This is a genomic window from Aggregatilinea sp., assembly GCF_036822615.1.
Lineage (GTDB): Bacteria > Chloroflexota > Anaerolineae > Aggregatilineales > Aggregatilineaceae > Aggregatilinea.
The window spans coordinates 1-45,029 of record NZ_DAISHJ010000031.1 but is presented as its reverse complement, the minus strand read 5'-3'; the positions used below and the strand labels follow the sequence as shown (position 1 = coordinate 45,029).

The 45,029-nt window shown below is 61.9% G+C and carries 35 protein-coding genes; 16 read left to right on the top strand and 19 right to left on the bottom strand.

Annotated features, from left to right (window positions below; all coding sequences use genetic code 11):
- On the top strand, positions 1-929 hold a 929-nt coding region (locus tag V7116_RS11655), incomplete at its 5' end, for a thiamine pyrophosphate-dependent enzyme (protein ID WP_324392101.1).
- A gap of 88 nt (positions 930-1,017) precedes the next feature.
- Here V7116_RS11655 and V7116_RS11650 read toward each other — a convergent pair.
- On the bottom strand, positions 1,018-3,312 hold the full coding sequence (locus V7116_RS11650) for a LuxR C-terminal-related transcriptional regulator (RefSeq protein WP_324392100.1): 2,295 nt from the start codon (positions 3,310-3,312) through the stop codon (positions 1,018-1,020).
- Positions 3,313-3,518: 206 nt separating this feature from the next.
- Between V7116_RS11650 and V7116_RS11645 the strand changes: the two genes are divergently transcribed.
- A complete protein-coding gene (locus V7116_RS11645; RefSeq protein ID WP_324392099.1) occupies positions 3,519-4,919 on the top strand; it encodes an FAD-binding oxidoreductase in 1,401 nt (466 codons plus the stop codon).
- Positions 4,920-4,945: 26 nt separating this feature from the next.
- Positions 4,946-6,304 carry a pyridoxal phosphate-dependent decarboxylase family protein gene (locus V7116_RS11640; protein WP_324392098.1) on the top strand — a complete coding sequence of 453 codons (1,359 nt, stop codon included), beginning with the start codon at positions 4,946-4,948 and terminating at the stop codon, positions 6,302-6,304.
- 80 nt (positions 6,305-6,384) lie between these two features.
- Here the strand turns inward: V7116_RS11640 and V7116_RS11635 are convergent, their stop codons facing one another.
- The 3 genes from V7116_RS11635 to V7116_RS11625 all read right to left on the bottom strand — a co-directional run bounded on the left by V7116_RS11635 (position 6,385) and on the right by V7116_RS11625 (position 9,565).
- Positions 6,385-6,984, bottom strand: coding sequence for a CDP-alcohol phosphatidyltransferase family protein (locus tag V7116_RS11635; protein WP_324392097.1), 600 nt, complete (start codon positions 6,982-6,984; stop codon positions 6,385-6,387).
- A 94-nt stretch (positions 6,985-7,078) separates the two neighbouring features.
- A complete protein-coding gene (locus V7116_RS11630) occupies positions 7,079-8,254 on the bottom strand; it encodes a MalY/PatB family protein (protein WP_324392096.1) in 1,176 nt (391 codons plus the stop codon).
- Between the two features lie 201 nt (positions 8,255-8,455).
- Complete coding sequence (locus tag V7116_RS11625; RefSeq protein WP_324392095.1) at positions 8,456-9,565, bottom strand: epoxide hydrolase family protein; 1,110 nt, start codon at positions 9,563-9,565, stop codon at positions 8,456-8,458.
- Between the two features lie 141 nt (positions 9,566-9,706).
- Here V7116_RS11625 and V7116_RS11620 point away from each other — a divergent pair, with 141 nt between their 5' ends.
- Positions 9,707-10,663, top strand: coding sequence for a helix-turn-helix transcriptional regulator (locus V7116_RS11620; RefSeq protein WP_324392094.1), 957 nt, complete (start codon positions 9,707-9,709; stop codon positions 10,661-10,663).
- Between the two features lie 75 nt (positions 10,664-10,738).
- Here the strand turns inward: V7116_RS11620 and V7116_RS11615 are convergent, their stop codons facing one another.
- The 4 genes from V7116_RS11615 to V7116_RS11600 all read right to left on the bottom strand — a co-directional run bounded on the left by V7116_RS11615 (position 10,739) and on the right by V7116_RS11600 (position 16,977).
- Positions 10,739-12,601, bottom strand: coding sequence for an ABC transporter ATP-binding protein (locus tag V7116_RS11615; protein WP_442891839.1), 1,863 nt, complete (start codon positions 12,599-12,601; stop codon positions 10,739-10,741).
- Complete coding sequence (locus V7116_RS11610; protein ID WP_324392092.1) at positions 12,601-14,772, bottom strand: ABC transporter ATP-binding protein; 2,172 nt, start codon at positions 14,770-14,772, stop codon at positions 12,601-12,603. Before V7116_RS11610 ends, V7116_RS11615 begins: the two co-directional genes overlap by 1 nt.
- A gap of 157 nt (positions 14,773-14,929) precedes the next feature.
- Positions 14,930-15,286 carry a MarR family winged helix-turn-helix transcriptional regulator gene (locus tag V7116_RS11605; protein ID WP_324392091.1) on the bottom strand — a complete coding sequence of 119 codons (357 nt, stop codon included), beginning with the start codon at positions 15,284-15,286 and terminating at the stop codon, positions 14,930-14,932.
- A gap of 356 nt (positions 15,287-15,642) precedes the next feature.
- A complete protein-coding gene (locus V7116_RS11600) occupies positions 15,643-16,977 on the bottom strand; it encodes a hypothetical protein (RefSeq protein ID WP_324392090.1) in 1,335 nt (444 codons plus the stop codon).
- Positions 16,978-17,160: 183 nt separating this feature from the next.
- Here V7116_RS11600 and V7116_RS11595 point away from each other — a divergent pair, with 183 nt between their 5' ends.
- The 4 genes from V7116_RS11595 to V7116_RS11580 are packed head-to-tail and all read left to right on the top strand — an operon-like array spanning position 17,161 to position 21,150.
- Positions 17,161-18,165, top strand: a complete 1,005-nt coding sequence (locus V7116_RS11595; protein ID WP_324392089.1) for a hypothetical protein — start codon at positions 17,161-17,163, stop codon at positions 18,163-18,165.
- A gap of 42 nt (positions 18,166-18,207) precedes the next feature.
- Positions 18,208-19,584, top strand: coding sequence for a cytochrome b N-terminal domain-containing protein (locus V7116_RS11590; RefSeq protein WP_324392088.1), 1,377 nt, complete (start codon positions 18,208-18,210; stop codon positions 19,582-19,584).
- A 2-nt stretch (positions 19,585-19,586) separates the two neighbouring features.
- Complete coding sequence (locus V7116_RS11585) at positions 19,587-20,066, top strand: QcrA and Rieske domain-containing protein (protein WP_324392087.1); 480 nt, start codon at positions 19,587-19,589, stop codon at positions 20,064-20,066.
- 19 nt (positions 20,067-20,085) lie between these two features.
- A complete protein-coding gene (locus V7116_RS11580) occupies positions 20,086-21,150 on the top strand; it encodes a c-type cytochrome (protein WP_324392086.1) in 1,065 nt (354 codons plus the stop codon).
- A 123-nt stretch (positions 21,151-21,273) separates the two neighbouring features.
- On the opposite strand, the gene V7116_RS11575 is transcribed toward V7116_RS11580, so the two are convergent.
- On the bottom strand, positions 21,274-21,612 hold the full coding sequence (locus tag V7116_RS11575; RefSeq protein ID WP_324392085.1) for a hypothetical protein: 339 nt from the start codon (positions 21,610-21,612) through the stop codon (positions 21,274-21,276).
- 276 nt (positions 21,613-21,888) lie between these two features.
- Complete coding sequence (locus V7116_RS11570) at positions 21,889-22,791, bottom strand: LysR family transcriptional regulator (RefSeq protein ID WP_324392084.1); 903 nt, start codon at positions 22,789-22,791, stop codon at positions 21,889-21,891.
- Positions 22,792-22,929: 138 nt separating this feature from the next.
- Here V7116_RS11570 and V7116_RS11565 point away from each other — a divergent pair, with 138 nt between their 5' ends.
- Entirely contained in the window at positions 22,930-24,447 is a 1,518-nt protein-coding gene (locus tag V7116_RS11565; protein ID WP_324392083.1) for a catalase, read from the top strand.
- Between the two features lie 110 nt (positions 24,448-24,557).
- Here V7116_RS11565 and V7116_RS11560 read toward each other — a convergent pair whose 3' ends face one another.
- The 5 genes from V7116_RS11560 to V7116_RS11540 form a co-directional block, all read right to left on the bottom strand.
- Positions 24,558-26,444, bottom strand: a complete 1,887-nt coding sequence (locus tag V7116_RS11560) for a glycoside hydrolase family 127 protein (protein WP_324392082.1) — start codon at positions 26,442-26,444, stop codon at positions 24,558-24,560.
- Between the two features lie 97 nt (positions 26,445-26,541).
- Positions 26,542-27,411: a carbohydrate ABC transporter permease gene (locus V7116_RS11555; RefSeq protein ID WP_324392081.1), complete on the bottom strand. Its 870-nt coding sequence runs from the start codon at positions 27,409-27,411 to the stop codon at positions 26,542-26,544.
- Between the two features lie 19 nt (positions 27,412-27,430).
- Entirely contained in the window at positions 27,431-28,375 is a 945-nt protein-coding gene (locus V7116_RS11550; RefSeq protein ID WP_324392080.1) for a carbohydrate ABC transporter permease, read from the bottom strand.
- A gap of 135 nt (positions 28,376-28,510) precedes the next feature.
- A complete protein-coding gene (locus V7116_RS11545; protein WP_324392079.1) occupies positions 28,511-29,842 on the bottom strand; it encodes an ABC transporter substrate-binding protein in 1,332 nt (443 codons plus the stop codon).
- Positions 29,843-29,946: 104 nt separating this feature from the next.
- Complete coding sequence (locus V7116_RS11540; RefSeq protein WP_324392078.1) at positions 29,947-31,026, bottom strand: LacI family DNA-binding transcriptional regulator; 1,080 nt, start codon at positions 31,024-31,026, stop codon at positions 29,947-29,949.
- A 333-nt stretch (positions 31,027-31,359) separates the two neighbouring features.
- Here V7116_RS11540 and V7116_RS11535 point away from each other — a divergent pair, with 333 nt between their 5' ends.
- The 7 genes from V7116_RS11535 (at position 31,360) to V7116_RS11505 (ending at position 39,542) form a co-directional block, all read left to right on the top strand.
- Complete coding sequence (locus V7116_RS11535) at positions 31,360-33,174, top strand: carbohydrate-binding domain-containing protein (protein WP_324392077.1); 1,815 nt, start codon at positions 31,360-31,362, stop codon at positions 33,172-33,174.
- Positions 33,175-33,433: 259 nt separating this feature from the next.
- A complete protein-coding gene (locus V7116_RS11530; protein ID WP_324392076.1) occupies positions 33,434-34,264 on the top strand; it encodes a polyphosphate polymerase domain-containing protein in 831 nt (276 codons plus the stop codon).
- The gene (locus V7116_RS11525) at positions 34,257-34,901 is read left to right on the top strand and encodes a DUF4956 domain-containing protein (protein WP_324392075.1); all 645 of its coding nucleotides are present in this window, start codon (positions 34,257-34,259) and stop codon (positions 34,899-34,901) included. The genes V7116_RS11530 and V7116_RS11525 overlap by 8 nt, the downstream gene beginning before the upstream one ends.
- A gap of 34 nt (positions 34,902-34,935) precedes the next feature.
- Positions 34,936-36,588 (top strand): CotH kinase family protein, encoded by a 1,653-nt coding sequence (locus V7116_RS11520; RefSeq protein WP_324392074.1) that lies wholly within the window; start codon positions 34,936-34,938, stop codon positions 36,586-36,588.
- Between the two features lie 66 nt (positions 36,589-36,654).
- Positions 36,655-37,338: a response regulator transcription factor gene (locus V7116_RS11515; RefSeq protein ID WP_324392073.1), complete on the top strand. Its 684-nt coding sequence runs from the start codon at positions 36,655-36,657 to the stop codon at positions 37,336-37,338.
- Positions 37,338-38,756, top strand: coding sequence for a sensor histidine kinase (locus tag V7116_RS11510; RefSeq protein WP_324392072.1), 1,419 nt, complete (start codon positions 37,338-37,340; stop codon positions 38,754-38,756). The genes V7116_RS11515 and V7116_RS11510 overlap by 1 nt, the downstream gene beginning before the upstream one ends.
- A 111-nt stretch (positions 38,757-38,867) precedes the next feature.
- The gene (locus V7116_RS11505) at positions 38,868-39,542 is read left to right on the top strand and encodes a TIGR00266 family protein (protein WP_324392071.1); all 675 of its coding nucleotides are present in this window, start codon (positions 38,868-38,870) and stop codon (positions 39,540-39,542) included.
- Positions 39,543-39,617: 75 nt separating this feature from the next.
- Here V7116_RS11505 and V7116_RS11500 read toward each other — a convergent pair whose 3' ends face one another.
- The 4 genes from V7116_RS11500 to V7116_RS11485 all read right to left on the bottom strand — a co-directional run bounded on the left by V7116_RS11500 (position 39,618) and on the right by V7116_RS11485 (position 44,824).
- Positions 39,618-40,706 (bottom strand): uroporphyrinogen decarboxylase family protein, encoded by a 1,089-nt coding sequence (locus V7116_RS11500; protein WP_324392070.1) that lies wholly within the window; start codon positions 40,704-40,706, stop codon positions 39,618-39,620.
- Between the two features lie 49 nt (positions 40,707-40,755).
- Positions 40,756-41,853 (bottom strand): hypothetical protein, encoded by a 1,098-nt coding sequence (locus tag V7116_RS11495; protein WP_324392069.1) that lies wholly within the window; start codon positions 41,851-41,853, stop codon positions 40,756-40,758.
- Positions 41,854-42,021: 168 nt separating this feature from the next.
- A complete protein-coding gene (locus V7116_RS11490; RefSeq protein WP_324392068.1) occupies positions 42,022-43,104 on the bottom strand; it encodes an ABC transporter permease in 1,083 nt (360 codons plus the stop codon).
- Between the two features lie 82 nt (positions 43,105-43,186).
- Positions 43,187-44,824 (bottom strand): sugar ABC transporter ATP-binding protein, encoded by a 1,638-nt coding sequence (locus V7116_RS11485; RefSeq protein WP_324392067.1) that lies wholly within the window; start codon positions 44,822-44,824, stop codon positions 43,187-43,189.
- Positions 44,825-45,029 lie beyond the last annotated feature (205 nt).

Sequence of the window (45,029 nt, the reverse complement as noted above, 5' to 3'; positions counted from 1 at the left end):
GCGCGCACCAGGTAGGCGTCCATGTCCGTCGCCCGGATCTGCGCCTGGCGGATCACCAGCTCGGCGAGCTGGTCCAGGTCGCGCACGAACTGCTCGATGCGGCCATCGCGGACGGATCGCTGCCGCGCGATCTGCTGGAAGCGATCCGCGATGCAGACATGAGCAGCCAGGATCTCATCGAAACGCAGCGCGCCCGCGTGGCGGAGCTACAAGCTCTGCTTGCCGGGGATGAGCGCGACCGGGCGCGGCAGTTCCTATCGGTCGCGGACTATCTGGTCAACAAGTCGGTGTGGATCATCGGTGGTGACGGCTGGGGCTACGACATCGGCTACGGTGGCCTCGACCATGTGCTCGCGTCCGGCAAAAACGTGAACGTGCTGCTGCTGGATACGGGCGTCTATTCCAACACGGGTGGGCAGATGTCCAAGGCGACGCCGCGCGGCGCGGTGGCGCGTTTTGCAGCGGGCGGTAAGTCGCTGCCCAAGAAGGATCTCGGCATGATCGCCATGACCTACGGCACGATTTACGTCGCGCAGGTGGCGATGGGCGCAAACATGACGCAGCTCGTCCGTGCCTTTGCCGAGGCCGAAGCCTACGACGGCCCGTCGCTGATCATCGCCTATGCCCAGTGCATCATGCACGGCATCGACGTTCGGACCGGCTTCGACCTGCAAAAGCAGGCGGTCGAGTCCGGCTTCTGGCCGCTGTACCGCTTCAACCCCGCCAGCGCGCTGGCCGGTGATCCGCCGCTGACCCTCGACTCGAAGCCGCCGAGCGTGAACGTCGAGGACTTCATGAACCGGCAGAACCGCTTCCGGGTGCTGCGCCAGCTTGATCTGGCCCGCGCTGACGCCCTGACCGGCGCGCTGCGCGACGACATCGCTGCGCGGTGGAAGATGCTGGAGCAGTGGGCGCAGTTCGACCTGTAGCCTCGCTGTTTCTGCGACCTATACGCGAGCAGCGCCGGGATCACCACCCGGCGCTGCTTTTTTGCATCCTTGCGTTGGGGGATGACCGTCAATCGGGATACTCGGACAAGACCTCCGCTATGGCGGCTTCCAGCGACGTGTTGCGGCCCTGCTCCCAGGCGGCGTTGAAAGCGTCGTCGTCGAGCTGGTTGCGCACGCTGGCGACGATGCGGCCATGTTCGTGTTGGTCGCCCGGCTGGTGGAAGCTGCCCAGCCGTTCGAGCACAATTTCCGTCGTGCCGAGCAGCCGCGCGGCCCGCTGCGGATCGCCTTCCGCGCCAATCGACCCCGCCAGAACGCGCAGCGCCGTCGTGATATCCAGGCGGTTTTTGCGCTCCAATGCTAACTGCAGGTGGTCCAGGGAAAAGCGGATGGCGCGTTTGTGATCCCCTTCGTGCTGCGCGATGTAGGCCAGGTTGCTGCAAATGTAGCAGATGCGCCGCGTTTCTCCCGTTTGCCGTGAGATAGCAAGGCTTTCCTCGTAGGCGCGGCGCGCGCGGGCGTCGTCCCCGCTGGTGCGGTAGATCTCCCCCAGGATGTTGAGGTTCTGCGCGATGCCCGGCTGAAAGTCGAGCGCGCGGAACAGGGTGAGGCTTTCCTCGACCATCGGTAGAGCAGCTTCCGGCTCCTCCATCATCGAATAGCCCAGGAAGGCCAGCGACCAGGCGATCCGCTCCGTATCTTCCATCTCGCGGGAAATGGCGAGCGCTCGTTCGAGCAGCCCCTTCGCCATGTCAAGATCCTGAAACCACGCCATATGCCCTGCGCTGGCGAGGAATTTGGGGTGATAGTGCCGCGGCACCTCGTCCAGCCGGTCGAGAAACCGCTGCATCCAGCGGATGCCTTCGACGTGGTAGCCCTTGCCATACCAGAAGAGGACCAGCGCGCTTGCCAGCCGCACCCCGTCAACCACGCTGCCGCCGCTGAGGGACCATTCCAGCGCGGCGCGGATGTTGTCGCGCTCGATCTCGAAGATCTCCGCCCAGTAATCGTAGCGCGCCAGCCGCAGCTCCGGCTCCGCGCGTTCGGCCAGCGCCACGTAATACGCGGCATGCTGGTTGCGCAGCGTTTCCGCGCTGCCGCTGGCCTCCAGTTGTTCCTGCGCGTACTCGTTGATCGTTTCCAGCAGCACAAAACGCGGCGAGCCGTTCGCGCTTTCTCGCTGCTGCACGAGGCTTTTATCGACCAGCAGGGCGAGGCCGTCCAGCAAATCGAGGGACAGATTTTCCGTGCAGACGGCTTCCACCGCGTCCAGGGACCAGCCGCCCCGGAACACCGCGAGGCGCGCGAAAAGGATCTGCTCGTCAGGGTCGAGCAGGTTGTAACTCCATTCGACCGAGTCGCGCATCGTTCGCTGCCGGGGCGGGACGTCCCGCGCGCCGCTCGCCAGGAGATGCAGAGACGATGCAGCCGTGACCCGTTCCAGCCGGTCCAGCAGGGCCTGGGGCGGGAGTAGTTTGCACCGCGCCGCCGCCAGTTCGATCGCCAGCGGCAGGCCGTCCAGCCGGGCGCAGATCTGCGCGATGGCGTCTGCGTTCGTGTCGGTGATCTCGAAGTGCGGCAGCGACATCCGCGCGCGCTGCAAAAACAACGCTCCGGCTTCAGACTCGATCAGGTTCCTGGCGGAAAGCGCGCCCGCCGGAAGCCGCAGCGGTGGAACCGGGTATTCGTGCTCTCCGGAAAGGTGCAGCGGGCTGCGGCTGGTGACGAGCATCGTGATGCCGGGCGCGGCGTTCAGCAGATCCGCCAGCAGCGAGGCGGCGTCGAGCAGGTGCTCAAAGTTGTCGATCACCAGCAAAAGCTGCTGCTCGCTGAGCGCGCGCTTGAGCGTTTCGAGCAGCGTTGAGGCCGGGTTCTCGACCACCCCCAGCGCGCCTGCAATGGCGTCTGTAACCTGCGCGGGCTTGGACAGCGGGGCGAGGTCCACGAAATACGCGCCGTCGCTGAATCGCCCTGCGCTGTCCGCCGCGACTTGCAGCGCCAGCCGCGTTTTTCCGGTCCCGCCTGTCCCGGTCAGTGTGACGAGACGATCGGTGTGCAGCAGGTGCGCCACTTCGGTTATTTCGCGCCGCCGCCCGATGAACTGCGTCATGGGGGAGGGGAAGCCGTGCCGGAGCTGGATGCTCGCCAGGGCGGGGGCCTCCGCCGGGGCGGGGCGTCTTGCCTGGGCGATGGCTTGCGTGCGGCTGGTCACGCCGAGCTTGCTGTAGATCTGGCGGTTATACCATTTGACGGTGTTGAGGCTGAGGTAGAGATCGTCCGCGATCTGCTGGTCGGAGAGGCCTCTCGCCAGCCGTTCCAGAATTTCCTCTTCGCGTTCGGTCAGCCGGTCGGGTCCTGCCATGTGGATGCTCATTGGTTGTGTGTTTGCCCGCTCCAACACTTAAGCGTTCTGCGCTGTTAGCCGGTCCCTGGTCGGATCGGCCATCCGCCTTCACACCTCAATCCATTCTTTCGAGTGGCGACTGCCTGCCCGATTTTACCTATTCTTAGTCGTATGCAACACCTTCGTAGGAATCAAATACAGTGCAGAATGAAGGAGCAATACAGATGTCCTATCGCATTCTAACCGAAAAAATGCGGGCGCAGACGCTGCAATCGACCCTGAATGGCCGCCTCATCCATCCCACGGATGACGGCTATGCCGAGGCGTGCCAGATCTATAACGGCATGATTGTGCGCCACCCCGCTTTGATCGCCCGGTGCGCGGACGTGTCGGACGTCGTCGCTGCCGTGAACTTCGCCCGCGAGTCCGGCATGCCGCTTGCCATTCGCGGCGGCGGACACAGCGGCGCGGGACTGTGTATGGTGGACGATGGCCTCGTGATCGACCTGTCGCTCATGAAGGGCGTTTACGTCGATCCAGCGGCCCAGATGGTGCGGGTCGAGGGCGGCTGCATCTGGAACGAAGTCGATGCCGCGACGGTGCCATTTGGCCTGGCTGTGCCGAGCGGGTTTATCTCCACGACCGGGGTCGGTGGGCTGACGTTGGGCGGCGGCGTGGGCTACCTCACACGCCGGAATGGGCTGACCATCGACAATCTGCTGGCCGTTGATGTCGTGCTGGCCGACGGTCGTCTGGTGACGGCCAGCGCCCACGAGAACGTCGATCTGTTCTGGGCGGTGCGTGGTGGCGGCGGTAATTTCGGTGTGGTTACCTCGTTCCTGTTTAAGCTGAGTCCGGTGGAGACGGTCTATGGCGGGCCGATGTTCTGGTCGCTGGAGGATGCGCCTACGGTGATGAAGCGCTGGCGCAATTTCATCCTCAACGCGCCGGAAGACATCAACGGGTGGTTTGGCTTCCACCATGTCCCGCCGCTGCCGATGTTCCCCGAGGAGCATCACTTTAAGAAGGTGTGCCTGATCACGTGGTGCTATACCGGCGATCCTGCCTGCGCCGAGGAAGTCTTCGCGCCGATCCGTGAATGGGCGCCGCCGCTGATGGACTTCGTGGGGCAGATCCCCTGGACGGCGCTGCAAACCCTGTTCGATCCGCTGTATCCGCCCGGCCTGCAGTGGTACTGGCGCAGTGATTTTGTGAAAGACCTCGACGACGAGGCGATCGCGCTGCACCTGAAGTACGCGAGCGAGCTGCCGACCGGACACTCGGCCATGCACCTTTACCCGATTAATGGGCGGGCGCAGCGCATCGATCCGCATGATACGGCGTGGAGCTACCGCGACGCGAACTTCGTCCAGGTGATCGTCGGCGTCGATCCCGATCCGGCGAACAATGCCCGGCTGATTGAATGGGCGCAGGCTTATTGGGAAGCGCTGCATCCGCATTCGGCGGGTGGCGCCTACGTCAACATGATGATGCAGGAAGGCGACGATCGGGTGCGGGCCGCGTACCGTTACAACTACGAACGATTGTCGATGATCAAGGCCATCTACGATCCCGATAACCTGTTTCGCCTCAATCAGAATATCAAGCCATACGAACCGTGTTGAGCGATCTGCTGGATAGGAGACGCATGATGGAATCGCTGTTGAAATCGACGGCTGAGCGGGCGGTAAGCTACCTGGAAGGGTTGTCCGCGCGCCCGGTGCGCCCGGGTGCGGATGCCATCGCTCGGCTTTCGCGCCTGGATGTGCCGCTGCCCGACCGGCCCACCGATCCCGCCGAGGTAATTGCGCAGCTCGATGAGATCGGCTCTCCGGCGACGGTCGCCACAGCGGGATCGCGCTACTTCGGGTTTGTCGTGGGCGGATCGCTCCCGGCGGCGTTGGCTGCGAACTGGCTGGCATCCACCTGGGATCAAAATGGGGCGATCGTCGCTCTGTCGCCCATCGCCGCCAAGCTGGAGGAAGTCGCAGCGCGCTGGCTGCTCGACGCGCTGCGGCTGCCTGCGACGTGCGGCATCGGGTATGTGACCTGCGCGACCCAGGCGAATTTCTCCGGGCTGGCCGCGGCACGCCACGCGCTGTTGGCGCGCCAGGGGTGGGATGTGGAGGCCCAGGGGTTGTTCGGTGCACCGCCCATCACGGTTGTCGTGGGCGACGAAGTACACGTGAGCGTCATTAAGGCGCTGGGTATGCTCGGCCTGGGACGCGAACGCGTGATCCGTGTCCCGGTCGATGACCAGGGCCGGATGCGCGCCGACGCGCTGCCGCCGCTGGATGCCAACACGATTGTCTGCATCCAGGCGGGCAGTGTGAACACGGGCGCGTTCGATCCTGCCGGAGCGATCATCCGGCAGGCGAAAGCCGCCGGAGCGTGGGTGCACGTCGATGGCGCGTTCGGCCTGTGGGCAGCGGCTGCGCCCGAGCGTGCCCATCTGGTGCGCGGGATCGCGGACGCCGATTCGTGGGCCACGGATGCGCACAAATGGCTCAACGTACCCTACGACAGCGGGATCGTCTTCGTGCGCGAGCCGCAGCACTTGTGGGCGGCAATGGCGGTGAACGCGGCTTATCTGGTGCACGGCGATGTGCGCGAGCCAACGCACTACACGCCCGACTTTTCGCGCCGTGCGCGCGGCGTCGAAGTGTGGGCCGCGCTGCATTCGCTGGGGCGGGCCGGGTTGGCGGACATGATCGAGCGCACCTGCGTCTATGCCTCCCGGTTCGCTGACGGGCTGCGCGGCGCGGGGTACACGGTGCTCAACGATGTGGCGCTGAATCAGGTGTTGGTGTCGTTTGGCGATGCTGAAACGACCCGGCGCGTGATCGCCGCCATCCAAGACGACGGCACCTGTTGGTGTGGCGGCACGGTGTGGCAGGAGCAGACCGCCATGCGCATCAGCGTGTCGTCGTGGGCCACCACCGGCGACGATGTTGATCGCAGCCTTGAAGCCATGATCCGGGCCGCTGAGTCCGTGATGCAGACGGCGTAAGGAGAGGGCCGTGCCTGTCCGATGCGATTGGCGCGGCATCCCTCATCCGGCGACGGGTTGAGCGGGGGCGTTGCTCCCGCTCAGTTCGTCGACTGCGTGCGCCTCCGGCGAACTTGCAGCCAGGACGTCACATTTTCGTCGGTGTGCTCCTTCTGGCTGACGTAGATTGCTGTCGCTTCCAGGTGGTACACGACGGCGCAGATGGCGGTCGCGTAGCCGAGCAGGGGGTAAAAACGGTCGAGCAGCAGGGTGAGCACCAACAGCAGCACCAGACCCCCCGTCAGCTTACCCGTGTAGAGGTGTATCGCCGCGACGCCGTGCAGATAGTGCCACGCGGTCGCAAACATCAACAGGCTGGTCAGCACCGGAATCACGAACAGATGCGGATAGGATGGAAAGATTTCGCTGAGGGTATCCCAGGTGAGATAGACGAACAGGACAATGCTCGGCAGCCAGATCGCCAGATCGATCACCGTGTCCAGCCACCTGCCGAAATCTGACTCGACGTGCAGCCGCCGCGCGACGAAGCCGTCTACAGCGTCGAGCAGCGACTGTGCCGCGAACAGCCCCACGAACAGCGTGTGCTGTTTATCCACCCCGGCGATGATCAGCGCGGGCAAAAATAGCAGCCGCGCCCCGGTGATGATGTTGGCCCAATGCTCCCGCCGGAAGAGTCGCATCGCCTTGCCCCCTAAATATCTAAGTATGTTGTTTCCAGCCGGTCCCAAAAGACGGCGTATTCCGCGCCTTCGGGACCGGCTGTAGTGCGATGAATTATGCGCGATCTGCGACTGACGCCGCCAGTCTGCGCAGCCCCTCGCCCAGGGTCGGCTTGGAGCACGCGAAATTCAGCCGCACGAAGTCATTGCCGCGCCGCCCCCCAAAGTGCTGCCCGTTGCCCAGTGCCACGCGCGCGTGGTCCAAAAAGAAACGGTAGGCGGGCTGCTGCAGGTCCAGCGCGCCGCAGTCCATCCACGCGAGGTAGGTGCCCTCAGGAGCCGTCATTTTGATCTGCGGCATCTGCTCGCGCACGAAAGCGACCAGCGTGTCGCGGTTCTGCTGGAGATAGGCGCGCACCTGCGCCAGCCATTCGCCCCCATAGCGGTACGCGGCCACGGCTGCCGTCAGGCTGAGCACGCTGGTCGAGGCATGCGTATCGCGGATCGCTGCCGCGATGCGCGCGCGCAGGTCCGCGTTCTGTACGATGGCGACCGAGCAGAACAGCCCTGCGATGTTGTACGTTTTGCTCGGCGCCAGCAGCGTGATCGTGTTCTGGCTGATTTCCGGCGAGATCGACGCGGCGGGGATGTGTTGGCGTCCGTCGTAGATCAGGTCGCTGTGAATTTCGTCGGCGCACAGGGTGACGTGGTGCTTGAGGCAGATTTCCGCCACGTTGCGCACTTCGTCGGCGGTGAAGACGCGCCCCGCTGGGTTGTGCGGATTGCAGAACAGCATCAGCGACGTCTGGGGCGTGATCGCGGCTTCGAGCGCGTCGTAGTCAATGTCATAATGCAGCGTGCCGTTGCTGTTCGTGCAGACGAGATCGACGGGTTGCAGGAATTTACCACTGCTGGGCGGGGCCGCCAGGAAGGGCGGGTAAATCGGGGGCTGGACCAGCACGCCGTCCCCCGGGCGGCCGATCAGCCGCGTGACCACGTTCAGCCCAAAGACCAGCCCCGGCAGAAAAAGTACATCGTCGGGCTGGACGTCCCACCCATACAGGCGCTTCATGCGCTCGCAGATGACGTCCGCCAGGTCGGGCGGGGTCAGCGGCGGATAGCCCAGGATGCCCTGGTCGATGCGCTCGTGCAGCGCTTGCCTGATCGGATCGGCGGCGGGGAAGTCCATATCAGCTACCCACATCGGCAGCACGTCTTCGGGGTACTCGCTCCACTTGGCGACGTCGGGACGGCGTAGATGAACAGTTTTGTCGAAATCGTAGACGGTCAAAGAATTGCTCCCACTGGTTGGAATTCCAGGCATATCGGTGCGTGATGCGCGTGTGCTCCCTTTCCGTAGAGGCAGGCGTGCATGTCCGCTATTGTATCGAGCCGCGGGATTTTTAGAAGGGATAGGAAGCGGCAGTGCCCCACTTCACTGCGCCTGGGCAGCGAGCAGGGCACTGTTCAACCTGGGTGGACCGGGGCGGTATTAGCGGAGGCCGCGGAAGAACGCGCGGATGTCGCCGGACAGCAGGCCAGGGACCTTGTGCGCGGCGAAGTGACCGCCGTGGTCGAACTGTGACCAGTGCACGATGTTTTTGTGATCGCGCTCCGCGAACCGACGGATGCCGCTGAAGTCTCCACCAAACGCCGCCACCCCGATCGGGATCGTCGTCGGTTCAGTCGGCGCGGTGGCACGGGCGTTTTCGTAGTAGAGGCGTGCGGCAGATCCCGCCGTGCGGCTCAGCCAGTAGAGCATGACGTTCGTCAGCGCAAAATCGGCGTCCAGATCCTCACCGAGAAGCTGCGCGTTCCAGGCCAGCAGCCCGGCGGGTGAATCGAGCAGCGCATAGGCCAGCGTTTGCGGCTGCTGCGACATGAGAATGTTGAACGACATCTTGTTCTGGTAGAACCACTGGAGCGTTTCGAGGTGGCTCTGTTCCTCAGGCGTCAGGTTTGCCATCTCCGCCGGATCGCCGGACGGGAAGGAGAAGATCTGCGTGACGTGCACACCCACAACATGCTCCGGATCGATGCGCCCCAACTCGGGCGAGATCATCGATCCTGCGTCGTTCCCCACCGCGCCGTAACGCGTGTAGCCCAGTCCGGCCATCAGTGCCGCCCATGCGCGTGCGATGCGGTACTGGTTCCAGCCTGCTTCGCGCGTAGGACCCGAAAAGCCGTAACCCGGAATGGATGGGATGATCAGGTGAAACGCATCCGCCGGATCGCCGCCGTGTGCTCTGGGATTGGTCAGCGGCTCGATGACGTCCAGATACTCCACAACCGAGCCGGGCCAGCCATGCGTAACGATGAGCGGCAGTGCATCCGGCTCGGATGACTGCACGTGCAGGAAGTGAATCGTCTGCCCGTCGAGGGTGGTCGTGTATTGGGGATAGCTGTTGAGCTTCGTTTCCCACGCGCGCCAGTCATATCCATTCTGCCAGTACGCTGCGAGGTCTTTTACATAGGCCAGCGGCACGCCATAGTCCCATCTCGCGCCCGGCAGTTCGTCGGGCCAGCGGGTGTTGGCGAGGCGGTTGCGCAGATCGTCGAGTTCGGCTTGCGGAACGGTGATGCGGAAAGGTTTCAGATCCATTGTGGACTACCTCGTCTCCTGTTCATTGCCGCGCTTGAGGGTGGGCGATTTTTTGCGAGTTGCATTGGAGTTGTCGCACCCTCTTACTTATAATGTACAGGGTGATTAGGACGGAATCGGCCCTATTTCTGCGAGGTTTGAATGTATTCACCTACGACTCGGCTGTTGACCGTGCTGGAGCTTCTGCAGTCTCACCACGAGATGAGCGGTGCGGAGCTGGCCCGACGGCTCGAAGTGGATCGCCGGTCGGTCCGGCGCTACATCGTTACGCTTCAGGATATGGGCATCCCGGTTGAAGCCGAGCGCGGCCCCTATGGAGCCTACCGCCTGCGGCGCGGCTATAAGCTGCCGCCGCTCATGTTTACCGAGGCCGAAGCCATCGCGCTGACTCTGGGGCTGCTCGCCATTCGCAGCTTTCGCTTTCCGGTTGATATGGTGGCGGTGGAAGGGGCGCTGGCGAAGACGGAGCGCGTCATGCCCGAACACCTGCTGAATACGGCGCGGGGATTGCAGCAGGCCATTTCGTTTTATGCCACTTCCGTGCCCGACCTGCCTCAAAATGACACGCTCGCTGTTTTGAGTTCGGCGGCTCAGCAGCAGCGGCAGGTGACCATGTCTTACCAGCCCTGGTCAGGCGAGGCGCGGGAGCGGAACTTTGATCCCTATGGCATCGTCTTCAACGATGGATACTGGTACGCGGCGGGTTACTGCCATCTGCGGGAGGATCTGCGGACCTTCCGGCTCGATCGTATCGTTGCGCTGGAAGCACGTGAGGAGACCTTCGAGCGCCCCGCTGATTTTGATGCGCTGTCCTACGTGCTGAACTCTATCGCGTTGATGCCTGGAACTCGTCAGGTCGAGGTGATGCTGGAAACGACGATGGAATATGCGCAAAGCATGATCCCGCCGGTTCTGGGGTCGCTGGAACCTTCAGATCGAGGCGTGATTCTTCGCCGCGCCGCGACTCAGTTGGGCTGGTTGGCACACGTGCTGCTGCAGCTTGATTGCCCGGTCGTCATCGTGCAGCCGGATGAGCTGTGCGACACGATTCGCCAGCTTGGCATGAATGCGCTTCGAATTGCGGGTGAGTCGCGCTGAAATCGAGGCATCTGCCGGGTTCTGCGATTGCTCGTGGAACCCGGCAGCGCGTTTATAGAGGTGGGGCGTCGTTTGTCAGGCCGCGTAGCCTGCTTCGGCCTGTTCGAACTGGCTGTTGTAGATATCGGCATAGAAGCCGCCGCGCGCCAGCAGTTCCAGGTGGGTGCCCTGTTCCACGATGTCGCCATCGTTCATTACCAGGATCAGATCGGCATTGCGGATCGTCGAAAGACGGTGCGCGATCACGAAGCTGGTACGGTTTTGCATCAGAGCGTCCATCGCTTTCTGGATCAGGATCTCGGTGCGGGTGTCGACCGAGCTGGTCGCCTCGTCCAGGATAAGCATCTGCGGATCGGCCAGGATCGCGCGGGCGATGGTCAGAAGCTGCTTCTGGCCCTGCGAGATGTTGGTCGTTTCTTCGTTGAGCACGGTGTTATACCCGTCCGCCAGGGTGCGCACGAAGTGATCGACGTGAGCGGCCTTGGCGGCGGCGATCACTTCCTCGTCGGTCGCGTTTAGTCGTCCGTAGCGGATGTTTTCCATGATCGTGTTGTTATAGAGCCACGCGTCTTGCAGCACCATGCCGAACATGCCGCGCAGGTCTTTCCGCGTGAATTCCTGGATGTTGTGCCCGTCGATCAGGATCGCGCCGCTGTTGACGTCGTAGAAGCGCATCAGCAGCTTGACCAGCGTCGTCTTGCCCGCGCCGGTCGGCCCGACGATGGCGATCTTCTGGCCGGGGTTGACCGTCGCGGAGAAGTCGTTGATGATGATCCGGTCCGGGCGGTAACCGAACTTCACGTGCTGGAAATCCACGCGGCCCGTGACCGCCGGAAGCTGGATCGGGGCCTCCGCTTCGTTGACTTCCTCGTCTTCGGCCAGGAACTCGAAGACGCGTTCGGCGGCGGCAGCGGTTTGCTGGAGCACGTTGGAGATAGTCGCGATCTGGCCGAGCGGCTGCGTGAACATGCGCACGTACTGCACGAAGGCCTGCACGTCACCGATCGTGATCGTGTTGCGCACCGTTAGCCAGCCGCCCAGGATACACACCACGACGTAGCTGAGATTGCCCACGAACATCATGATCGGCATCATCATGCCCGACAGGAACTGAGACTTCCACGCCGACCCGAACAGCGTGTTGTTGTAGTCCTCGAACTGCTCGATGCTCTTTTCTTCGCCGTTGAACGCCTGCACGACGTTGTGGCTGCCGAACATCTCCTCGACGTGGCCGTTGACGTGGCCGAGATAGTCTTGCTGCTCTTTGAAGTAGACCTGCGACTTGCTGATCACGACGCCGATGATCCCGAACGAGAGCGGGACGAACAGCAAGGCGGCCACCGTCATCAGCCAGCTAATGGTGAGCATCATGATCAGCACGCCCACCAGCATGGTGAGCGATGTCACGATCTGCGCCAGACTTTGATTCAGCGTCTGGCTGATCGTATCGACGTCGTTGGTGATGCGCGAGAGCACTTCGCCCTGGTTCGTGCCGTCGAAGTACCGCAGCGGCATCCGGTTGATTTTTTCCGAGATGTCCTTGCGGAAGCGATACGTGACTTCCATCGTCACGCCAGCCATGATCCAGCCCTGGATGTAGCTGAACAGCGCCGAGAGCAGGTACAGGCCCGTCATGATGAGGATGATCCGGCCAATGTAGCCGAAGTCGATGCCGGTTCCCGTGCCTGAGAGCTGGCCGATGACGCCTTCGTACAGTTTGGTGGTCGCTTTACCCAGGATCTTCGGGCCGATCACCGCGAAGACGGTCGACGCGATGGCGAACACCAGCACGATCCCGATCGAGAATTTAAACGCGCTGAGGTACTTGAGCAGCTTGCGCATCGTCCCGCGAAAGTCGCGTGCTTTTTCGCCCGCCATCTGGATGCCGCCGTGACCCGGTCCTGGCCCCTGGCGCTGTTGGGGTCCTCTGCCTTGCATCATGATGCCAATTCCTCCATGCCGAGCTGCGACATTGCGATTTCCCGGTAGATTTCGCAGGTATCCAGGAGTTCGCGGTGTGTTCCTTTGCCGACGATGCGTCCTTCATCCAGCACGATGATTTGCTCCGCGTTCATGACCGTGGAAACACGCTGCGTCACGATCAGCACGGTGCTGTTGCCGGTCTTGTCTTTGAGCGCCTTGCGCAGCGCGGCGTCGGTTTTGAAGTCCAGGCCGGAGAATGTGTCATCGAAGATGTAGATCGGCGCTTTTTTGACCAGCGCTCGCGCGATGGACAGCCGCTGCCGCTGCCCGCCCGACACGTTCGAGCCGCCCTGCGCAATTTCGGTCTCCAGGCCGTCGGGTTTCTCCTCGATGAACGTTTTCGCCTGGGCGATCTCGGTAGCGAGGGTCAAATCCTCCTCGCTGGCCGTTTCGTCCCCATAGCGCAGATTGCTGGCGATCGTGCCGCTGAACAGTGTTGCTTTCTGCGGCATATAGCCAATCCTTGCTCGCAGATCGTGCTGCGTGACGTCGCGGATATCGACGCCACCCATCAGGATCTCGCCGTCGGTAATGTCGTAGAAGCGCGGGATCAGGTTGATCAGCGTGGACTTGCCGGAGCCGGTCGAGCCGATGAACGCGGTGGTTTGACCGGGCAGGGCGGTGAAGTTGAGAGCGTGCAGCACGTCTTCTTCTGCGCCGGGATAGCGGAAGGACACGTTGCGGAACTCGATCGTGCCGTCGAACGCGGAAGAGAACCGCTTGGGCTGCTTGGGATCGTGGATGCTCGGTTCGGTCGCCAGGACTTCCTGAATGCGGTCGCCCGACACGGAGGCGCGCGGCAGGATGATGAACATGAACGACAGCATCAGGAAGGACATCACGACCTGCATCGCGTACTGCATGAACGCGATCATATCACCGACCTGCATGCTCGAATTGGCGACCTGATGCGCGCCCACCCAGATGATGAGCAGCGTCAGGCCGTTCATGATCACGGTCATCATGGGCATCATCATCGCCATCGCGCGGCTGATGAACAGGGTCGTGCCGGTCAGATCGCGGTTGGCCTTGTCGAAGCGCGCTTCCTCAAACCGCTGCGCGTTGAAGGCGCGCACGACCATCATGCCCGAAAGATTTTCGCGCGTGACCAGGTTGAGGCGGTCGATCAGCTTCTGGACGATCCGGAACTTAGGCAGCGAGACGGAAAACAGCGTGCCGATCAGCGTCAGCAGGGCGGCCACCGCGATGGCGATGATCCACCACATGTTGGCGTCGGTATGCATGGCCTTGAGGATGCCGCCAACGCCCATGATCGGGGCGTAGCACACGATGCGGATCAGCATGACCACGACCATCTGCATCTGGGTGACGTCGTTGGTCGAGCGCGTAATCAGTGACGCGGTCGAGAACTTGTCGAACTCGGAATTGGAGAAGCTCTCGACCTTCTTGAACAGATCCCGGCGTATATCACGCGCGGTGCCCGCCGCTGTGCGCGCCGCCAGCAGGCCGACGCTCACGGTGCAGGCTGCCGAAAGCAGCGCCAGCAGCAGCATCGAGAAGCCCGTGTTGATGATGTAACGGTTCTGGAGACTGTCGGTATCGACGCCCAGCGCGACATACTCGGCTTTGACGGTGCTGACCGCGGCTTCCACGATACCATCATCGCCCATGACGCCGAACTTCTGGTCAATGGTATCCAGAATCTGCGTTCGTGCTTCGGACGGCAGCGTCGACAGGTCCACGCCCGGCTCCATGCGCTGCTCAACCGCAGAGACGGCCAGCAGCGCCCTGCCGACGACCGGGTTCAGACGGCTGATCTCGTCGTCGGACGTGTCGAGCAGCACGTAGACCGGCTGGTCGGCCAGCGCCGGATAATCCTCAACGTAGCGGTCATAATCTGGCGACTGCTGGTCGATGAGTTGGTAATGTGCGAGCACGTCAGCCTGCTCGTCGGCGCTCAAGAAAAGCAGCAGCTTGTCCATTTCCGTCTGGCGGATGGCCTCTGGAACCGCGCCTTCGATACCGCCCTGCTGAATGCCGTTATTGACGATTCTTGCCATATAGTCCGGCAGGGACAGATCGGCCATGGCCTGCGCGAACAGCAGGGCCATCGCAAGCACGATCAGGAGGGTGAATGGTTTGAGGTAGCGGACTAGTTTCAACATTGCAATGTGGATTCCTCTAGCGTGTGATACGGCATACTCGTACTGCTCGTTTCAACGAAACAACCCGTGAAAAATACCCGGCACTCCTCGTTACAGATTGCTTTTTCTGCACATTTCGCTCTGGCTGTATCCTTTTTGACTGGGACAAAAATCCGACCTATGCGCTTTCGTCAAGCTCATCATCGGTGACATAGTGTTTCATGATGAGCTTCTTCAACGCAGGCAGAAATACTTCTGCCGCGCTGATTTCCTCGGGGCTGAGATCGCTCAACAGCTCGGCCAGATACCGGGTCGCATACGCTTTTGCCTGCTCGGCCCGCGCCATGCCTTCTGGCGTGACATCGAGCGTCGAACGCCGCCGGTCGTTGGGATCGGGCGTGCGGGTGACCCATCCGCGCTCGACCATGTTCTGCACCAGTACACTGGCCGACTGCATGCTGATCTTGCGCTTGCGGGCGAGTTCGCTGGTCGTGAGCGGACGTTCGAGCAAAAAGAACAGCGCCCTGGTTTGCATGAGCGTGGCTTTTTCTTCGCCCGAGCTCTCTATGTGATGTGCTACCAACCGGCCAAAGAATGGCAGGATATGGAATAGTTCGTCTGCTACGGTTTGTGTGGTCCAAATGTCGTTCATATTTTGTCAGCCCTACTGATTATCAGATCTACAGATAGTCAGCATAGTTGATATATTTTTGATAGTCAATAGCGGATGCCGCCTTCTATCATTTTGTTCATCTACCTTTAATCTGGGGTCATGCGAACACCCCGGCGGGGCGGGGCGCTCAGTGAGGGGCGGTGAATGGTCGGGCAAACGAAAAGCCCTGCTGTAAAACGCAGGGCCTCGTTCAACGCTCTAAAGAAACGTGTTTCGTGCTACCGGTTGGACAGGTAATCGATCACCGCCAGCCGCTCCTCGTCGTTGAGCTGCGCGCCGTGCCCGATCATGCGATCCACCGTGGCTTCCCACCCGGCGCGATCCTTCGTCGCGGCGTCGATCCGGTCGCGCGAGTGGCAGACGGTGCAGCGCGTGCTGACCAGTTCTTCACCATCCAGCGCGGAAGACATACTGCTGTCGTCCATGGCCGGGGTCGCTTCCGGCGCCATCATCGCGTTGGGATCGATCACGAACCACACTTCACCGACGTTCTGGCCGGTCGCGTCCCCTGGAACGATATCCTTGAACCAGTAGTACAGCGGCGTGTCGTTGTAGGTCGCCTGATAGGTGCCGTCCGTGCGCTCGGTGACGCCCAACATGCCCGTCACGCCGTCACCCGCGCTCGGCTGCTGGCCGTCCGGCACGAGCAGCGGCGGCCACTTGACGGCGCAGTCGTCGTAGCAGTTGCTCGTCCCCGGCGTGTCGTTGGTGAACAGGTACAGCGTCATGCCGTCCGGCCCGACCAGGAACGAGCCGAGTTCGTCGTTGCCGCCCACCTGAACCGTCGGCGGCTGGATCACGTACCACACGTCACCCACGCCCTGACCGGTAGCGTCGCCCGGCTGCGCATCGTTCTTCCAGTAGTACAGCGGCATCTCGTCATACGTCACCTGGATCGTGCCGTCGTCGCGCTGGATCGTGCCCACGATTCCCGTCAGGCCGGGCTGAACCGACGGTTCCTGCCCTTCACTGACCAGCAGCGGCGGCCAGTTTACGAGGCAGTCGCCGGAACAGTTACTCACGCCGGGCGTATCGTTGGTGAACAGGTACAGCGTCATGCCGTTCGGCCCGACCAGGAACGAGCCAAGCTCGTCGTTTCCACCCAGCGACACGTCCGCGGGCTTGATGACGTACCACACGTCACCCACGCCCTGACCGGTGGCGTCGCCTGCCTGCGCGTCGTCCTTCCAGTAGTACAGCGGCATGCCGTTATAGACCACATGATAGGTGCTGTCGTCCGCGCGTTGGATGACGCCCAACCTGCCGGGGATGCCCTCGGCCAGGGTGGGCTGCACGCCTTCATCGACCAGCAGTGGCGGCCAGTTCACGAGGCAGTCGCCGGAACAGTTGCTCACGCCGGGCGTGTCATTTGTAAACAGGTACAGCGTCATACCGTCAGGACCGACGAGGAACGAGCCGAGTTCGTCGTTGCCGCCCATTTGAACGGTCGGTTCTGTCCCTTGTGCTCTGGCGACGGACAGCCCGACCAGGGCGAGAGCGAGTGCACATGTGAGTGCGATGAACATCGTGATGGGTGCAGGTTTGCGAAGCATGGGGTTTTCCTCCATATACCTACGTTTCGCAGCCAGGATGAAGAGTCACTGTATCACTATATACAGACGGAATTGTGTATTTGGATCTCCGCATAAATACACATGATCCCCACAGTCCCTTCATCAGTTCCACACAATCCTCCTGCAAAATGCAGGCATTGACCTGACAGGAGGGAAGAAATCATGTTCAAAATTATTGCAGGTGGAATGCTGGTTCTGACGATTATCGGCGCGGCGGGCGTGGCCGTTTATGACAGCTCGAAGCCGGACCCCGTGGCGGCACAGCTTGCTCCCGTTATTGCATCGACGCCCGCAGCGGAACCCGCGCAGGTCGTGGACGGTGCAGCTCAGGTTCAGCCCGGCAGCGATACCGGCGTGCAGGCGCAGACGCAGTCATTGGCGTCGGAAGTGGGCGCGCCCTGGACGGCTAGCGGCGTTGTCGCCAGCCTCGATGCCTCCGGGTTCGAGATGGTCGTGGATGGAACTAAGAACAGCGTCTATGTCGAACTCGGCCCGGCGACCTACTGGCAGTCGCAAGGTGTGGCGCTGAATGCCGCCGAGCCGGTCTCGGTGACCGGGTTCGCTCAGGATGGCATGTACCATGCCGCAGCCGTCACCAAGTCGGACGGAACTCAAATTCTAGTGCGCGACGCGGTGAGCGGCCAGCCGTTGTGGTCGGGCGGTGCGGCGGGCGGGCAAAGCGCCGGGGCCAGCACGACGGAAGTTCAGGTAACCGCCGATCAGTGGTACACGGTAGACGGTGTTGTGACGGGGTTTGCGCAAAACAGCCTGACCGTTGAAACGACGGATGGGCAGGTTCTGACCCTTCAGCTTGGGCGCTCCGGGTTTGCGGACGGGCAGGGCGTGGCCTTTGCCGTCGGCGATCAGGTGCAGGTCATCGGCTACGACAACATCGGGCAGTTCCGCGCGGGTGAAATCGATAACCTCACGCAGGGGGGCCGGTTGATGCTGCTCGATCCGAATGGCCGTCCGCTGTGGGCCGGGCCGGGAACCTCTACCGGGCAGGGTCAAGGCGGCCAGGGGCAGGGTGGTCAAGGGCAGGGCGGCCAGGGCCAGGGCCAGAGCGCCCAGGCCCAGGGCAACCAGGGACAGCAGGGTGGTCAGGGTCAAAGCGGCCAGGGTCAGGGTACGCAGGGCCGGGGCTATCGCGGCGGACGCACCAGCTAACGAACTCGTCTACATCACAGCTCTGACACCGGGGTGAAGCTCATGAACGATACACGACCGTCCAGTTTGCCTCAGCGAATTGCCTCCTCCGTCAAACGAGGGGAGTTCCCACCGCAGGATGAACGCGGCAGGCTGCGCTACGTCATGGATAATCTGGTACTGCATCTGCACCCAGCCAAGGTCAACGCCCGCGCGCTCAAGTTCACCTATACGTGGGGGCTGGGCGGGTTGGCCCTGCTGCTGCTGTCGGTGCTCGTAGTGACCGGGGTTCTGCTGCTCTTTGTCTACACACCCACGCCCGACCGCGCCTATAATGACATCCTGGCGCTGCAAACCAGCGTGATGTTCGGACAGTTGATCCGCAACTTGCACCACTGGAGCGGCAACGCGCTGCTGATCGTCGCGGTGCTGCACCTGCTGCGCGTCTTTTTTACCGGAGCGTTCGGTAGCCCGCGCGAGTTCAACTGGCAGCTTGGTTTGGCGCTGCTGCTGCTGATCGTCATGGCGAACTTCACGGGCTACCTGCTGCCCTGGGACCAGTTGGCCTACTGGGCGGTGACTGTGGGCACGAGCCTGCTGAGTTACATCCCGCTGGTTGGCGATCAGCTTGTCCGGTTTGCCCTGGGCGGTCCCGAAGTCGATGCCGCGACGCTGACGCGCTTCTATGCGCTGCACATCGCCATCGTGCCGTTGGGACTGTTTGGGATCGCGTCGTTTCACATCTGGCGCGTGCGGAAAGACGGATTCAGCATCCCGCGCGATCTTGACGAGCAGCCCTCTCCGCAGGTCAACCGCGTCACGACGATCCCGCACCTGCTCAGCATCGAGTTTATCTTCGCGCTGGTGATGATCGCCGTCCTTCTGGCGTGGTCGGTGGCCTTGAACGCGCCGCTGGAAGATGCCGCGAATCCCAGCCACAGCCCGAACCCGGCCAAAGCAGCCTGGTACTTTATGGGGCTTCAGGAACTGCTGCTGCACTTTCACCCCGTTTTCGGCGCGATCGTGATCCCGCTGCTGGGGCTGGGGACGCTGGCGCTGCTGCCGTACCTGGACCGTGATATGAGCAGCGAAGGGATCTGGTTCCGCAGCCGCAAGGGCCGGACGATGGCCGTAGTGGGGGCGCTGTTTGGCCTCGTGGCGACGCCGCTGCTGGTACTGTTGGACGAGTACGCGCTCGATTTGCCGGGCATGATGCCCAGCTTGCCGACCGTTCTGAGCAATGGGTGGATTCCACTGGCGGGGCTGCTGATGGGACTGTGGCTGTATTACGAGGGCGTGCGAGCGGTGTTTCGTTCGACGGCGTGCGAAGCCCGGCAGAGTGTGTTTGTCGTGCTGCTGGTGGGGTTCGTCGTGCTGACCGTCATCGGAATCTGGTTCCGTGGCGAGGGGATGGCGCTCGTATGGCCGTGGGGAGCATGAGCATGGATAAGGAAATGAATCGCCGCTCGTTTTTGAAGCTCGTCGGGTGGGCAGGGCTGGGAACGCTCGCCGCCGGGGAAGTGACCTACGCCAGTTTGCGCTTCATCGCGCCGCGCAGTGTCGCGGGGGAGTTCGGCGGGGTGATTACCGCCGGGGCCGTGGACGATTTTCCGCCCGGCAGCGTGACGCCGTTCACCGAGGGCCGCTTTTTCCTGGCGCGCCTGGAAGATAGCGGGTTTCTGGCCCTGTACCGCTCGTGCACGCACCTTGGCTGCGCGGTGCCCTGGGATGCCGAAAAAGGCCGTTTCGTGTGCCCCTGCCACGGCTCCGAGTTCGAGGTCGATGGCGCGGTGTTGAGCGCGCCCGCGCCGCGCCCGCTGGATCTGTTCCGCGTGAAAATCGCGGACGGACAGGTGCTGGTGGACACGGGCGACAAGATCCGCCGCGACGATCCCAGTGCCTCGCAGATCGTATACGCGTAGCTGCCGGAGGGAGAGAGGCATGAGCGCAAAACAACATTATCTCGGTCTGATGGCGCTGGGCGTGATTCTCCTGGCGTTGGGATTTGCTCTCTGGCACGAGGATACGCGCCAGTCGGAAGCATCGGCACAGCTCCGCGTCGATGCGATCGATCGGGCGATCGAAATTTACGCGACCAACTGCGTAGCCTGTCACGGCGCGAGCGGTGAAGGGATCGGATCGATTCCGGCTCTGGCGTCGGACGCACTGCGCGCGTCGGAAGTCGATACCCTCTCCAACGTGATTTCGCGCGGGCGCTACAACACGAATATGGCGGCCTGGGATGTGGCGGAGGGCGGCATCCTCTACCACTACGAGGTCAGCGATCTGATCACCCTGATCCAGTACGGGGATTGGAACGATGTGTACGCCTATGTGGATGCCGCGGGGCTGGTGCCGCCGCAGGTGGTCGTCGCGGAGGTGAGCACCGACGTTTTGGCGCAGGTTGCCGCGCTTCCCAACGGCGACGTGCTGTCCGCCGGGCTGACACTCTACGCCGAAAACTGTGTGGCGTGCCACAACGTCAACGGCGAAGGCACGGCACTGGCTCCTGCGCTGAACACCGCCGATTTCCGCACGCTGAACACGGACGAGCAGATCCAGCGCACGATTTCGCAGGGCGTGTCGGGCACGCTGATGGCGGGCTGGTCGCAGGCGCTCACCGTGGACGAGATCGACACGCTGGTGCTGTTCCTGCGCGATTGGGAGACGCTCAATCAGGCCCAGATCATGCTGCCTGCCGTCGAGGCCGCGCCCGCCGCGCCTGCATCGCCGGAGACAATCGCAGCAGGGGGACAGCTCTATTCGATATTGTGCACGCAGTGTCACGGGACGTTGGGCCAGGGTACAGCGCTCGCGCCCGCGCTCAACAACCAGACGTTCCTCGATACGACGCCCGACGCGGCTATCCAACAGATCATTTCGATGGGCGTGAGTGGAACCCGCATGCCTGCGTGGGGTGGCCGCCTGACCGAAGCCGACATCACGGCGATTACGGCCTATCTGCGCAGTTGGCAGCCGACCGCGCCGCCTGTCGCCAACCCGTAATGGGGGGACGCTCACCACTGTAACCGGATATCAAAAAGCCGCAGCTGAAAAGCGCGGCTTTTGGTTTTCGCTGATCGTCTGTGCGTGTGAAACCTGCATTCCCCAGGATATGTTCGGGGTCGTTCAGTCTGCCTGCTGCGCCGCAACCTGTTCCAGCATGGTGACCGCGGTGAGCTGGTCATTTTCTGGCAGCTTGCTGAACAGCTCGGTGATGGTCACCAACTGGGTGGCCTTGATCTGGAAGGCGAGCCGCTGTCCTTGCGCGCCGAGCGTGACTGTCGGGGCGACGTTCGGCGTTGAGCGGTTCAGGCTCAGCAGGCCATATCGTTCCAGGTCCAGCATGAATTCCGCGCCTTGATTCGGATCGAGATCGAGCTGGTCGAGGATCGTATCCGCGCGGATGCCCGGCGTGTCGTGCACTATTTGCATGATGCGCACCTGGGAGAGGTTCAGGTGATCCATGCCTTGGCCGACGTTGCTGTTCAACGTTTTGAATAGGTTTTGCCACGCATTCAAAAATCGGGAGGCCAACGCCAAAGAGTTTGAGCCGCTCGTCTGGTTAGTCATGTTACGACCGCATCCCTTCCGTGATACTCAACCGTTTCCAGTACAAGAGCCAGAGCAGAGACTTGAGTGTGATGCGAGAGCAGCGTATTGGCAAAAACCTTAATGCGGTTTGGCGTGCTTCGGGCGGGTGTGCTGGGTGACTGGCGGCTTTCCCGACTCTGGTGCCGGGAATCATACCTCGTCCAGCGGTGCGTGGGGGTATTCTTCGCGCACCATCTGGATAAACTGTGTCGCCAGATAGGACTGCGACCGCCCGGCGTGTGTGGCGGCGGCGATTTGCCGCTGTGGAACCGCATCACTCAGGGTACGGTATACAATGTTATCCGATGTGTCGCTTAATGCCAGGGCTTGTGGTACTAGCGAGACACCTAATCCGAGCAAAATGCAGTTCTGTACGGTGGAAAGCTGGGCGGTGTGACACACGATCTGCACGTTCAGGTTCTGCTGGTAACAAAACGACTGAATCTGCTCGCCCAGGCAGTGCATCTCGTTGAGCGCGATGAACGGGAAATTGTCCAGCGCCTTGACCCGGATCGACGCCCAGTTAACGAGTTCGTAGCGCCGCGATGACGCGACCAGCAGCGGCTCGACCAGCAGTTCTTCCGTGCGGATCAGGTGGTGGTGGACCGGCAGGCTGACGATCCCGATGTCGAGCTTGCCATCGATCAGGTTCTCGATCAGTGTCTCAGTCAGATCCTCGTGAACGGTCAGGGTCGCGTTGGGGAACCGCTCTCCGAAGCGCTTGATTACGCTCGGCAGCACGAACGGCGAAATCGTGGGGATGAACCCGACCGCCAGCGTGCCATAGCCGTCTTCGACCTCCTGGCTGAGCGCATACTTGATCTCCTGCGCTTTGGACAGGATCGTATTGGCGCGCGGCAGCAGGACGCGCCCGGCCTCCGTCAGCACGACGCCGCGGCTCAGCCGGTCGAACAGCGGCGCGCCTAACTCCTGTTCCAGCTTCATGATCTGCTGGCTGATCGACGGCTGCGCGACATTACAGCGCTCCGCCGCCCGGCTGAAGCTGCCTGTTTCGGCCACGGCCACAAAGTAGGTGAGTTGGTGGATTTCCAAGCGCGGCCTCTTGGAAGATATAGGAAGAAATTATATCGATGATAGACAATATATATTATACGCCTATGGGATGGCGCTGTACAATAAGATTGCTTGACGTTTGCAAATCGTAGCGGCAGATAGAGAAGGGCAATCACGATGGCTGACCAAAAGCAGTTGACGACCGCCCACGGCGCTCCCATTGGCGACAATCAAAATTCGCTGACGGCGGGCGCACGCGGCCCCTTGCTGATGCAGGACTACCAGCTCCTCGAAAAAATGGCGACTTTCAACCGCGAGCGCGTCCCCGAGCGGGTGGTGCACGCCAAAGGCTCCGGCGCGTTCGGCACGTTTACGGTAACCAACGACATTACGGCCTATACCAAAGCGAAAATTTTCTCTGAAGTGGGCAAGCAAACGCCGTGCCTGGCCCGTTTTTCGACCGTCGCGGGCGAGCGCGGCGCGGCGGATGCCGAGCGCGACGTGCGCGGCTTTGCCGTGAAGTTCTATACCGAAGATGGTAATTGGGACATGGTGGGCAACAACACCCCCGTGTTTTTCGTCCGCGATCCGTATAAGTTCAGCGATTTCATCCACACCCAGAAGCGCGATCCCAAAACGAATATGCGCTCCGCAACCGCCATGTGGGACTTCTGGTCGCTCTCGCCCGAAAGTCTGCATCAGGTGACCATCCTGTTCAGCGATCGCGGCTTGCCCCAGGGCTACCGCCACATGCACGGCTTCAGCAGCCACACGTACAGCTTCATCAACGCGGACAACGAGCGCTTCTGGATCAAGCTGCACTTCAGGACCATGCAGGAGATCAAGAACTGGACGAATGCGGAAGGCGCGCAGGTCGTCGCGCTCGACCGGGAAAGCGCCCAGCGCGACCTGTTCGACTCGATCGAATCGGGCGACTACCCGCGCTGGCACGTCTTCGCGCAGATCATGCCCGAAGCGGAGGCCGAAACGTACCGCTTCAACCCGTTCGATCTCACGAAGGTCTGGCTCCATTCAGATTACCCGCTGATCGAAATTGGCGTCATGGAGCTGAACCGCAACCCCGAAAACTACTTCGCGGAGATCGAGCAGGCGGCGTTTGAGCCGTCGAACATTGTGCCGGGCATCAGCTTCTCGCCCGACAAGATGCTCCAGGCGCGCATCATGTCCTATGCGGACGCGCACCGCTACCGTATCGGCGTGAACTACGCCGCGCTGCCGGTGAATCACGCCCACGCCGACGTCAACACCTACCACCGCGACGGGCACATGCGCTTCGACGGCAATTTTGGCGGGGCCGTGAACTACGAGCCGAACAGCATGGGCGGCCCGGTTGAAGATCCCCGCTATCTTGAGCCGCCGCTTAAAATCTCCGGTGACGCGGATCGCTATAACCACCGTGACGGCGCGGACGATTATACGCAGCCCGGCATGTTGTTTCGCTTGATGAGCGCCGATCAAAAGACGCAGTTGTTCTGCAATCTTGCGGAAGCGATGGCGGGTGTGCCGGAACGTATCATTGCGCGTCAGCTTGTGCACTTCTACAAGGCCGATCCTGACTACGGTCGCGGTGTCGCGCGGGAAGTAGGCCTCGATATGGAGCGCTTCGTGCCGTGGACGACGCTGTCACTGGCCGAGCTTGCGCAGAAGACCTCAGAGGCGGGGTACGCGGGCTAGCGGGATGCTGCGCAGCGGCATTTCGTGAGGACGCGGGATCAGGCTCCCCACGGGTCAACCGTGGGGAGCCTGCATTTTGTCGGGTGTTCGGAACGCCCCTGTGTGCCGGGCTAAGCGCGTGGGATCCACACACGCATCACGTTTTCGCCCCGGTTGGCCCAGGCGAAGTAAGGGATGGCGACCAGCGGCACGCGCGTTTGCGGCTCGCTTGCGGCGGCGCTGCGCGCAGGACGGTAAAGCCGCTTATTCCACGCGTCTGCTCCCGCCAACTGACCCTCGGTTTCGATGACCATCAACCCTTTTGGCGACCAGTCGCTGCTCCGCCACGCGGGGTGCAGCGCTGCTGTATCGTCCAGCCGGACGTCCATCAGGTTGACGCCGGGATGATCGGCGGCTTCGAAGCAGTACACCACCGGCCCGCGCTGGATTGCCAGACTGTCGCGCACCGCATCGACGTACGGATGCGCCTCGATGAGCTGCGCTTCCATCGGCAGCGACAGCACGACGCTGTCCCCAACCTTCCAGACACGGTCGAGCACGATGTAGCCCGCGTCGAGGGTCGGCGCGCTGACCGGCTCGCCGTTGATACTGACGCTGGCGCTGCTGCACCATTCGGGAACGCGCAGGCGAAGCTGCCACGCATCGTCCGGCGCTGCCTCGACACTCAGCGCGATCTCGCCCTGCCACGGGTAATCGGTCTGCACGGCGAGCCGCACCGGTCCGGCCTCGATCGTCCCGCTGTTGTAGAGGTGCACCTGGATCCCGCTGTCATCCACCGTCGCGCTGTACTGCGGCAGCGACGCCAGCAGCCGCATCAGGTTGGGCGGGCAGCAGGCGCAGGTCTGCCATTCGCCGCGTTCGTAGCCGCCCCGGCTCATCAGCGGGTTCATGTAGAAGAAGTGCTTGCCGTCGAGTCCCATGCCGCTCAGAACGCCGTTGTACAGTGTGCGCTCCATCAGGTCGGCGTAGCGGCTGTCCCCCGTAACGCGCAGCATACGCCAGTTCCACATCACGCTGCCGATCGCTGCGCACGTCTCGCAGTAGCACTGATCTGCCGGAAGCTCGTACGCATCTCCGAACGCCTCACCCTCGTAGCGCGATCCCAGGCCCCCGGTCAGAAACAGTTTCCCGACCGTCATGTCTTCCCACTGGCGATCCAGCGACGACAGCAGCGCGGTCTCACCGGTTTCCAGGTACAGGTCGGTGACGCCCGCGTTCAAGTACATGGCCCGCACGGCGTGCCCTTCGATGCGATCTTCCTCGCGCACCGGGACGCGGTCCTGGTGATATTCCGCTTTCAGCCAGCCCACGCCGCGCATCGTGTTTTTGCCGCGCTGGTCGATGAAGAACTTCGCCAGATCCAGGTAGTCGCGCTTACCCGTTGTCCGGTACAGGTCAACCAGCGCCATCTCGATCTCGGGATGCCCGGCAGTGCCCTGGCGCTTGTCCGGCCCAAAAGTCGCCGCGAGCAGATCGGCAAAACGCGTCGCTACGTCCAGCAGCTTGGTGGTATGCGTCGCCTGATAGTACGCGACCGCCGCCTGGAACAGATGCCCCGCGCAGTACAGTTCGTGCCCGAAGTCCAAATCAGACCAGCGACCGTCCGGCTTGACGATCTGGTAGTAGGTGTTCAGATAGCCGTCCTCGGCCTGCGCATCGGCAATCAGGTCGATGACCTCGTCGGCCAGCGCCTGAAGCTCGGCATTCGGGTTGGCGTGAATTTCGTAGGCGATGCCTTCGAGCCACTTATAGACGTCCGAATCCAGAAACGCCAGGCCCTTGTACTGACTGTCGATCCGGCCCGCCGCAATGCGCAGGTTATCCAGGTTTCCGGCCTTTTCAAGCATCTGGTAGCCATGCAACAGCGTCACCTGTCGATTGATGCGCTGCCAGTCCGCCCAGAATCCAGACGTGAACGCGATGGATTCCAGCGGCAGCATATGCCACCGGGCATAGGGATAGTAGGTGTCTGTTAGCTTTAGTTCGAAGCTGTGCATAGCGCGAAACTCCATCTGTTTGGAGAGCCAGGATCAACATGTTTCCGTTGTTTTAGCATAGAAAGCCAAGATGTACCTATTGGTTTGCCCGGGCGGCTTACCCCTTCAATGCGCCGCCGACCAGCCCGCGCACGATCGACTTCTGCGAGAACAGCATCAGGATCACGATCGGGGCAACCATCGCCACACCGACCGCCATAATCAGCTCCCACGGGCGGCCCCAGGGTGAGTAGCCCGCGAAGACCTCGGTGATCGAAACGCTGAGCGTCTTTGAGGATGGGGAGACCGAAAACGAGAGCGGGTAGAGCAGGTTGTTCCAGGCGTTGATGAAGTTGATCAGCCCCATCGTCACCAATCCCGGCGTGGTGACTGGCAGCAGGATGCGCAGGAAGATCACGGGCAGCGATGCACCGTCGATGCGCGCCGCCTCTTCGACCTCAATCGGCACCTGCTTGATGAACGACACCAGGACCCATACCGTAAACGGTGTGAGTGTGCTGCCCAGCACCAGCGTCAGCCCGGTGATCGTGTCCAACAGGTGAAACCGCGACAGGATGCGGTACAGCGGCACGATCGTGCCGACGTCGGGCAGGGCCATCGACAGCACCAGAATCCACAGCAGGATGGCGCTGCCGCGCACCTGGATCCGCGCGAAGGCATAGGCGGCGAGGTAGCTCACTACCAAGGTCAGCGCGGTCGTGCCCAGGGCAAATGCGATCGAGTTGCGTGTGTAGTCCACGATCGGAACCTGATCGACCAGCGTTCTGAAGTTTTCTAGCGTTGGGCTGGGCACATACACCAGCGGCGTCGTATACAACTGGTTGTTGGCGGCAAACGCCGATCGCACCATCCAGTAAATAGGCAGCAGGATCACCAGGGTATACAGGACGAACGCCGCGTACTTGCCGATCGATCCCCACTGCACGCGGGGCCGTTGAGCAGTTTGTTTCGTTTGGGTGGCAATCATGAGGTCACGTCCCGCGCGCTTAATAGGCGACATCGGCGCGCCGGTACAGGCGCAGCGCGATGATGCCGACGAGTGCTACAAAGAGAAGCAGTACGACGCTGATAGCCGACGCGAAGCCGAACTTAAAATACAGGATGCCTTCGCGGAAGACCTGCAGCGCCAGCACGGAGGTCGCCACGCCGGGGCCGCCGGATGTCAGCCCGTACACGAGGTCGAAGCCCGACAGCGACCACACGATGCGGAACAGCGTCATCGTGATCACCAGCGGCTTGACCAGCGGAATGGTGATGCTCCAGAACCGCTGCCACGCGCTGGCCCCGTCGATCTTGGCCGCCTCGTAGAGATCCTCCGGCACGCCCTGCATCCCGGCCAGGAAGATGATCGCCATGAACGGCGCGTCTTTCCAGACGTGCACCAGGATCACCGACAGCTTGGCCCCGGTCGGATCGATGAATGCCAGCATATGTTTCCCGGTGATCGCGTTGATCCAGTTGGTCAGCAGCCCGAACTGGTCGTCCAGGAACCAACGGAACGCGTACCCCGCCACGATCGTCGGAATGGCCCACGGGATCAAATTGATCGTGCGTGCGAAGGCGCGGCCCCTGAAGTTGGCGTTGAGCAGCAGGGCGATCATCATGCCCACGGCCAGCTCAATGAAGGTCGAGGCCAGCACGTACACGATCGTGAACGACAGCGCCCCACGGACGCCAAAATCGGTCGTTAGCGCCGAATAGTTTTCAAAGCCGATGAATTCGTTCGTGCCTTTAAGCAGGTTGTAGTTGGTGAAGCTGTACAGGACGGTCTGCGCGATAGGATAGGCCGCGGTGATGAAACGCAGGATAAACGCCGGGGCGATCAGGGCAAAAAACAGCAGATATCGCCGCACGGTGGTTCTGCGCGGAAGACTCAAGGCCAGCCTGCGTTTCGTGACCGCCGCGTTCCCCTCTATCGTGATCTTTTGCACGCTGAACCTCTTTCTGCTGATTCCGTGCTGGTGCAGTGCCGGCGCAAAGACGCGCCGGTATCGATCGGTCGAATGGGTGGGTGAGGCTGCCCAGACGGGAATCGCTCCCGCCTGGGCCGGTTTGTTGTCGCCTGCTTATTTCAGCGCGTCGAGTTGCGCCTTGGCCTGCTTCATCGAATCGTCCAGGCTCATCTGCTTGGTGAGGTACGACGACGCCGTATCTTCGAGGATGGTCAGCGCTTCGACGAACTGGGGATGGAACGGACGCACGCCGATCACGCCCGCGTCGGTGTACATCTTCATCTGCTGCACGAGCCAGTTGTCCTGCGGCGCTTCGGCCAGAACGGACTTGCGTGCGTTCAGGAACCAGAAGCCCACCTTCATCGCTTGGACGGCGACTTCGTTGGTCGACAGGAACGACACCAGCTCTTTGGCTTCTTCCAGGTTCGGCGAGGTGCGGATAACGCCGAAGCCCCACGCCGCCGGATAGGTCGAGCCGGCCTTGCCGCCCGGACCGACCGGCGGCAGCGTCACGGCGACCTTGTCGTCGCTGAACCATTCGGTGTTGTCTTCGCTGCGGGCCACGTCGCCAAAGAACGGCCACTGGCGCATGAACGCCACCTTGTCCGCGATGTAGTCGGCGTTCTGCTGGTTGTAGTCCTTTTGCAGCGACGCGGGATTGAACACGTCGTGGGTGTACATCAGGTCGTAGGTGTATTCGAGCGCCTGCTTATAGGCGTCGCCCACGTCGAATGGGTTGCCGCCCGCCTGGAGCGTCACCCATGCCAGATAGACGTTGAGGAATGCGCCTTTGATCAGGCCGTCTTCGGTCGCCCAGACGTTGTTGCCCTTGTCGGTGAAGGCCTCGCCCATCGTCTTGACATCGTCCCAGGTTTCGGGGACCGCAGTGCCCTTTTCGTCGAACCAGTCCTTGCGATACCACCAGTAGGGCATTTCCCAGTTGTGGATCACGCGGAACGTCTCGCCGTCGAGGCTGCTCCACGTCTTGCTGTATTCGAGCATTTCCGGCGAGAAGTCGTCCCACATTTCGGCGGGCAGAATGTCGTCCAGCCCGACCATGTACCCGGCCTGCGAGAGCGAGGTCGCTAGCTCGTCCTCGAAGTCGAGCACGTCGTACGGGCTGGTATCGGCCTGCACCGCGCTGACGATGCGGGTCAGTTCGGTTTCTTTCGTGTCGGTGCGCAGCACGATCTCGACGTCGATACCCGTCTTCTTGGTGAACTCGGTCTGTTCCAGCAGGTCGCTCATATTCTGCTGCGCCCAGCCGCCGACGGCGACACGGACCTTGCGGTTCTGGCGAACATACGGCATGCCGAACGGCTTGCTAGCGCTGGCGGCAGCGGCGGACGTGAGGCCGGGCGCAACCGAGGCCAATGCCGCGCCGGTCGCGGCTCCTCCTGCGAGCTGGATAAACTTGCGGCGTGTAACTTTACGTGGGGTAGACATAAGTTTCTCCTTAAAAAGTTGCCAGCATGATACTGTAAAGCAGGACAAAAAAGGCCGGAAAGGCCAGGTTATTTTCGGGCGGTAACAAGCCAGGGCGGTGCGATCTATTGATCCGGGTCTTTGTGCAGCAGGATGCGCCGTGTCGTGGCGCCCATGTCGAGCGTTTCCGGCGTGCGCTGCGAGGCGTCGGCTCCGCACGTCTCGCGTACGACGAGATGACCTTTGATCTTGATTTCGGGCATATCCTGGCGCGTTTCTTCGATTTGTTTGAGCAGCAGCTCCGCCGCCGTGCGCCCCATTTCGTAGACGGGCATGCTGACCGTTGTGATGCGGGGGCGAACGATCCGCGCGAACTCCCGGTTGTCATAGCCCACCACCGCGATATCGCCGGGAACGCTCAGCCCTGCTTCCTGGATTGCGGTGATCGCGCCGAGCGCCATCGTGTCGTTGGCCGCAAAGATGGCCGTTGGCAGGTTGTCCAGCGCCAGCAGCGTCTGCGCTGCCGCGTAGCCACCCTCATATTCCCAGTCGCCCGGCTGAGCCAGGGCAGGGTCGAATTCAATGCCCTGCGCGGCTAGCTCGTCCTTGTATCCGGCGAGGCGCTGTTGGGCGGTGTGCCAGCCTTCCGGCCCGTTGATGTAGGCAATGCGCTTGTGCCCCAGGGAAGCGAGGTGGCGGACGGCCAGGGTTGCCCCGTAATGGTCGTCAGGTACGACGGAGTTCTGAACGCTCGCCCCGAACAGCCGGTGAACGAACACGTACGGCTTTTTCGACTCTTGCAGCGCCTTGTTCACGGCCAGATGCGAGTACTCAACGAAGATGATCCCGTCAACCGGGCGGCTGACGAGCGAGTCGATCGCGTCCTGCTCGATTTCCGGGTCCCAGTCCGAGTTGACGATGAGGCTCAGGTAATCGAACGGTTTGAGGTAATCCTGAATGCCGCGCAAGATGGGCGGGACGAACGGGCTGAGGATGTCGTCAGCGATCACGCCGATCGTATTGGTTTGGTCCGTGCGCAGGCTGCGCGCCGCGAGATTCGGCTTATAGCCCAGCGACTGCGCCACCTCGATGATGGCCTGGCGCGTGGCGGAACTCACGGGATAGTTGCTGTTGCTGAGCGCGCGTGAGACGGTCGGGACGGAGAACCCGGAAGCTCTAGCAATCTCTTCAAGGGTAACAGGCATGGTGGTTTCTCAAAGGTCTAAGTGAACGACAGAAAACGTTTTCTGTATGCTTTTAAGATAGGAGAAAACGTTTTCTGTGTCAAGCGAGTGCCGTTAAAAGACCGAAGAACGGTCTTTTTCTCCGCGCGTGAGCCAAGGCTGCAAACGCGAAGCCGGGTGGTCGAAGTTTTAGATGTGCTTAACCTGATCTGAACATCTTCTAAATATCTTGCGGCTATCGTTAGGAGCATCCGGCGCGAATAGACGCCGGAGCTGCCGTGCGGCAGCGAGCGTTTCGGTAAAGGAACTGCGGTCCGTACAGGCGGGCCAGAACAAGGTGTATTGGAGGGAACAATGGGAAAACGATGGATATCGGCGCTGTTGATCTGCGGGCTGGTGCTCTCGATGGGGCTGGCCTATGGGCAGGGGCTTCATCTTGCGTCCGCCAGCAGCTCGGATGTTCTGGTGGGGGCAGGCGTTTGGCAAAGTGCAGATGCAACGCAGATCGTGCTGAACGGTGATTCGATCGCCGTAGACGGCAGCGGGGTCACGGTCGAGGGCAGTACGGCGACGATCGTCGCGGCGGGCAGCTACAGGATCAGCGGCACGCTGGCGGACGGTCAGATCGTGGTGGATACGGACGACGAGGGCGCGGTCACCCTGATTCTGAACGGGGCCGGCCTCAGCAGTTCGACCGGCTCGCCGTTGAGTATCATGAACGCGGACTCCGCCGAAATCGTGCTGCAAGAGGGCACGGAAAACACGATCTCGGACGGCGCGACGTATGTCTTCCCCGATCCTGAGGAAGACGAGCCTAATGCGGCGCTGTTCAGCAAGAGCGATCTGACGATCTCCGGCAGCGGCGCGCTGACGGTATCCGGGAACTACAACGACGGCATCGCCAGCAAGGACGGGCTGACCATCACCGGCGGCACGATCAGCGTGAGTGCTGCGGATGACGGCATCCGAGGTAAGGATTTCATCGTGGTCGAAGGCGGCACGATTACGGTGGCGGCGGGCGGCGATGGCCTTAAGTCCGATAATGCGGACGATGCGGCCCTGGGGTATATCACCGTGTCGGTGGGCATCTTCAACGTGACGGCGGGAGCCGATGCGGTCCAGGCTGAAACGGCGCTCTCGATTCGCGGCGGTGAATTTGTTCTGTTCTCAGGCGGCGGCAGCGGAACATACATCGACGAAACGCTTTCCGCGAAAGGGCTGAAGGCCGGAGTCAGCGTCCAGATCGACGGCGGAACCTTCACCATCGATTCGGCGGACGATGCTATCCACTCGAACGACAGCATCGTGATCAACGGCGGCGCGTTCATCCTCTCTACCGGGGACGATGGCGTGCATGCGGATGCCACACTGGACATCAACGACGGCGATATCAACATCACTCGGTCGTATGAGGGCATCGAGAGTGCGGTCATCACCATCAACGGGGGCAGCATTCGCCTCGTCGCCAGCGATGACGGGCTGAACGGCGCGGGGGGTAATGACGGATCGGGCACGCAGTGGGGGCCTGGCCAGGGTGGTGGTCCCGGTGGCGGCGGCCCGCGACAGGGTGGCGGGCAGATGGGGCAGGCTGCACCGGCTCAGGGCGGCACAGGCCAGGATGCGTTCGCGGTCTCGGGTGACTACTTCATCTACATCAACGGCGGCACGACCGTGGTGGACGCTGGTGGCGATGGCGTGGACGTCAACGGCTCGATCGAGATGACGGGCGGCACGGTGATTGTCAACGGTCCCACCGAGAACATGAACGGTGCGCTGGACTACGACGGCACATTCACGCTCTCCGGCGGGTTCCTGGTCATGGCGGGCAGCGCCGGGATGGCGCAGGCTCCCAGCGAAACGTCTACGCAGAACTCGCTGCTGCTGACCTTCGACTCGATGCAGGCGGCGGGCACCGTGGTGCATATCCAGTCCAGCGACGGCAGCGATGTGCTGACCTTCGCGCCTACCAAGGCGTTCCAGTCGATTATCTTTTCCTCGCCGGACCTCGCCACTGGGGCCACCTATGACGTGTACTATGGCGGCACCACGACCGGCGCAGCCGCGGACGGCCTGTATGCGGATGGCTCGTATGTCCCCGGCACCTCCTACACGGGTTTCACCGTGTCCGGCGTTGTGACGCGGATCGGCGGCGGCACGTTCCGTAACTGACCCACGCGCTGCGGCGCGTCATGGAAGCTCCATGCTGGCCTTATACGGGGCTGGCATGGGGCTTTTCCTGCCTGCTTCCCCGCCTGTTCCAGCCTGTTTTTTCGCCTCGAATAATTTTAGGTGCCTTTAACCCCGTCTAAACAGGATCTGAACATCCGTTAAATATATTTAGAGCAAGCTGCTGGCCGGAAACATGCCAGCGTTGTACTGGTAGATGGCTGGTAATGGGACAGCACACTCACGAGCTTGGAGACTAACGATGACTGCGAATGTTGGATATGTGGTTGGGCAGACTGAGCCGCCCCGGATCGTGGATATCACCACCCGGCGCATCGAGCGGGCGTTGGCGGCGTTCGAGCCGATCACCCTGGCCGAAATGGATGCCGTTGCGCTGCTCGATCGTGTGGACACGAAGTACGTGCTGCGCGCGGAGCAGCTTTACACGGTGCTGCGCCAGATCGCGCAGGCGTACCGCGCGCTGGAGATCAAGGGCACGCGCCTGAACCACTACCAGACGCTCTATTTCGACACGCCCGATCTGGCGCTCTACCGGCAGCACCATAACGGGTGCGGATCGCGCTACAAGGTGCGGGAGCGCAAATACATCGAGTCCGACCTGGCGTTCTTCGAGGTCAAGCGCCGGACCAACCAGGACCGCACCGTGAAATCGCGCCTTCAGATTCCCGACATCGAGCCGATGCTCGATCACCTGGTGGACGAGTGCGGCGGGGCGGACCCGGCGGTGGACGTGGACGGTCTGGAGCCGAAGCTGTGGAACGAATTCCAGCGCATTACGCTGGTGAGCACGCAGCAGCCGGAGCGGCTGACGCTCGACCTGAATCTGCGCTTTGCCTGGGGCGACGCGATCGAGGCTCTGCCAGGGATTGCCATTGCCGAAGTCAAGCAGGCGCAGGCGTCGCAGCCGTCGGCGTTCGTCCAGCAGATGCGCGGGCTGGGCATCCGTCCGACATCCTTCAGCAAATACTGTGTGGGCATCTGTATGCTGTACGACGGCGTCAAGACCAATAACTTCAAGTCGCGGCTGCGGCTGGTGAACAAGCTGATGCAGGAAGAGGTGAATCATGGGTGAGTTTCTCGATACGCTGATGAATTTTGCGCTCAATCTGGCGATTGTCTTCGTCATCGTGCGGCTGATCTACTACCCGCGACAGCGAGACAAGAACTATGTGTTCACTTTCTTCGTGTTCAACACCGTCGTCTTTTTCGTGATGGGCCTGTTGAATAACTCCGACATCAGCGTCGGGGTAGGGTTCGGACTGTTCGCTATTTTCTCGATCCTGCGCTACCGCACGGATACCATCCCGATCCGCGAAATGACGTACCTGTTCGTGCTCATTGCGCTGCCGGTGCTCAACTCGATTCTGCTAAGCGGCGAAGCGTATGGCGAGTTCGCCGTGGCGAACATGGCGACGATCGGCGTGCTGTACGTGTTGGAGCAGGGCTGGGGGTTCGACTACGAAGTGCGCAAGACGATCACCTACGAGCGCATCGAGATGATCCGGCCCGAGAACTGGCCCCAACTGAAAGCCGATCTGGAAACGCGCACGGGCCTGCCGATCAAGCGGATCGAGATCGGCAGGCTCAACTTCCTGCGCGACACGGCCCAGATCACCGTGTATTACGACGCGCGGGCGCTGGATACGTCTCAGGTCCGTTTTGCGACCAGCGAGGGTGTGTTTGCGGGCGATGCTGGTTACGACGACTGACGCGTGCGGCTCATTGAGGAGTAAAGGAATGGTGATGAACGGAATGCGGAAACTTGGGGCGGTGCTGTTGGGCGTGATGCTGGCGGCGTCTTCGCTGGGCGGCACGGCGGCACTGGCCCAGGATGATGGAGAGATCGAGCGCCCGGATGGATGGGACGAAACGTCGCACGGCGACACCGCCGAGCCGGATTACGATGTTGTGTTTCCGCAGGACGCGGTGAACACCATCACGATCACCATCGATCCGGCGGAATGGCAGGCGATGCTCGATGACATGACCGCGCTGTACGGCGAGTTCGGCGCGGGCGGCGGTGCGGGTGGCCCCGGCGGCGGAATGCCGCAGGGCGGCCAGATGCCTCAAGGGGGCGATGGCCAGGGTGGACCCCAGGGTGGTGAGAGGCCGGAAGATGGACCTCAGGATGGTATGCCCCAAGACGGCCAGATGCCTCCTGGCGGCGATGGCGTGCAGGGGGCACCACAGAACGGTGAAATGCCGCAGCCCCCTGACGGCGCGGGCAACCCCGGCGCGATGGATGGCGCAGGCATGGGCGCGGCGTCCAGCAGCGAGGACCCGATGTGGGTGGCGGTCGATGTTACATTCGACGGCGAGACGTGGACGAACGTCGGGATGCGCTTCAAGGGCAATTCCAGCCTGTCGGGGACGTGGCGCAGCGGTAGTTATAAGCTGCCGTTCAAGCTGGACTTCGACCAGTTCGAAGACGACTATCCCGAAATCGACAACCAGCGTTTTTATGGCTTCAAGCAGATCTCGTTTTCGAGCAACTGGGGCGACGAGTCGATGCTGCACGAGAAGGTTGCGGCGGACGTGTTCCGTGACGCGGGCATCCCCTCCGCAAACACGGCGTTTTATGCGGTCTACGTGAACTATGGCGAGGGGCCGGTGTATTTCGGGTTGTATACGGCGGTCGAGGTCGTGGACGATACGGTGATCGAAGCGCAGTTCAGTGACGACAGCGGCAACCTTTACAAGCCGGAAGGCGACGGCGCGGCGTTCGTGGAAGGTACATTTGACGAGGCGACCTTCGAGAAAAAGAGCAACGAAGACGAAGCGGACTACAGCGACATCCTCGCTTTGTTCGACGCGCTGCACGCAGACACGCGCCTGACCGATCCCGAAACGTGGCGCAGCAGCCTGGAAGCCGTGTTCAATGCTGACGATTTTGTGCACTGGCTGGCAGTCAATACCGTGATTCAAAACTGGGATACGTACGGTACAATGGCGCATAACTACTACCTTTACCACGATCCTGAAACCGGCCAGTTGACGTGGATCCCGTGGGACAACAACGAGGCGCTCACCGATCGCAGCGGCGGCGGCATGGGCGGCCCCGGCGGGTCAGGCGGTACCCCCTCGCTCGATATGGACAGCCTGGGCGACGAGTGGCCGCTGATCCGCTACCTGCTGGACGATCCCGTTTATCACGACCTATATGTGGGGTATGTCGAAGACACGATCGAGGGTGCGTTTGCTCCGGCGAAGATGGAAGCAACCTACCAGACACTGCACGATCTGATCGCGCCTTACGTGACCGGGGAAACCGGCACGACGAGCGCCACGGCGGTTGATGCGGACGCGTTCGCGGCGTCGTTGGACGAACTGATCGCGCACGTGAATGCGCGCTATGCAGCGGCACAGGACTATATTGCCAGTCAAACGGCTGGCTGAGTGTTGGCCGGGGCACAGTGGGCAGCCGCTGCGCCCCGTTTGGCACGACCGGGGGGTGTTTGTGGTATGGCGAAGACGATCCTCATCGTAGACGACAAGCTCAACGTTCAGATCCTGCTCAAAGATCTGCTGAGCGAGCAGGGGTTCCGCGTCGTGACGGCCAGCAACGGGCGCGAAGCGCTGTTCATGGCGCGCCACGAAAAGCCGGATCTGATCCTGCTGGATATCATGATGCCGGAAATGGACGGGTACGAGTTTATCCAACTCTACCGGAAAGAGAGCGACGCGCCGATCATTTTGCTGACGGCAGTGCTCGAAGAATCGGATAAGGTTCTGGGGCTGGAACTGGGCGCGGACGACTACATCACCAAGCCGTTTGGCCCGCGCGAGCTCATCGCCCGGACGCGCGCCGTGCTGCGCCGCACCGGGAAGGAAGACAGCGGGGCGGAGGTGCTGCGCGTGGGCGGCATTACGCTCGATCGCAGCGCATACCGCGTGTTCGTGGATGGCCGCGAGGTGACGCTGACGCCGTCGGAATTCGCACTGCTGGAACTGCTGCTGTCATCCCCGGGGCGAGCGTTTTCGCGCGCGGAGCTGCTCGAACACCTCAAAGGCGGCTCGATGGAAGGCGTCGAGCGAACGGTGGACGTGCACATTCGCAACCTGCGCTCCAAGATCGAGCCGGACGCGTCCGATCCCTACTACATCGAGACGGTGTTCGGCGTGGGCTATCGTTTCAGGGCGGAGTAATGGCGAGGTTTGGCGTGTCGTCTCTGCGGGTCAAGATCACCCTGGCGCTGGTCGTCACGGGCCTGTCGGGTGTGCTGATCGTGGCTCTGCTGACGCGCGCTTTCACCATGTCCGAGTTCGACAATTACGTGGTCGAGCAGGCGCGCGCCGATTTTCTCGCGGAAGTGACCGCCTACTATGAGGTGTACGGCACGTGGGACAACATCCAACTGGTGCATGGCAAAGTCCCGCTGGCGCAGCAGCCCCCGCCGCCCGATGCGCCTGCCGATGGCGCGCCCGCGTCGCCGGTACGCTTCACCCTGATCGACGTCAACGGCGAGGTGATCCTCCCCCAGCAAGATCCGCCGCGTACCGTTCCCGCTTCCAAACTCAGCAAGGCAGATCCAGTAACGGTGGACGGCGAGGTGGTGGGCTACATCATGCCGGACGACCGGTTTTCGGGGCGCGATCCGCGCGAAGAAGCCTACCTCAACCGGATCAACCAGATGTTGTGGATCGCAACCGCGGGCGCGATCGTGCTGGCGCTGGTGCTCAGCTTCCTGTTTGCGCGTTCGCTGACGCGCCCGCTGCGCGAGATCACGGCAGCGATCCGGTCCGTCGCACGGGGACATCTGGAGACGCAGGTGCCCGTGCGCAGCCGCGACGAGGTGGGCGAGGTGGCCGAGGCGTTTAACCAGATGAGCGCCGATCTCGCCCGCTCGAATGCGCTGCGCCGCCAGATGACCGCCGATATCGCGCACGAGCTGCGCACGCCGCTGTCGGTGGTGGTGGGCTACTTGAGTTCGCTGCACGAAGGGCTGCTGCTGCCAACGCCGGAACGGTTCAAGATCATGCACGACGAAGCGCAGCATTTGCAGCGTCTCGTCGAAGATTTGCGCACGCTCTCCCTGGCAGACGCCGGTGAACTGCGCCTGATCAGGCAGCAGGTGGCCCCGGCAGAGCTGCTCAACCTGACGGCGGCAGCGTTCAGCAACCAGGCGGAACAACGGCGCGTTACGCTGGCCGTGCGTGCCGGTCTGGATCTGCCGCTGCTGCACGCCGATCCTGACCGCATCCTCCAGGTTCTAAGCAATCTGGTGAGCAACGCGCTGCGCCACACGCCCGAAGACGGCCAGATCACGCTTTCGGCTCAGGCGCGCGAGAACGTGCTGATCCTGGCCGTGCAGGACACCGGATCGGGCATCGCGCCGGAACATTTGCCGCATGTCTTCGAACGCTTTTACCGCGCCGACGCGTCCCGCTACCAGACGAATGGCGAGTCGGGCCTGGGCATGGCGATCGCCCGATCGCTCGTCGAGGTACACGGCGGCAGCATCGCGGCGGCGAGCGATGGCAAGTCCGGCACGACTATTACCCTGTCGTTCCCCCGTGCGCCAGACGCGGCGCATCCCGCAGATCCCGACGTTTTGCCCCAATAGCTGGGGTGGTGACTCTATCGCAGTAATCCCATACTATGATAGTGATCGGCACGTTCGCTTCCAGGACGAACCGCCCTGGCTGTTGCATATTTTGCTGAAAGGATTGCTGCAATGGACGTTTTGCTCAAGCACAAACCAGCTTATTCCCTGGCCGTGGTGACGCTCGCAGGCGGGGAGGAAGTCCGCGCGGAATCGGGCGCGATGGTCAGTTACAGCGAGGGCGTGCAAACCGAGACGTCGTCGCGGGGCGGGTTTTTGGGCGGCCTCAAGCGTGTGGTGGGCGGCGAGAGCTTCTTCCAGAACACGTGGAAAGCGCCGGGCCAGGGCGGTGAGGTGACGCTCGCCCCGACGCTGCCCGGCGATATGATGGTGATCGAACTCAGCGGCGGCGATTTTTATTTGCAGAGCGGGGCGTTCGTTGCCTGCGAAGCGTCAGTCGAAACGGATACGAAGTGGGGCGGGGCAAAAGGCTTTTTCGGAAGCAGCAGCCTGATCCTGCTGCGCATGAGCGGGCAGGGCAAGGTGGTTTTGTCCGCTTACGGCGCGATCGAGGAGCGGACGCTTCAGCCGGGGCAGAAGTATACGGTCGATACGGGGCACATCGTCGGTTTCAGCAGCTCGATCCAGTTTCAGGTCCGGCGCGTGGGTAACTGGAAATCGACCCTGCTCAGCGGCGAGGGGCTGGTGTGCGAGCTGACCGGGCCGGGGAGCGTCCTGATGCAGACGCGCTCGGAAGACGCGCTGATCGGCTGGCTTGCGCCGCGCCTGCCCAGCAAGGGCGACTAAACGCGCGGGCGCATGGGTGAAAACAAAGCGGAACGGGGCTGCTCACCGTTCCGCTTTTTCGTCTGCGCAGGAATGCTACAGCGCGCTGTAGGGCGTGTCGCGGATCGTGTTGACCATCGCCCAGAAGTTTTCCAGCGGCGTGTCGAGCTGAACGTGATGCGTCGGGCCGAGGATCAGGCCGCCGCGCCGCCCGAGCGTCTTCAGGCGCTCGATGACCTCCGTGCGCACGTAGTCGGGCGAGCCCATCGGCAAGGTGTACTGTTCGTCGATCGATCCCCAGAAGCTGAGCTTGTCTCCAAACTGGCGTTCGAGATCGTCGGGATTCATGCACGCGGGCTGGATCGGGTTGAGCACGTCCAGGCCAATCTCGATCAGGTCGGGGATGACCGGCGAAATGTCGCCGTCGGAATGGTAGGCCACTTTGACGTCGGGATTGATCGCTTTCAGTTCCGCGATGAAATTTGCCATGCGCGGCTTGAGGAAGCGCCGCCACATGCGCGGCGAGATCAACATGCCGTTCTGCGTGCCGATGTCGTCGCCGGTCCAGACCATGTCGACGCCCATCTCGACCAGCTTGCGCGCGGCGGCGAGGTGGTAGCGGTAGGGGATTTCCAGGATCTCGTCGGCCAGATCGGGATCCTCGACCAGATCGACCAGCATCTGCTGGAGGCCGCGCAGCGCCCAGGCCGCCTCGAAGATGGTGGTTACCGTGACGCCCACGATCCAGTATTCGTCTTTGTAGTCGCGCAGCACGCGCGCCGCCTCGTCGTACAGGTCGGGGCGGGTGGGATCGGGCGGGACGTAGCTGCGCACGGCGTCATCCTGAGCCAGCGGGTGCCCGACGATCTCGGTGTAGCGGCCCGTGCCGAAGGGGGTGACGTACTCTTTCGATCCCCAGCCGATGCCCCATTCATCGACGTACTGGGCGGCATCCTGGTAATACGAGTTTGCCCAGCCGACCGAGGTCAGTAGCATGTCCTCGTCTAGCTCGCGTTCGAGCACGTAGGTATTGCCGCCGCCGTGCGGATTGTGCAGCCTGTCGCCGCCGATGCCCATGTCGTCGCGCAGGCGGGGGGCGAATTCGGGCGGGGAGCTGATCTGCATCGGGCAGCGGTCGGGTTTTTCGTGGTGAAGGGCCATTAATACGCGTTCGCGGTGCTTCATCGTCTCTTGTCCTGTAAACTCATAGGGCGCGAACCGGTGCGAGCGCCGTCTAGTGCCACTTTTCCAGCCGCTTGATGATCGCCAACTGCTCGTCTTCGTCTTCGGTGCCCACCCACAGGAAGATGCCTTGCGGCTCCATCGCGTCGATGAAGTCTTCCAGCTCGTCCACCTGAAGATCGACGATGATGCCTTTGCCCGCCGCCTGAACCTTTTTGATGAACGGCAGCCATTGCATGATTGCGCGGCCTTCGCCCATGCTTTGGACCCACTGGATGCCCTGGACTTCCGGCACGCTGAGGATGTGGTCGATGTGGCGCGCCACGCCGGGACCGTCCACGTGATAGACAACATGGGTCATGTCCTGGACTTCGCGCTTGAGGATCGGCAGGCTGAACTCGACGAAATGGCGCGACGAGATCATGGCCGAAAAGTCGCAGCTTGGGACGTGGAACTTGCCGAACGATGGCAGCCCGATCCAGCACATTGACGGCAAATTCGCGGCTTTCAGGATCGCGTCGAAGTGGTCGAAGATCTGGCGGAAATCGGCAGAGGCGATCTCGATGAGGTGCTTGGCTTCGTCGGGATATTCCACGAGGTCGAGGCAGAAACGCTCGACGCCGCGCCACGCCATCGCGCAGTCTTCACCGGGGTGCAGGTCGGTATAACCCACCAGCGATTTCCCCTTGCAGCGCTCGATGGCGCACGCCATCAGCGCTTCGATGCCCTTGAAATATTCGTTGTTCATGTCGAGCTTGAGCTTTTGCATGTCGTCCCATTCGCGCACGACCGGGTGCGACCAGGACGTGACCTCGCCGTAGGTCAGCTCCGCGCCGTAAAACGCCGCGTAGATATCCGGTCCCAGGTTGGGATCGAACATGGGGAAGGTTTCGCCGTGATAGCGCTTGCCTTCAATGGATTTCACATAGTCATCCACCCGGCGCTCGATCTCGAACCAGCGTTTCTTCTGTTCCGCCGCCGGGCGCTTGCCTTCGGCATCGCCCAGATTGAACGCGGCGTTGTGCGCAACGAACCGGACCGGGACGCGGTCCAGGATGTCGCCGTCGTACCACGCATAGAGCCGCTTCATCGCCGTCTCGAAGTCGGGCTTGCCTGCCAGCTCTACGTTCCACCAATCTTGTTGGCTCATTGCATCATCCCTTTAATTTCATTGCGCCGCCGCCCATAAACCGCCGTGGCGCACATCAAAGTATCGTTGGCGCGGTCGCGCAGCCGCGCTCTATAGGCTTAAAAACCGGGGCGAGCCAACTGCGACCCGTCCCGGTCTGAGAATGTAACACCCGTCTCGTGACGCGGACTACGACTGCTGCGCGAGGGCGCGTGCGCGCGTTTTTTCTTCGCGCATCTGCCGCCACTGCGAGATCGCCACGGCGCCGATGAGCAGCAGTCCGAGCGCGACACGCTGGACGAAGGTATTGAAGCCCAACAGGTTCATGCCGTTATTGAGCACACCGACCAGCATGACTGCCAGGAATGTGCCGATAATCGTACCCTTGCCGCCGGACGTGGCCGCCCCGCCCAGGAAGACCGCCGTGATCGCTTGCAGTTCCAGCCCGACTCCGTTGATCGGGTTGCCGGAGGTGGTTCGAGCGGCGAGCAGCACGCCCGCCAATCCGGCCACGCCGCCGGAAATGACATACATGGCGATGCGCATACGGGTCAGGTTGATACCGGCCAGACGCGCCGCAACTTCGTTACCGCCGATGGCGTAGACCGCGCGACCGAAATCGGTGTAGGCCATCAGCACATGGATGAAGAGGGTGACCAGCACCAGGATCACGGTCAGCACCGGTACGCCGGTCCACTTGGAGCCGTTCAGATCGGGGATGGGCACACCGGTAAAGAGGCGCTCGCGCGCGAGCCAGGTGAAATCGGGCTGCGTCACAACGCCGATAGGTTTGCCGTCGGGGGCGAGCAGGAACGCGATACCTGCGAAGGCGGCCAGCGTGCCGAGGGTGGCGATGGTCGAGTTGACGCGCAAAACGGTCACAATGAAGCCGTTGATCACGCCTGCGACCATTCCGGCCAGGATGCCCGCCGCGACCGCCACGAACACGTTGCCGGTGGGCAGGAACGTCGAGCCGAACGTACCTACGCCAACCAGCACGGACGCCGATACCACCGAGCCAATCGAGGCGACGGAACCGACGGAGATATCGAGGCCGCCCGCAACGATGACTACGGTTTCGCCAATGGCTAACAACCCCACAATTACGATGGCCTGTGCCACGCTGTTCATGAGGTTCTGCCAGGAGAAGAACTTGTCTCCGCCGCTGTAACCGAACCAGCCGCTGACAACAGTGATCAAAAACACCAGGATCACCAGCGCCAGGATCATCGACACATTATCGGGGCCAATGCGGTTCATGGTCCGGCGCATGAAATCCCCTGCACCTGCGGTGGAGGCCCGACCCATAGGTTTTTGAGATGCGTTTTCGACGCTCATACTTTAGCTTCTCTTCCTAATGTGCTGCGGCGGCATCTAGGCCACTATTTGCGGACAGGTTATCGCCCAGCGCCAATGCAAGGATTTTTTCTTCGGTCGCTTCTTCCCTGGAGAATTCCCCCCGGATGCGGCCATTCTGCATGACGTAAATGCGGTCGGAAAGGCCCAGGATCTCCGGTAGTTCAGAGCTAATGAGGATGATCGCAATCCCCTGGTTCGCCAGCTCGTCGAGCAGACCGTAAATTTCCGCCTTCGCGCCGACGTCGATGCCGCGTGTTGGTTCGTCGAGGATCAAAACTTTCGGTTTTACGGCCAGCCAGCGCGCCAGAACAACCTTCTGCTGGTTGCCGCCGGAGAGCTTGCCTACTTCCTGTTCAACCGATGGCGTCTGGACGCGCAGCTTTTCGACGTAGCCCGTGATGGTCTCGCGCTCCAGGTGTCTGCGGATGAATCGGAAGCGGGTTAGCTGCCGCAGGATTGCTATCGACGCATTTTCCAAAATGCTGCGGATCAGGATCAATCCCTCGCGCTTGCGATCTTCCGGCGCAAACCCGATGCCTTTGGCGATGGCTTCGATGGGGTGCTTGATGTTGATTTCTTTGCCTTCCAGCAAGACCTGGCCGCTGGTTTTGCGCTCTACGCCAAAGATGACCTTCGCCAACTCGCTGCGTCCGGCCCCTACGAGGCCCGAAAAGCCGACGATTTCGCCCGAATTGACGTAAAAATTGATGTCGTGATGCCAGTTGCTATTGAGGTTCTTGACCTCCAGCATCCGCTTTTGATCCTGGACAATGTGGCGTTGGTAACCGCCGGACAGCTCACGGCCTACCATCAGGCTAACGATTTCGTTCTCGCTGATGTCAGCCACGTCGCGCACCGCGACAAGCTGGCCGTCGCGCAGGATGGCGACGCGGTCGCACAACCGCTTGATCTCGTTCAAACGGTGCGAGACGTACACCAGGGCGACGCCTTCGTTGCGCAGTTTGCGTACCAGCGCAAAGAGTCGGTCCACTTCTTCGTCACTCAACGAGGAAGTCGGCTCGTCCAGAGCCAGGACGCGCACGCCCGATTTGAGGGTGCGCATAATTTCCACGATCTGGCGTTGGGCCGAGGATAATTCGTAGCCCATCAGGTCGATAGGGAGCTGGTTCTCAAAGCCGAATTCCTTGAGGCTTTGTTCGACCATCTCGTTCATTCGCGTACGGTCAATAAAACCAAACTTCTTAGGCAGTTCACCGACCCAAATGTTTTCGGGCACGCCGACCCAGGGGATAATCTCAGGCTCCTGATAAATCACGCGAATCCCGGCTTTGCGCGCGCTGCTGGGATTCGAAAACGACACCTCCTCACCGTCCAGGGTGATCGTGCCTGCGTCTGGTTGGTAGTCCCCACTGAGGATCTTGAGCAGCGTGGACTTGCCAGCCCCGTTTTCGCCCACGAATGCCAACACTTCGCCAGCGCGGATCTCCAATGAAACATCGTCGAGTGCCCGCACATTGGGAAACGCCTTGCTGACGTGCGACATTTTGAGCGTGTTAATCTGTTTTGTGTCCTCTGTCACGGCAGACGGAGCTGTTGTTTGAACCATAGCCAAATACTCTCTTCCGAGGTCCACACCGCCAGGGTGAGCTTGTTCAAGACCGGGGAGCAGCAAATGCCGCTCCCCGGATGGCGTATCGAGAACTACTGCGAGCAGTTCGCCAGCGAGATGGAATCCATCGTGTCCATGTAGTTGGACGGATCCACGATCGAGGTCGGGGCGAAGGTTTCGGCGGGCGGCTCGGTGCCGTTAACGACGGCGTCATAGAGCACCTGCGCGGCGGTCGTGCCGACGTCCAGGCCGGAGATGAACAGGGCGG

Excerpts from the sequence above, each read along its gene's own strand:
- V7116_RS11530 (WP_324392076.1), top strand. The coding sequence starts at position 33,434 with ATGACTGCGAATGTTGGATATGTGGTTGGGCAGACTGAGCCGCCCCGG.
- V7116_RS11555 (WP_324392081.1), bottom strand. The coding sequence starts at position 27,411 with ATGATTGCCACCCAAACGAAACAAACTGCTCAACGGCCCCGCGTGCAG.
- V7116_RS11625 (WP_324392095.1), bottom strand. The coding sequence starts at position 9,565 with ATGGATCTGAAACCTTTCCGCATCACCGTTCCGCAAGCCGAACTCGAC.
- V7116_RS11535 (WP_324392077.1), top strand. The coding sequence starts at position 31,360 with ATGGGAAAACGATGGATATCGGCGCTGTTGATCTGCGGGCTGGTGCTC.
- V7116_RS11590 (WP_324392088.1), top strand. The coding sequence starts at position 18,208 with ATGAACGATACACGACCGTCCAGTTTGCCTCAGCGAATTGCCTCCTCC.
- V7116_RS11640 (WP_324392098.1), top strand. The coding sequence starts at position 4,946 with ATGGAATCGCTGTTGAAATCGACGGCTGAGCGGGCGGTAAGCTACCTG.
- V7116_RS11500 (WP_324392070.1), bottom strand. The coding sequence starts at position 40,706 with ATGAAGCACCGCGAACGCGTATTAATGGCCCTTCACCACGAAAAACCC.
- V7116_RS11650 (WP_324392100.1), bottom strand. The coding sequence starts at position 3,312 with ATGGCAGGACCCGACCGGCTGACCGAACGCGAAGAGGAAATTCTGGAA.
- V7116_RS11595 (WP_324392089.1), top strand. The coding sequence starts at position 17,161 with ATGTTCAAAATTATTGCAGGTGGAATGCTGGTTCTGACGATTATCGGC.
- V7116_RS11515 (WP_324392073.1), top strand. The coding sequence starts at position 36,655 with ATGGCGAAGACGATCCTCATCGTAGACGACAAGCTCAACGTTCAGATC.
- V7116_RS11545 (WP_324392079.1), bottom strand. The coding sequence starts at position 29,842 with ATGTCTACCCCACGTAAAGTTACACGCCGCAAGTTTATCCAGCTCGCA.
- V7116_RS11580 (WP_324392086.1), top strand. The coding sequence starts at position 20,086 with ATGAGCGCAAAACAACATTATCTCGGTCTGATGGCGCTGGGCGTGATT.
- V7116_RS11490 (WP_324392068.1), bottom strand. The coding sequence starts at position 43,104 with ATGCGCCGGACCATGAACCGCATTGGCCCCGATAATGTGTCGATGATC.
- V7116_RS11645 (WP_324392099.1), top strand. The coding sequence starts at position 3,519 with ATGTCCTATCGCATTCTAACCGAAAAAATGCGGGCGCAGACGCTGCAA.
- V7116_RS11525 (WP_324392075.1), top strand. The coding sequence starts at position 34,257 with ATGGGTGAGTTTCTCGATACGCTGATGAATTTTGCGCTCAATCTGGCG.
- V7116_RS11510 (WP_324392072.1), top strand. The coding sequence starts at position 37,338 with ATGGCGAGGTTTGGCGTGTCGTCTCTGCGGGTCAAGATCACCCTGGCG.
- V7116_RS11620 (WP_324392094.1), top strand. The coding sequence starts at position 9,707 with ATGTATTCACCTACGACTCGGCTGTTGACCGTGCTGGAGCTTCTGCAG.
- V7116_RS11540 (WP_324392078.1), bottom strand. The coding sequence starts at position 31,026 with ATGCCTGTTACCCTTGAAGAGATTGCTAGAGCTTCCGGGTTCTCCGTC.
- V7116_RS11635 (WP_324392097.1), bottom strand. The coding sequence starts at position 6,984 with ATGCGACTCTTCCGGCGGGAGCATTGGGCCAACATCATCACCGGGGCG.
- V7116_RS11585 (WP_324392087.1), top strand. The coding sequence starts at position 19,587 with ATGGATAAGGAAATGAATCGCCGCTCGTTTTTGAAGCTCGTCGGGTGG.
- V7116_RS11520 (WP_324392074.1), top strand. The coding sequence starts at position 34,936 with ATGAACGGAATGCGGAAACTTGGGGCGGTGCTGTTGGGCGTGATGCTG.
- V7116_RS11565 (WP_324392083.1), top strand. The coding sequence starts at position 22,930 with ATGGCTGACCAAAAGCAGTTGACGACCGCCCACGGCGCTCCCATTGGC.
- V7116_RS11505 (WP_324392071.1), top strand. The coding sequence starts at position 38,868 with ATGGACGTTTTGCTCAAGCACAAACCAGCTTATTCCCTGGCCGTGGTG.
- V7116_RS11615 (WP_442891839.1), bottom strand. The coding sequence starts at position 12,601 with ATGCAAGGCAGAGGACCCCAACAGCGCCAGGGGCCAGGACCGGGTCAC.
- V7116_RS11495 (WP_324392069.1), bottom strand. The coding sequence starts at position 41,853 with ATGAGCCAACAAGATTGGTGGAACGTAGAGCTGGCAGGCAAGCCCGAC.
- V7116_RS11560 (WP_324392082.1), bottom strand. The coding sequence starts at position 26,444 with ATGCACAGCTTCGAACTAAAGCTAACAGACACCTACTATCCCTATGCC.
- V7116_RS11600 (WP_324392090.1), bottom strand. The coding sequence starts at position 16,977 with ATGCTTCGCAAACCTGCACCCATCACGATGTTCATCGCACTCACATGT.
- V7116_RS11575 (WP_324392085.1), bottom strand. The coding sequence starts at position 21,612 with ATGGATCACCTGAACCTCTCCCAGGTGCGCATCATGCAAATAGTGCAC.
- V7116_RS11610 (WP_324392092.1), bottom strand. The coding sequence starts at position 14,772 with ATGTTGAAACTAGTCCGCTACCTCAAACCATTCACCCTCCTGATCGTG.
- V7116_RS11605 (WP_324392091.1), bottom strand. The coding sequence starts at position 15,286 with ATGCAAACCAGGGCGCTGTTCTTTTTGCTCGAACGTCCGCTCACGACC.